Raw genomic sequence first — 57,671 nt, forward strand, 5'->3', positions numbered from 1 at the left:
CTGCCCTGGTGGAAGAGTATTTGCGGATAAAATAATGGAAGAGTTTAAAAAAATATTTTTAGGTACCGAGAATCAAGTTATTAATAAAATTTCGCAAACTTCTAATTGTTTAAAAGAAGATATTTTAAAACTTGAGGGAATTTTACCTCCTTTTTTGGAAGGACTTGAATTCTCTAATTTAAGGGATAATGAGGATATGGAAATTCCTGTCAAGTTTATTAAATTTGCTAATGGTGAATTTAAGGCTGAGATTTTAAAAACTATAAGAAATAAAGATATTTTTATTGTTCAGGATGTTTCTAACACTTTTCCAGTTGATGTAAATAGTAATGACAAAATGATAATGACTATCAACGATCATATAATGACTTTGATGACTACAATAGATGCATGCATGCAAGCTAAGGCTAATTCTGTGAGTGTTATTATTCCTTCGTATCCTTATTCAAGACAGGATAAAAAACATTCAAGAGAAGGGTTAACAGCAAGTCTTTTCGGGAGATTTTTAGAGGAATTGGGAGTTAAACATATTTTGACATTAGATATTCATTCAAAAGCTATTGAGAATGTTTTTAGGAAGACATATTTTGAAAATTTAAATGTATCTTATGAAATTTTTGAGGCTTTGGCTGAGCTAATAGATATTGGGGATTCAAATTTAGTCGTTGTTTCGCCTGATACAGGAGCTGTTAATAGAAATAAGTTTTTTGCATCTAATCTTAAGAGACCCTTAGCTTTACTTTATAAAGAAAGAGATTATTCAAAGGTAACACATAGTGTTAGCGATTCTAATATTTCTGTTACTAAGCTTTTAGGAGATGTTGAGGGTAAGAATGTATTTATGAGTGATGATATTTTAGCTACTGGAGGAACTTTTATTAAGGCTATGAAGCTACTTAAAAATATGGGAGCTAAAAAGATTATATGTGCAATAAGTTTACCGTTTTTTAATGGGGATGCAATCAGATATTTTGATAAAGCTTATGAGGAAGGGTATTTTTATAAGATAATCGGAACAAATGCTGTTTATCATGATTATGAAGTTATAAATAAACCTTGGTATTATGAGGCTAATGTTTCACATCTTTTTGCGGGTGCAATTTTTGCAATACATAATAGAATTAGTTTGCAAAAAATTCTTGATAGAAGTCATGATATTCAGAATTTAATTTCTAAGCGTTAGTTTTATGAATGTGCTAAGTATTGATATTGGTACTAGTACTTTGAAATCTGCTTTAATTAATTCTCATTATGGGGTTTTGAAGAGTTGTGATATAAGTTATTTTGATTATTTTAATGTTGATTTTGAAAACTTTGATTATAAGATATGGATCTTTGCTTTAAAGAGGGCAATTTCTAGTTTTAGAGATAAAAAAATAGATTGTATTTCTATTAGCGGTATTTCTCCATGTCTAATAGCTCTTGATTCAGATTTAATTCCATTAGAAGTGTTGCACTGGAACTCTTCTAAGGTGGTTGGTAAGTTTAGGGGCAAATCAGCCTTTTTGCCTTTTGTACTTAGCACACTTGAGAGGGGAATTTATGATAAGGTGAGATATTTTGTATCTTGCTTTGAATATTTTATTTATTTGCTTACAGATAATCTCATTACAAGCTATCCAAGTCCAGCTTATATCCCTTTTATTTGGAATGACATTGAAATAAGAGAGTATAATCTTGATAAAAATAAGTTTCCTCCTTTCCTAAGGATGGGTGAAAGTGCTGGCAGGGTTACTGATACTGCTAGTATTGAATTTGGTATTAAGAGTGGCATAGAAGTAATTAATGCAGGCATGGATTACTTAAGTGTTCTTATTGGGAGTGGAGCATTATTTTCTGGAATTTTATCAAATAGGACAGGTACAAGTGAAGGTTTTAATTTTGTTTCAGATACATATTTATTGGGATTTGCTTTAGAATATCCTTACTTTTTAGATGGCTTGTTCATTATTGGAAGAATAGTTCCTTCTGGATATTTAATGCAATTGCTTAAGGATAGATTTTTTAAACGAGACAGGTCTTTTAAAAAATTTTTTGAAGCAATTTCTAAAGTAAATGATTTGGATGATATTTATTTTTATCCAAACAAGAGAGAGCTTTTCTCTGACCATATTTTAGTAGATGCAACAGTAAGAGAGAATTTAAGTAAAGGTATTTTTGGGAAATTAGATAATCCGCTACATATGGGAATTGCAATCTTGGAGTCTTCTTATTTTTCCTTTTATAATAGAATATTACAGCTTAGATCTTTTAAGAAAGAAGTCTTAGATATTGTTGTGAGTGGTTCCAATTCAGATAATTTGTTTTTAAATGAGCTAAAAGCTAATATTATTGGTAGAGATTTAACGATTTTTGAATTTAAACATTCAGAGATTATCGGAAATGCGATTTTGGCTTTCTGTGCCTTAAGAGAGTTTGAGAGCTTGGAGACGGCATTTAAAAAAATTGCTAAACTTAACCAGGTAATACCCTTTAGCACTAGTGCTCATGAACGTTATTTAGAGAAATATCAAAAGTATGTTTCTAATTTTGATTTATTTATTAATAGTTAATATATAGGCTTCTTTAAACGAGCTTAACCTTGATATTTTTTTAAGATCTAATTTTGCTTCTGAGATGGTTTTGTAAGGACCAGATCTGACTCTGTAGAGGTCTTTATCATTTACTGTGGCTGAATAGATTTTTGCATTTATTTTGTATTTCATTAGTTCCTGAATATTATTATCAGCAGAAATTGGGTCTGATAGTGATGCATATTGTATATAGTATTCTTTGCTAGGGTCATATTTATTCTCAAGGCTATTTTTATTTTGAGCTTTTGTTGTTTTTTTAGTCTTTGCAATTGTTTTTGGTTTCTGAAGCGTTACTATATTTGTGCTGGATTGTTTGATGGCTTGTGATTCTTGTTTCCTAATAGGGGTTTTATTATTTAAATCACTGCTCAAGCTTTTATCTTTATTGATTTCTTTTGTAAGGTCAATTATAATTTCATTTGAATTGTCAGTTATGTTTAAGGTGTCTTCGTCATTTTTCTTATCTAAAACTTTTTCATCTTTTATTTCTTGTAAAATAATATTTTTACTCGCAATGTCAGATGCTAGATTTTTATTTGGAAAGAAAATAATTATTCCAAGGAATATAATTGTACAAACGGCTATAATTGAAGTTAATGCTACTAAGAATCCCTTGTTGTTATTTTCATCCGAATCTTTCATTATATTACCTCTTTCATTTTTATGGCAATCTCTTTTTTTAGATGCTCATAGCTACCATTATTAATTATATTTGTTATTTTGGAATTTAGAGTATTTTTTTTAAAAAAAATACCTTCTTGACATTTAAGAATATTTATAATTAAATTTTCATCAAAGTTGCGATGTGCCTTTAATCTTTTCTTTATTACGGCATCGCTTCCTTTTATTATAAATATATACCTACAGAATTTTGCAAGATTTAATTTAAAAAGTAACGCAGCATTTATTATAATTTTATTAAATGTACCTTGCGATATTTCTCTTTCTACTTTTGTGTATATAAAGGGATGTGTTATTGCTTCTAATTTTGCTAGATTTGGTTTCAAGTTAAATACGATATTTCTAAGTCTCGCTCTTTCTATTTCATTTTTATTGTTTAATATGGTTTTACCAAATACCTTGATTATTTCATCTTGTTTTACGCGTAGTGCTGTGTGTCCAATTTTATCTACATTTATTTCATGAAATCCATATTCACTACTAATTATTTTTGAAACCGTATCTTTACCAGTGGCTATTCTGCCAGTGATGCCAATAATTATATATGCATCTCTCCCCATGATTTTCCAGTCTCAATATTTGCTCTTAAAGGAAGTTTTAAAGGATAAGCATTTTCCATCATTTCTTTTATTATTTTCTTTGCCTCATCACATTCTTGCTCAGGCGATTCGATAAGCATCTCATCATGAACTTGTAATAGTATTTTTGACTTAAGATTTTTACTTTTAAATTCATTAAAAACTTTAATCATCGCAATTTTCATTATATCAGCCGCGCTTCCTTGAATTGTACTGTTTATTGCTATTCGCTCAGCTCCTGATCTTTCTGAGTAATTTTTACTATTGATCTCTTTTATGTATCGCCTTCTCTTTAGTAGAGTTTCGCTATAACCATTTTTTCTTACAAAATTTATTTGATTTGTCATAAAAGGTTCTATTTTAGAATAAAGCTTAAAGTATGAATCAATGAACTTTTTGGCTTCTTCTCTTTTGATTGACAATTCTTTTGCAAGTCTGAAATCTGACATTTTGTAAATTATTCCAAAATTAATTGATTTTGCTACTCTTCTTAAATAAGGTGTTACTTGATCCTTATCTATTTTAAAAAGTTGTGATGCTGTTTCTGCATGAATGTCTTTTTGAGTTTGGAATGCTTTGATTAGTTCTTCATCTTCTGAAAGATGAGCTAGTATGACAAGCTCAATTTGTGAGTAGTCAGATGAAATGAAAATATTTCCCTGCTCTGGTCTGAAGGCTTCCCTTATTTTACGCCCCCTTTCATCTTTGATTGGGATATTTTGTAAGTTAGGTGTAGTGCTCGAGATTCTTCCAGTTGCGGTTCTTGTTTGTAAGAAGTTTGTATGTATTTTATTTGTTTTTTTATTGATAAGATCTATTAAATTGTCTGTGTATGTATTTTTTAGCTTTGAAAGATGTCTGTACTGTATGAGCTTTTCTATAGCTTCATGTTGGTCTTTTATTGTCTCTAGCACCGTGATATCTGTTGAGTCTTTCTTGGCGTCTTGTGGTATTTCTAGGTTTAGGTTTTCAAATAAGATTTCATAAAGCTGTTTTGTTGAATTTAGATTAAATTCAATACCTATACTTTTAATTATTTGCTCTTCAATTAAATTTAATTCTTTGTCAAGTTCGCAGCCATATTCCCTTAGGTATTCTCTGTCAAGGTAAATGCCAGTTTCTTCCATCTCCGTAAGTACATCATTAAATGGCATTTCTATGTCTGTCATTAAGCTTTCAAGGTTGTCTTTTTTAAGCTTCTTTGTAAATATTTTAAATAGCCTTAAAGTAATATCGGCATCCTCAACAGCGTAATTAGATACTATCTCAAGTGGTACGTTTCTTAAACTACGATTTTGTCCCACTATTTCATCGTACTTGATATTTTGATGCTTTAAATACTTTTCTGCTAGAAAATCAAGAGACACTTTTGTGTTTGAGTCAATAATGTATGCTGCTATCATTGTGTCAAAGTAGGGAGGAATCACAGTAAATCCATTATTTTTCAAAATTTTGTAATCGAATTTGTAATTTTGACCAATTAATTTAGGGACTACTTTAAAAAATTCATTAAATTTTTGTATTATGTATTTTTTTTCAATAAAATTTTTTTCTTTATTATCTATTGGGATATAATAACCTTCAAATTCTTTAAACGAAACGGCAATTCCAATTATTTTTGCTTTATAAACATCAAGAGAAGTTGTTTCTGTATCTATTGCTACATATTTTTCTGCTTTTAATGTTTCTATTAGCGAGTCAAGTCGTTCTTTGGTTACTATTGTTTCATATTTAATATTTTCTTCTTGTATTGTTTTTAAAGTGTTTGATTTTAATGGATCTATTGTTTTTAAAATCTCCAGGTCTGACTTATTTATATTTGGAATATTATCTTGAAAGAGCGATATTTGCGCTGGATTTATAGGTGATTTTTTTAATATATCCTTTTTATAGGAATGGATTAATGTTGTGGCAGAGTGTTCTTCAAATAATGGAATAATATCTTCTTTCAAATTTTCCAGCTTAAATTCTTCAAGGTCTGGCAATTCTAGATCTTCTACGAGACTGACGAGTTCATAGCTTAAGAAGGCATTTTCTTTCTCCCTTATTAAAATTTCTTTGTATGTCTGCTGGATAGAATCTAGGTTTTCGTATATTCCATTTAATGTCTTAAATTCACTTAAGAGCTTTACAGCTCCTTTTTCACCAATTCCTTTGACACCTGGTATGTTATCTGACCTGTCGCCAACAATGGATAAATAATCTTTGATTTGAGATTTATTTACGCCAAATTTTTTGATTACATAATCATTATCCATTTCAATAAAGTTACCATTTTCGAGTTTAAGTATTTTAGTTTGATCTGACATCATTTGTAATAAGTCTTTGTCTGGAGAGATGATGTAACTTAAATAATTATTTGCCTCTGCTTTTTTTGAAAAGCTGGCTATAAGATCATCAGCTTCATACCCTTGTATCTCAAACATTGGAATATTTGCTTTCATTAAACCTTCTTTTATCCAATAGATTTGAGGAATTAGATCATCAGGAGGAGCGTCTCTTGTTGCTTTGTAGCTTGGGTGTTTTTGTTTCCTGAAGGTTTGAGTCTCTGAATCAAAGTTTACAATTAAGCTTTCAGGTTTTTTATCTTTTATGATAAAAAAAAGAGTTTTGAAAAATCCAATGAATGCATTAGTATTTTCACCGTTTCTATTTATTAAAGGATTATTCTTCATTACATGGTAACTTCTAAATATTATGTTTAGTGCATCGATGAGATAAATTGTTTTCATATTTTAACGTCTACTAGGGTTGGATTATTGTATTTAAAAAGACTTTTAGAGAATTTTATCTTTGGTCTTCTTGACTTCTGTTCAAAGAGTGCTATCAAGTTTGTGTATTCATTTTGATATATGTTGCATATTTCTCCCCTTAAGTAGGTAGCATCTTCTATTAATTTTTCAGACTCTTCTTGGATCTGTCCTTGTATCTTTAACCATGAGTTTATGGTTAGATAATAATTTTTTATTGAATTTAAGATTAACTCCTTTTGTGGATTTGTAAGGTTTAGTATATCTATTAATCCTTGATTGATTTTTTCATTTTCAAATTCTAGGATGGTTTTTAATTTTTCAAGTTCAAGTATTAAATCGCTTAAATATTTATTTAGTATTTGACTAGCTGACAATATTAATTCCTAATTTCTTGTTATTGATGTTATTATCCTTTTTAAGCAGCTTTTTCCAGGTTGTGTGCAAATTTTTAAGATGCTTTAGTACATCTTGAATGATATCTCTGTTTTTTTCTAATGTAACCTTTTCTAATTCTTTATTTAGAAAGGAATATATTGAGAATAAATTGTTAGAAATGTCACCACCATCTTCAAAATTTAGTGTAGACATCAATTCAATAAGTATGTCTTGTGCATGGTAAACTTTTTCATCAGCTTGTACTATGCTTTTTGAATCTTCTTTTTGGTAAAATTCTTTAGCAATTTCTAGATCTTGTATTGCTTTCTCATAAAGCATTACCAGTATTGAAAGGGGGCTTGATGTGTTGATCTGTGTTTTTTTGTATATGTCTTCTTTTACTATCAAGAATTTTCTCCTAGTTTAATGTTTTTATTTGATCTACTATTTGATCTTCTCTGAAAGGTTTTATAATATATCCCTTAGCACCAAGTTCCAAAGCTCTTGTCATTAGTTCTTGCTTTCCAACTGCTGTAACCATTAAGATATTAACTTTTCTTGAAAGCTTATTGTTAACTTCCTTTATTTTCTCAAGAGCTGTCATACCATCCATTCCCATCATTGTAATATCAAGAGTTATTAGGTCAAATTCGTCTTGCTTTTCAAATTCTTGAATAGCCTGAGTTCCGTCTTCTGCTTCAAAAAATTCTTTAAAGCCTAATTTCTTTAGTATTTTGATTAATTTTTTTCGCATAAAAATAGAATCATCAACTATTAAGGCTTTCCTATTTTCTTTCAATCCCAACTCCTTATTTGATTTTGATGTAATTCATAGTTATCTATTTTGTTCTTTTTCTTTAGATTTTAAGATGAATTCGTTTATTACTCAAGTCTTTTGCTTTAAAAAATGTATTTTCGTTATTGAATTATAAACTTTATTTTGAGTTATTTAATTTTTAACTTTCTAAAAGGTTGAATTCAATTTTTAAAGGTGTATTTTTCTTAAGTCTTAAAGAAGATCTACTTTTTTCGAACAAATTTGTTATTAAGTGGCTTTTATTTTACTAGGATTTGTCTTTTATTCTTGTCTTTTAAAGGATGATATTTTTTACTATTTGCAATATTTTGTTAAAATATATTGTGCATTTTTTAGTAAGTTTGATACCAAATTTATGAGCAGAAATATAGAAGACGAAATTTTATCTTTGAAAAGATTAATCAGAAAATGGAATAAAGAATATTATGTTGATTCTTCACCGAGTGTAGGTGATTTGACTTATGATAAAGCTCTTTTGCGACTTCAAGAGTTGGAAAACAAATACCCTGAATACAAAACTCCAGATTCCCCTACTCTTAGATTTGGGAGCGATCTTTTAAATAGCTTTAAAGAAGTTGAACATGCTTTTCCTATATTGAGTTTAGATAAGGCTTATGATACTAAGGGATTATTGTCGTGGATTCAAAGAGTGGGATTAGAGGGCTCTAGCTTAGAACTTTCTAATGGTATCTCGGTTGAGCCAAAAATTGATGGGTGTTCGATTGTTCTTTACTATAAAGATGGAATACTTGATAAAGCTTTGACTAGAGGGGATGGAAAGGTTGGCAATGATGTTACTGAAAATATTAGAACAATTAAAAATATTCCTTTATTTATTGATAAAGGGGTTGAGTTAGTGTTACGGGGTGAGATTTATATCTCGAAGGAAAATTTTTTAAAAATAAATAAAACGTTTGGAAAACCTTATATTAATGCTAGAAATTTAGCCTCAGGTATACTTAGAAGAGTGAATAGTCGGGAGGTTTCTAATTTCCCTTTAGATATTTTTGTTTATGATGTTTTATATTCGAGTTTAGAATTGAATACAAATCATGATGCTTTTGATGAACTTAAAAAATTGGGATTTAAAGTAAATCCTTTGTTTAAATTTTTTGTTGGCACAAGCTTAGAAGAAGATGTTATTAGTTATGTGAAAGAAATAATGGATAAAAGAGAATTTTTCGAATATGAAATTGATGGTGTCGTACTTAAAGTTGATAATTTTATTTTAAGGGAGACGTTAGGGTATACTTCTCATCATCCGAAGTGGTCGATAGCCTATAAGTTTGAGTCTCTTGCAAGTATTAGCAGGGTGATTGATATTTTCGTTCAAGTTGGACGAAGTGGTAAGATCACGCCTGTTGCATACGTCGAGAGGGTCCTTGTTGCTGGAGCCTTTATCACTAATGCAACTCTGCACAATCAAGATTATATAGATTCTATTGGTTTAAATGTTGGAGATGTTGTTTCAATTTCAAGGCGTGGCGATGTAATTCCTGCCGTTGAATCAGTTGTAGAAAAACTTTCAGTTGGTAGTTTTAAAATTCCACATACTTGTCCTTCATGCGGTATGTCTTTAATCAGAGAGGGTGCTCACCTTTTTTGTATGAATAGAGACTGTAATTCCCGAATCATTGAGCAAATAAAGTATTTTTGCAGTAAGAAATGCATGGATATTACAGGATTTTCAGAGAAAACAATTGAGTTCCTTTTTAAAATGAATTTTATATATTCAGAGATGGATCTTTATACTTTTGATTTTGATAAGCTTGCTAATATGAAGGGCTTTAAGCTTAAGAGAATAGATAGTTTCAAAAGCTCAATTGAAAATAGTAAAAAAAAACCATTTAGAAAGCTGCTTCTTGGTATGGGAATTAAGGAACTTGGGGAGAACACAGTAGCATTATTAATTGCTAACAATTTAAACTCATTTGATGCAATTAGTATTCTTTGCAAAGATAAAGAGGGAGCTCTTGCAGAGCTTTTAAAGATCAAGGGAATAGGGGAGAGGATAGCTTTAAATATTATTGAATCATTTAACGATGATGCTATTCTTAATAAATTCAACTTTTTTAAAGAGATAGGATTTAAGATGGAAGAAGGTAATGCTACTGATTATTCTTTAAACATCGCCTTTTTATTTGGTAAGAAATTTTGTATTACAGGGTCTTTCCAAGAGTATTCTAGGCATACCCTTATTGAGAAGTTTACTAAAGAAGGTGCCATTTTTAACAGCTCAGTTACGAGAAGTTTAGATTTTTTACTTGTTGGGGACAAGTCTGGATCGAAAGTTAAGAGAGCTAAAGAGTTAGGCATTAAAATTGTCAGCCTTGATGATATTAAAGCATCCTTAAATTTAGATGATTAGATTTATTTTATTACTTTTATGCCTTTAAATTCGGATTCTAGATTTTTATATAGACTGCCCATTTTATTGATATTGTCTACTTCTATTAAGTTTCTAAAAAAAGCTTCTTTGTGTTTAAGTGATGGACTAATGAAATGGGTTTTGATGTGATGTTTTGAGATTAGTTTGTAAATTTCTTTTGCTCTATGTAAATTTTTTGTTGGTTCTATTTCAATATAATATCTATTAGATTGTTTGAATGCAAACTCGTTACTTTTTTCTTTAAAGTTATAATTGTTTGAATATACATCAGGATACACTCTAAAGTCGGCAGTTTTTATTCCGGTTATTTTTTTGGTACTTTTATGAGTTGTTGTATCTTCTTTGGGAAGGGATTTCATAGTTGCTATTTTATTTTGTTTTAAGGGATTTTTATCAAGGTTTCCTTTTGGATCTTTATTTACTTTCTTGTCTTTTGATTCCAAGCTCTCTTTTATCACGAGGTCTCTATTTTGGGAGGCTACTAGTTCCTGTTGAAGTTTTCGTATGGTATTTTCATTCTCTGTAAGTCTTCTCTCTAGTGTGCTTACTTTCTCTTTCTTTCTATTAATTTCGTCTTCATTTTGGGAGGCTACTAGTTCTTGTTGAAGTTTTCGTATGATATTTTCATTCTCTGTAAGTCTTCTCTCTAGTGTGCTTATTTTTTCTTTTTTTCTATTAATTTCATCTTCATTTTCTTTGTACGATTCTTCATTTTTTGCAATTCTTCCTTTTAATTCATTTATTATTCTCTCTATTGAAGCTAAATTGGTACCAATATTTTCTAAATTATTATGTGCATTGTTGTTCTTTTGTAAATCTCTTAATTCTTTTTGAAGTGCGAGTAGAGCATCTTCATTGCTCATGATTCTGTTGTCTAGCTCATTTAATATATAAGCATTATTGTTGATAGCACCTTCATTATTAATGATTCTGTTGTCGAGCTCATTTATTACTTGCGCTTCTGAATGCAAATACTTTTGTTCCCTATTGTATGTGTTCTCTTCAGCTGGATAACGATACACTCGACTAGGTAGTATATGTTCGTTTTGATTGTAACCATATTCTTGCTCGTTTTGATAAGTATAGTCTTTTGGTTGTAATTTATGATCTAATAGGTCTTCTTTTTTGTTGATTAGATTTTTTATCTCTTCAATTTCTTCTTTTAAGATTTTTGTTATAGCTTCATATTCCTCAGTCTTTTTTTTAATTGATTCTATGTTTTGGGTGCTTAAAAGACTTTCTATGCTTTCAATTTTGTTCTCGTAACTTTCAATTTTGCGCTTTAAATCATCTATGTTTGATTTTTCCGAATGTAATTTTTTCGGTCTTAAACTTTGTGGATATTGTAATTCTTTGTTTTGAAAGTTATTGTTTGCCCCTCTTTTTTTATCTAGTCTTTGAAGCTGTTCCAGATCTTTAAATTCAAGTTTATTTGATTCCTCACTTGATGTATTTGCTGTGTTGAGATTAAGTTTGTTTGAGGAGCTGTCTTCTGAGGTGCTATTTTTGTTATGGTTGGATACTTTTGTATCCTTTTTAGGGTTTGTCTTTTCAATGTTAGTTTCTTCTTTTCCACTTTGAAAATCTTTGCTTAAATCTTCTTTGGGAATGTGGATCGCTGAGTAGCTTATTATATTCTCAGCTGTATTAATTTTAGTCTCTCCAAAGAGTAATGTACATGGGAATAGTACAAAAATTTTAAAGAGCATTGGAATTATCTTTTTACCTTTCTCCATAAAATACCTTATCTATTTTTATAATTTGATATTACCATAGTTTGCTAAATTTATCAAAAGCAGTATTTATAATTAATGTAACACTGCTTCTGGTCTGTGATGCTCTATGTTTTTACTTTTTGATGTGATTATTTTAGTAAAATTAAGTTTTAGTATGCTTGTATTTACAATAGTAATTTTGCTAGTATTGTGCCATAATGATACAAATAAAAGGTAAATTATGAACTTTTTACGTCTCAAGCTCGTTTATTGTTTATGAATTTAGAAAATATGGATGAAATTTGGGCCTTACCAGTTTGTTGCAACATTAAGAATTCTATAATTGAGGATTTTAGGCTTTCAGATAAGTATAAAGAACAGATTTTTAGTATTAGTTATAAGGACAATATCGTCTTAAAGTTTAGTGATGTTGTTGATTCTAGTGAGTTTAATTTGAGACTTTTTGATAATAAAATAGATTTTGAAGGGCAAATTCCCCTTGTGTTGTATGCTGAGAATTTAGAGTCTTTACTGGAGGCAGAAGAAAGCATTGTTTTTGAGTTTAAGACTATTGATCGGAATGATAATTATTCTGATTTAGGATTAAAGGGAGTAGATAAGTTTAAGTTATATAATTCTTATTATGAGTTTTCAGACTATGTGAATTATTATAAAGATGCTTTTCTGGTTAGAGTTTGCTTTAAAGATGATAGTTTGATTATTGATGCAGACCTTGATAATATTTCACTTTTAAATCAGATTATTAGTGATAATTTTTGTATTAGTAGGGATAAAATAATTGTCAATCCTTGGGGTAGTGGTTGTATTAATGCTCTATTTCCGATTGTCTTTAATGCTGTTTTACAGGGTATAATAATTGCTAATAAACTCAAACGAAGGGTTAATATCGTTTATTATAAAAGGCATTTTTTAATGTCGAAAGCTCTGAGCTTGAAGTTTTCAGCTGTTAATTGTTTGTCGACAGAAAATAGGCTCTCAAAAATTATGCTAGATCTTGAAATTAACAGACCATTGAATTTTTTATATAAATTTTATTTGGACTATCTCAAGCAGATTTTTGATAATTTATTTTTCGATTTGTATGTACATATTAATTTTGTAGAAACTAGGAGTGATGCTGTGTTTTTTTATAACAATCATTTGTTATTTGAAACATCTATTTATAATTTTATTTATTCAAACTTTTATAATATTGCCGTAAGTTTGTCAGTTGAACCTCTTAGTTATTTATTAAATCATATTAAAAATGAGTATAATATTTTTTTGAAGATTTTTGAGAGGATTAATTTAAAAAATTCTATAATGAGAAAGTCATCTTCTATAAGTTTAAATAATAAATATAGTATTTTTGATGCGAGAAGAAAAGGTGTAGGATTTGCCTTTTTAAATCTAGACTCTACCTTTTTAGGAAGCAAGCAAACTGTTTTTATGAGTTTGCATAAGGATAAATTGGATATATTTATTCCTTATAGTATGATAGATGCTAATTTAATGAATTATTTAAGGAATACTTTAGCTAGGACTTTTAGGATATCTTATAATAGTGTAAATTTTATTGTTAGCGATGTCTTCAGAGATAATATTGGGATTTATGATATATTGATCAAAGAATCCTATTTCATTGAAAGAGAAGTTTTGGCTTTAAAAGATAATCTTTTTTCGATAATTGGTGAAGATTTTAAAGGAGAATATCCTGTTGTAGTTAACCAAGGCTTTATTTCGAATATGGATAATAGATTTAGTCTTGCATGTTCTCTTGAGATTGATGTAGAAATACATTCTTTTAATGTTACATTTAGCAATGTAAGTTTTTTTGTTGAGCAGGGTAAACTTGTTAAGCTTAGATTAAATAATAAACGAGCATGTTCAGTTTTTAGCTTGGCAGTTGACTATGTTTTTGGAAATATTAATTATGATATTGCTGATTCCTTAGGGCTTGATTTTATTGAAGATGGTGAGTTTGTGTTCTCTTTTAGGGGCTTATTTATTGCATCCGTTTCTGCAATTAGAACAGCTTTAATCCAAGTTTTTGACTTTAATTTAGGTAGTACTCCTATTGATCGTGAAGATACTTTAAATAGTTGGAGTGTACGAATTGATACTAATTAACTTTAATTTAAATGGAGAAACTCTTTCAAAAAGCATAGGGCTTTCTTTAAGCACTAGAGAGCTTTTAATAAGTATTTTTTATTCAAGAGAGAGAGGTTTCATTGAAAATATTAATAATAACTTTTCTTTGGTACTTTTAGATTGGAAACCTGTATATGCATCTTTAGTCCCAGCTTTTATGTTAAATGGTCGTAACATAGTGACTATTGATGGGTTAGAGAATACAGTCTTTTATGAGAATTTGCTTAAAGTTTTATTAAAGAATGATTTCGGGTTTTGTACAAATTGTTTCGCATCTAATGCATTATTATTTTACTATTTTTTAAAAAATAAGGTAATAATTAGAATGGATATTTTAGGATATTACAATACATTGAAGTGTCATTGTATTGATGTTAATACTTTTTTAGATCTTTATTTGCAATTAGAAGAGTTAGAGAGAAAATGAGTGGCACGAAAGTGTATTACCCAGAAAGCTTTAATGCACTTATTAGTTTGTTTAGGAAAGAGGCAAGCAATTATATCATTTATAATGAACTTGATTTTCATAAAAATTTTGAGATTTTTAAGGAGAGGGAAGTTTCTAGTAACTTTTTTCTAATTAATAATTTTGAAAGATTGAGAAAAGTTTTCCTTAAGAGTAATTTTTTAGAAATGGGGCCATGTGTTACTTATGATGAAATATTGCAATTTGGAGAGAGAAACATTCCAAGGTTATTTTATGAATTTATTTCAAAATTGAATGATAAAATATATTTAAATAGTATTAATATTGCTAATGGTTTCTATTACAAGAATACTGTTTTTGATCTTTATCCCTTATTGTTAAGTCTTGATGCTCAGCTTGAATTTAAAAATATTTTAACTAAAAAAACTTACACCTTGAACGCTTATAGTATTAATAGGGATGATTATATACAGAACCGCAATACTTTATTTTTGACCAAATTGAAATTTCCAATTACGAATTTGTGGAATAAGAGTTTTTATAGTAAAGTATTTGTTGATACTTTTTCGTTTGATATTTTAGAAGAGGTTGACATTATTTTTATTTGCGTGCTTTTGAATGTTAAAAGAGATATTATAAGTGATTTTTTAATGAAAATATTTTATGATGATAAAGTTATTACTTTAAGGGATTTTCAAGTTTTGCTTCTGGGTAAATCTTTGCCTTTTTCTCTATTTGAAATTGAAGATTCCCTTAAGATGCTAGATAAGAATATTCGAGATGCTAAAAACTTTAGTTTAGGCGAGCGGAACTTGAAGGTAGTAAAAAATTTTTATTTTGATATATTAGCTAATTTTTAATCTTAAAAAATTAGAGATGTTAAATAAATGCTAATTTTTGACATAGTTTTAATATAAAAGCAATAGAATTAATTTATCAATTCGCTTTTATGTATTATAATGTTAATTTATTAATAAGTTAATCAAAAAACCATTATAAGGGGTTCTTAAGTTTATGGTAAAAAAAGAAGCTACGATTAAAGCTATTAATGGCTTACATGTTAGACCAGCATCAACTTTTGTAAAAAGGGCTAAGGAGTATATTAGTGATGTCTCTATAGAGGCTGATGGAAAGTCTGTTAGTGGAAAAAGTTTGTTTCGGTTGCAAACCTTGGAATTATCTGTTGGTAAGAAGCTTTTAGTTTGTGCTGATGGTGCTGATGAGGAGAGGGCTGCTAATGAGCTTGCCGAACTCATTGAATCTTTTAAAGAGTAGGCTTGGAAGGTTGATATGACTTTATCGGGAAAAAGAATATCTAAAGGAATAGGCATAGGAGAAGCTCTTTTTATTAGGAAAGATTTTGATAAATTGATTAATAAATCAAAAATTACTTCTTCCCAAATTGATGAGGAGATAAAAAAATTTAATGATGCTAAGCTTAAAGCTATCTCTGTACTTGAAAGTCTTACTAAGAAGGCGGTAGATCAGCTTGGTGCTGATAAGGAAGGCATTTTCGAAGGGCAGATGTTAATTATTGAAGATGATGAACTTGCAGATTCTGTTCTCAATTTTATTAAGTATGAGAATTATGGTGCTGCTTATGCTGTTTATTTATCTTTTGAGGAATTGATTAAAGGTGTAGAGGAATATACAGATGTTTATTTAAAGGAAAGAGTTTCTGATTTTAGGGATATTAGGAATAGGCTTGTTTTTAGTATTTTAGGTCAGTTGACAGATTTTTCTGAAATTAAGAGTGATGTAGTTCTGATTACTGAAGAATTAACGCCTTCTGATACAATGCAGGTTGACTTAAGTTATGTTAAAGGGTTTTTAACTACAGTTGGTGGCGAAACTTCTCATGCTGCCATATTGGCAAGGACAATGGGACTTCCAGCTCTTGTTATGGCTCCTTTGGATATTGATAATATTAAGGATGGTGATAAATTGATAATTGATGGACTTTCTTCGGTAGTTATTATTGATCCTTCATCCAGTGAACTTAATAAATATTCAAATAAGATATTGAAACATAATGAGATTGAAAAAGAGCTTTTCTCATTAAAGAATCAGGATGCAAAGACTAAGGACGGTATTCTAATATCGCTAAAAGCTAATATTGGGACTCCTGCGGATATTTATTATGTTAATAAATATGGGCTTGAGGGAATAGGGCTTTTTAGGACAGAGTTTTTATATATGGAATCTGTGAAGCCACCAACAGAGGATGAACAGTTTGAAGCTTACAAGAAGGTCGTCGAGACTATTGAGAAGAAAGGTGTTGTTACTATTCGTACTCTTGATATTGGAGGAGATAAGGAGATCCCTTATCTCCATTTTCCGAAAGAAGATAATCCTTTTTTGGGATATCGTGCTCTTAGAATGTATATGGACTATGAGGAATTGGTACAGAGTCAATTTAATGCAATCTTTAGGGCTAGTCATTATGGTAGGATCAGAATAATGGTTCCTATGCTTGCTCGATATGAGGAAATTGAGATAATTAATTATTTTGTAGAAAAAGCTAAAGAAAATTTAAAATCTAGAAATTTGCCTTTTGATAAAGGTTTGGAAGTGGGGTGTATGATAGAGGTACCTTCAGCAGCTTTAATTGCTTCTGAACTTGCTAGCAAATTGAGCTTCTTTAGTATTGGGACTAATGATTTAACTCAGTATACTTTGGCTGTGGATCGTGGTAATGATAAGATATCAAATTTATATGACAAATATAATCCTGCTGTTTTAAGACTGATTAAGATCATTCTTGATGCTGGGAGTAGTGCTGGTATTGATGTGTCTGTTTGTGGTGAACTTGGGGGAGATGAGGCTGGGGCTTTGATTCTTGTTGGTCTTGGATTTAGATCTTTGAGTATGATTCCTAGTGCTTCGCTTAGAGTTAAGTATTTGCTCAAAAAATATACAATATCTGAGCTAAGTGAATTGGCAAATAAGATATTAAATAGTAAATTAGAATCAGAGACTTTGAAATGTTTAGATAAATTTATAGGAGATTAATTTATGGGGTTTTTAGATTTTTTTAAAAAGGTTGCTACTTTAGATTTAATAGCACCTATTAGTGGAAAGGTTGTGTCCATTGATAAGGTTCCAGATGAGGCTTTTGCTGAAAAGATAGTTGGTGATGGAATTGCTATTGTTCCAACGGGAAGTGAGTTGGTTGCACCTTGTGATGGTAATATTGGTAAAATTTTCAAAACCAATCATGCCTTTAGTCTTGAGACTAAAGAAGGTGTTGAAATTTTTGTGCACTTTGGTATTAATACACTTAATTTGAATGGAAAAGGATTCACAAGGGTTGCTGAGGAGGGAATGAGCGTAAAACGAGGTGATGTTATTATTAGGCTTGACCTTGAGTATTTAAAGGTTCATGCAGAGTCAGTGGTTACTCCTGTTGTTATTGCAAATTCAGATGAGGTTTCAAGCATTGAATATGTGTTTGGGAAGCTTGATGATGGTTCTGAATATATTTTACCTTCTTCTACTTCTTTGACGTTGGACATTAGAAATAAAATATCTCAGGCTAAGCCTGTTGAGGCAGGCAAAGATTTAGTCCTTAGAGTTAAAAAATAAGATCGGAGTTTATACGGCTCCGATCTTATTGATGTTATATACATGCTATATATTTTTCTCTAGGATTTCATTTAAAATGTTGATAAATTGGCTTGGGTTTTTGCTTGGTAGGCCTGAAGTTATCATAGCCTCTTCAAGTAGTATTAGGCTTATTTTTTCTAAATTTTCGTTATCTAAGGTTTTTAAATTTTGAATGATTTTATTGTTTGGATTGAGTTCTAGAATAGGTTTTATTTCTTTGACCTCTTGACCCATTGACATCATAATTCTTTGCATTTGATAAGTAGGGTCAGTACTGTCAATTATTATTGCTGATGGTTCTTTAGTTAGAGTTGCTGAGAGTAAAACATCTTTGACATCATTTTTAAGTATTTCTTTTACCCTTAATAAAATGTCCTTGAATTCTTCTTCCACTTTTTTGAAATTTTCATCTTTAAGTTCGTTACTTGTTTCATTTTTATTTATTGCTTTTAGTTTTATTCCGTCATATTCTGTAATGAAATTTAAAATTGCCTCATCAAGTTCATCATCCATGATAAGAGTTTCATATCCTCTTTCTCTGTAAGCATTTACAATGGGATTGGCTTTCAGTATATTTTCTTTCCCTCCGGTTATATAGTATATGCTTTTTTGTTCCTCAATCATTCTATTTTTGTATTCTCTTAGAGATACAAGTCCATCTACATTAGAAGACTTGAATCTAATTAAGGATATGAGCTTGTCTCTGTTATCAAAATCAGAATAAACCCCTTCTTTTAAGCATCGTCCGAATTCTTTGGAAAATTCATGGAACTTGGAAGGGTCGGCTTCACTTAGCTTTTCAAGTTCGCTAAGTATTTTTTTTACAGAAGATGATTTGATTTTAGACAGCATTTTGTTTTGTTGTAGAATTTCTCTACTTACATTTAATGGTAAGTCTTGGCAATCTATTATACCCTTTATGAATCTTAAGTAATTTGGAAGCAAGCTACCTTCAGAGTCTGTAATGAAAATTCTATTTATGAATAATTTTACACCAGGTTTGGGGTTTGGGTAATATAAATCATAAGGTGCTTTGCTCGGGACGTAGAAAAGGTTGATATATTCAATACTGCCTTCAGCTTTTGTATGAATATGAATTAATGGATTCTCGTAATCAAAAGTTAGATTCTTGTAAAATTCATTGTACTCTTCATCAGTAATTTCATTTTTGTTTTTTATCCAAATTGCTGTTGTGTCGTTTAATTTGTCTTCTTTTTCTTCAAATCCATCCTGTTTTCCATCTTTCATTAAAGGTTCTTTATATTTAATGAAAATAGGATAATTAATATGGTTTGAATATTTTTTTATAATCTCTTGAATTTTCCATTTGTTAGCGTATTCAATTCCTTCTTCATTAAGATAAAGAGTTATTTCAGTCCCCATTTCATCTTTTTCTGTCTTGTCTATTTCATATCCGGTTTTGCCATCACTAGACCAGATATAGGCAGTGTTTTCCAAAGCTTTTTTTGTTACAACCTCAACTCTTTCCGATACAATAAAAGCACTGTAAAATCCAACTCCAAACTGTCCAATTAAACTTGCAGCCTTTTTCTCATCTTTTTTTAAGTTGGTTATAAATTCTTTGGTTCCTGATTTTGCAATTATGCCAAGATGATTAATTAGGTCATCCTCATTCATTCCAATTCCATTGTCTTTTATCTTAATAACTTTCTCATCAAAGCTTATTTCTATTTTTGGATCTAAGTTGATATTCTTAAATTTTTCATTTGTTAAGTTTAAAAATTTAAGTTTGTCAATGGCATCAGAAGCATTTGATATTAATTCTCGTAAAAATATTTCTTTATGAGAATAAAGTGAATGTATGATTAAGTAAAGTAAATCATTAACTTCTGTGTCAAATTGTTTTTTCATTGAGCTTCTCCTATTATTCATATGTTTTAATCTTTACTTTTTTTATAATATAACATAATCTAAAAATAATGAATAAAGTAGGTTTGTTTAGAATAAAATGTTAATATAGAGGACAATACAATGGATGTTGGTGTTTATGGTCTAGGTATTATGGGTAGCAATTTAGCCTTAAATATTGCTGATAGTGGATTTAATGTTTCTGTTTATAATAGAGATAGTGAGAGAACAGAGGCCTTTCTTGTAAACAGTTCTCATAAAAAGATTAATGGATTTAAAGATATTGAGACTTTTATTAGAAGTTTAAAAAGGCCGAGAAAAATTATTTTGATGGTAGCAAGCTCAGCTGTAGACAAGGTAGTTGAACAAATTCTACCTTTGGTTGAAAAATTTGACATTATTATTGATGGTGGGAATTCTCATTATAAGAGTACGATGAGGAGAGAGCTGGAATTATTTTCTAGGGATATTTATTTCGTTGGACTTGGGATTTCAGGAGGTGAAGAAGGTGCAAGATTTGGAGCTTCGTTAATGTATGGTGGGAGTCAAAAGGCTTACGAATTAATTGAGCCTATCTTGAGCAAGATAGCTGCTAAGACCCAATTAGGAGATATTTGTTCTGCTTATATGGGTGAAAATGGCGCTGGACATTATGTAAAAATGGTTCACAATGGGATTGAATATGCAGATATGCAACTTATTAGTGAAGCATATTTTTTTATGAAGAGAGCTTTTAATTTGGATAATTTAAGAATTTCTGAAGTATTTGACAAGTGGGGCGAAGGGGAGCTATCTAGTTATTTGATAGAAATAACATCTAAAATACTAAAATATAAGGAAAATAATGAATATTTACTTGATAAAATTTTAGATGTTGCAAATCAAAAGGGTACTGGAAAGTGGGCTTCAGTTGAGGCTCTTGAATCAAATGTGCCGGTAAATTTGATCTTTGAATCTGTGTTCGCAAGGTTTTTATCGGGATTGAAGCATGAAAGAATAATTGCTAGTGACATCCTTAAAATGAATGTGGATTCTTTTGAATTTGAGCTTAGTGATTGGATTCTAGATCTCTATTATGCCCTTTTGGTTTCAAAAATCTTAGCTTATGCTCAGGGTTTTATGATGCTTAAGATGGCATCCACTAATTATAAGTGGGATTTAAACTTAGGAAAAATTTCTTTGGTTTGGAGAGAGGGTTGCATAATTAGAAGTGCCTTCTTGCAGAAGATTAAATTAGCATATGACAAAAATCCTCATCTTATTAATTTGATTTTTGATGATTATTTTTTGGAGATAATAAGAGAACATCATAAGTCTTTAAGACGTATAGTTTCAAAAGCTAGCGAGATTGGAATACCTTTGCCAGCATTTTATGCAAGTCTTTCCTTTCTGGATTCTTATTCTACTAGTTACTTGCCAGCTAATTTAATTCAGGCCCAAAGGGATTTCTTTGGTGCACATAGTTTTGAAAGGCTTGATTCAAAAAGAGGTGAATTTTTTCATAGTACTTGGGAATAATTTTAAATTGAATATTTTTTAAATATAATATTTGGCGAATATTCCGCCTACTATGTTTGTCTTAAATCCTGCGTAGAGATGGTGGTATACAAGAGATCTTGAGTTTGATACAAATTCTATTGAGGGTGCAATTTTAAATCCTATTTCTACTTTTTCTGTTAAGTCATAGAACATTGTTATTGGCATTCTTAATCCAAATCCTATTTGCATATTTATGAGATCTGATTTGTGAGATGACATGTGTATACTTCCCCCAATTCCCATTCCAATAGATAACCTTTCTATTACGGGTATTGTGAAGATTAAATCTAAAGCGGCGAGTAGAAATACATTAAAATCATATTTTTTTGATTTAATTTTGAGTCCAGATAAATTTATGCCGTTAGTTCCACCATAGCCTATTTCAAGATCAATGAATGGAAATGACACAATATAATTAAAAATGGGATTTCCAATACTTCCTCCAAATCCCACGCCTCTGTTTAAGTATGAACTTCTAGCAAATGCACTAGTCCATATGATTAGTAGTAGCGCCATTATTAGTATTAACTTTTGCATTAAACCTCCAACAATATCATTTTTATATTATATTATATAATTGAATTTAATGATTAAGTAGATTTTTAGGATTATGCATTCAGCTACTTTAAGTGATATTTCAAAGGGGATATAAGAGATTGAGAAATTTTTAGATGATATTAAAATTAGTTTGTAGCTGTCATGTTTGCGAATTATTTGGTTTTATATAAACCAGACCCTAAGGCCAAGTCCTGCAAAGATCTCCCATCTTTGAGCCAAATTGCCACCACCACCCCAAATATTGATACCAGGTCCTGCTTTTAAGAATATGTCAAAGCTTCTTTTGACAATTGCAAAATTTAGTATGAAGGATAATCTTCCTCCAATATTCATCGAATTGTAAATTCTATGAGTATTTTCCCATTCTGATATCCACCATAACCCATAAAGACCAATTCCAATTGACATATCTATCATATGCGATTCTTCAGAGAAATTAAATGTGGATATAATGAAATCTAAAGAAGCAAACATTGTATCAAAATTTTTAAATAAGTTTTTTAAGCCATTGTAAATTCCAATTTCTACTTCGATTTTTTGACCAAAATTTAGTTGGAATGTGCTTGGAAATGGACCCAGAATCCCTATTCCAAAGAAACCTCGATTTGGATACACATCGTTTGCTGAAATATTAAAAGAAATGCTTAGTAATAAGATTGGAATTAATATAAATGTTTTCATGCTTTTCCTTTAAGATAGATACTTCTCTTAATTATTAGTATATACTTAATTGCTTGTAAACGTAAATAAGTAGTTGCAAGCAATTTTTAACAAAATGCTTATTTTAAAATTTCAGTAAATTTAATATTTATAATATTTCTAAAAATATTATAAGGAATGCTTAGTGCTTAATAATTATCACGATTTTAGTTCTCTTAGAGCTGTATAATAAAGTATGTCAGCAATGAATTTTATTTATACGACGTTATTTTAATTAATTAATTTTTAGATGAGAACAGTGTTGAGATTGTTTAATATTAAAGCTTTGTTGTTTTATGTAAAGAAAAGAAGTAGGTTATTGCTCCTTTTCTTTATATACAAGTTTTTATGCAAACCAGACTCTAAGACCAAGTCCTGCAAATACTTCCCATCTGAACCCAACACCTTTGCTCCAAATATTTAGTCCAAGACCAGGTGCTACTTTTAAAAATACGTCGAATTTTTTTCTAACTACTGCAAGATTTAAAATCAGTGGTAATCTGGCCCCCAAACTCATTGGCCCATGATTTGCTTGATTACTTCCCCACCTTGAGAACCATATTGTTCCATAAGCACCACCCCCAACAGCAAAATCTAGTATATTAGCTGCTCCTGAAAAAGTAAATGTATAGAAAATGTAGTCTAGTGCAAGAAATAAAGTTTTCCAATCCCTAAATAGGTTATTTGAACCAGCATAAAGACCAAAATCTATATCAACATTACCAATACTCAATTCTAATGCAATTGGAAATGGCAATAAAAGCCCTGCTCCAAATTTACCCCTTGCTGTTGATGTTGAATCTGCAAAAGTATATGTTGCAAGTAGTATAAGTATTGAGGCAAGCATAATCCTTTTTGTCATAATTTTTCTCCTTAATTATATATTATAAATATGATTATAATATATAATTATATATAAAACAAATCCAATGGATTTGTGATAGAGAAGTACTTTTGGGTAATATTATGGCTTAATCCAGCCTTAGATTCCTACAATAAATTTCTCTTTATTGAAAAAAATCTTTTGCTAGGTGTTTGACCAGTAAGAATTTATGGGGTAGTTTTGATATTCATTTAGAAATTAATATTTATGATTTTTATCAGATTGTTTTGTATTAAATTCCATTCTTATTTTCATTATAGACTTGTTTGAATTAGGTTTTTAAAGTTTTTTTGCGGATATATGTTTGTTATAAACAAGGATTAAAGATGTTATGCTGCATAGCAGTTTTTATCGGCATTTATATTTTTATCCTTAATTATATTAGCTTTTATGTATATTATGAACAATATTTTATATTCATTTAGTATTTAAATTTTTGATTTATAATTGGTATTTAATAGTATGTAAAATAATGTGAGGTGTAATAATTCACTTTATTACGCTTTATTTAATGATTAGTTATATTATTAAGAGGCATTTATGGAATTAGAAACCGATATACAAGATACATTAAGTCAGTATCTTTTGTTTAGTTTGGATGAACTTTATGCTATCGAGGTTAGGTATGTGGTTGAAGTATTGGAATATACTCAAATATCAAAAATACCAAGAACTCCTGATTATATGGCAGGGATTATTAACAATCGAGGCAAAATAGTTCCAATAATTGACATAAGACGACAATTTGGCATGGAAGCTCGCAAAGTTAATTATGATGAAATTAAGAAAACCAAGGAAGTGGATGTTTCAAACATCATTATATTAAGTCTAACATATGAAGGAGATGAATTTAATCTTGGAATTTTGGTAGATTGTGTTAATGAAGTTCTTGAATTAGATCCATCTAATATTGATGATGCTCCAAAGATTGGTGCGGGGTTCAATTCAAGATTTATCTCAGGCATTGGCAAGAGTAATAATCGATTTATTATTATCCTTGATATAGACAATTTATTTGATGTTAAAGAGCTTTCCAAATTTAGAAATACTACAATACATGACCCTAATAGTAAGAACTAGGAGTTTCAAGAATTATGATTTATAAGCCAGAAGGAGAACTTGTAATAAACAGCATTTTCAAAGTTAAGGAAGATCTTTTAAATATTTTCAAAGAGATGAAAGAAGGTGATGCTCTTACTATCGATCTTTCAAGTGTGGAAAAAATAGATATTACTTTTATACAAATTTTGTATGCGTCCAATAAATATGCTAGGAATAAGAATTTGTTTGTAAAGATAGGATATCCATCTGATGAAGTTTTAAGTTCATTGCTACATGGTGGATTTTTAAATGACATTGAAGATATTGACCACTTGGATTTAGGACTTAGTTTGATTGAATTTTAGGTTTATGTATTTTAAGGAAAATTTATGAATAGTAGCGATATGATTGATAAATTTAAAGATTCTTTTAAAGAAGAGTCGATAGAGAATATTTCAGATATTGAGCAGGCACTTTTAAATATTGAGTTTGAATCAGATCAAGAGGTTATTAATTCTATTTTTAGGAATTTTCATACAATAAAGGGTAGTGCTGGAATGTTTGGTTTTAATTTTACAGCTTCTCTTGTTCATGAAATAGAAACTGTGCTTGATTCTATAAAGGAAGGTCTTGACGAGTTTAGTCAGGCTACTGTTGACGCTACATTAATGGCAGTTGATTTTATTCGTGAACTTATTGAAGGCGATGAGGCTGTCGATGAGTCTGAATTTAAGAACCGTGAGAAAATTTTAGTAGATACAATTAAACAAGGATTGGGATTTGTTTCTGATATTGAGCTTAGTGGTGGTTCAACTTTAAGTTTTGATGAGAAATCTCGGATAGAATCATCTGAAACTTTACAGTCTCAGAATCCTGTAGTAGATTCATCGGAGGGGGAAGATGGGTTTGCAGATGAAGCTTTGCATATTGCAACTAAGGTCTATAAAATTCTTTTCTCACCTGCAAGGGGAATTTTATTCCATGGGCACAAACCAATCAATTTGCTAAAAAAATTATTAAACTTGGGAAGTGGACAAATTAAAGCTAGAGTAAGCAATATTCCTGATTTAGAGTTAATATCTCCTGATAACGTTTATGTTGGATGGGAAATAAAGCTAGAGACAGAAGAGAGTAAAACTTCTATAGAGGATATTTTTATGTTTCTAGATGAACAGTCTAAGGTAAGCGTTGAAGAAGTTAATGTAGATTATGAAATACCAGAGGATTTTGAGCTTGACTCCTTGGGGGGCAATGAAGATAAGGACGATGAGAGAGTATCTTTTAAGGAAAAGGAATCTTTATCTAAAGAAGCAGACAGTAGGATGACTTCTAAGGGCGATGGGGCAAATTTTAATTTACATGATGCTACAGCTAAGAGCAAGGTTAATATTGCAAGCATTAGGGTTGATTCGAAGAAGTTAGATCACTTAGTAAATCTTGTTGGCGAGCTTGTTACAATCCAGTCTAAGCTTTCAAAGGAATCTGAGAATAGAAATAGTAGTGTTTTAAATTCGATTTCAGCTGAATTTTCGTTGCTTATTAATGAGCTTAGAGATTATACTACAGGACTTCGAACAGTTCCTATTGAAATTTTATTTGTAAAATTTCAAAGAATAGTGAAGGATTTATCTGCTCAGTTGGGTAAATCAATTCTTTATCATACTCAAGGTGGCGACACTGTACTTGACAAGAGTATTATCGAGAAGCTAAATGAACCTTTGGTGCATTTAATCAGAAACTCAATTGACCATGGAATTGAGTCAGTTGATGAGCGAGTTAGGGTTGGAAAGGATCCTAAGGGTGTAATTAAGCTTTCTGCCCACCAATCGGGGGATTCTGTTATTGTTATTATTGAGGATGATGGTAGAGGACTTAATAGGAATAAGATAATTAAGAAGGCTGTGGAGAAAAATATAATATCGGAGGCTGTTTCAAAGACTTTATCCGATGCGGATGTTTATAATTTAATTTTTGAGCTTGGATTTTCAACAGCTAGTGTTATCACTAATATATCAGGGCGCGGTGTTGGAATGGATGTTGTTAGGAAGCAAGTGGAATCTCTTAGGGGCAATGTTATTCTTGAGAGTGAGCTTGGAAAATATACTAGGACAAAGTTAATTTTTCCTTTGACTTTGGCAATTATTGAAGGTTGGCTGGTAAGGGTTATGAATGAGCATTTTATTGTTCCTCTTTCTAGTGTTGAGTCTTGTCTTGAGGCTGATAAGTTGATTTCTAAAAGGTATGGACTTGACGGTAGCAATAATGTTATGAATTATAGAGGAAGCATGATTAGCTTTATACGCCTTCGAGAGTTTTTTGAAATTTCTAATGAACAAAATGACAATGAGCATGTTGTTGTTGTTAATACAAATAGTGGCAAAATAGGGATTGTAGTTGATGAGGTGTTAGGTCAGCATCAAACTGTTATTAAGGCTTTAGGTAAAATTTATTCTAAGGTAGAGGGAGTTTCTGGAGCTACAATACTTGGAGATGGGAGTCTGGCGTTAGTTATTGATATTGATACAATAACTAAAATGATAAGATAGAAAATTCTTTAACATGTATTTTTGTTTTTATAAGGTAGAGGTAAGTATTAAAAGATAATAATGAAAATATTGATAGTTGATATTCAAGGTCTTATAAGACAGGTTTTTGTTAGGGCTTTTAATAGAGATGTGGATGTTGAGATATTAAATCCGGGTTCTAATTCTTTAAACCTTATTAATGTGTTTTTACAGAAATTTCCCGATTTGGTTATTATTGACGAGAATACAGCTAGGTCTAATTTTGGAAGTGCTCTTAATAATGTTCTTAATAATATTTCACTTCCTGTTGTCTTTATAGCAGAGGATGAGATTTCTCCAAACTTTGGATTTCTTGAAGCTAAGAAAGATAAAATTAAGTTAGTAATAAATAAACTTAACTTTAGGCTTACAATTAATTTATTTAGAAGTGAATATTTAAGTTTAATAAAATCTGAGGTAAGGAAAGTTGCGAGCAATAAACTTATTACTTCTTTTGATGTTAAAAGGATTAAAGCTCCTGAATCTTCGGATAAGTTTGAGACTAGAAAATCTAATGTAGATATTTCTAGTGTAACAAAGAGTTATAAAGTTGCAGATATTATTAATGTTGCTCCTAAGAATGATCCTGATATTGTTATAAAATATCAGGGAGTCATTAATAGACAAAAAACTGGAAAAGTGATTTTTGTTGGATCTTCAACGGGTGGTACTGAAGCTTTAAGAGTTTTTTTAAAGTTTTTTAGGAAAGATTCTCCTCCAATTGTCATTGTCCAACATATGCCAGGAGGATTTACAACATCTTTTGCAAGAAGTTTAAATAATGAGCTTGAGGTTGATGTGAAAGAGGCTGAGGATGGCGATGTTTTAAGGACAGGTCTTGTAATCATTGCCAATGGTAATTATCATTTAGTTGTCAAATATGCTAATGGAAGCTATTTTGTGAATTTATTAGATGGTCCTTTAGTTAGTAGACATAAGCCTTCTGTTAATGTATTGTTTCGTTCTGCTGCTATGTATGCTGGAGAGAATGCTATTGGTGTTATGCTTACAGGAATGGGAGATGATGGGGCTGTTTGTATGCTTGAGATGAAGAAGAATGGTTCGTATAATATTGCTCAGGATCAACAAACATCTGTGGTATTTGGTATGCCTATGGAAGCAATAAAAATAGGTGCTGTAGATAAGATTCTTCCTTTAAATAAAATACCTGAATATATTCTGAGGAGGTCTTAATGAGAGATAATGATAAACCTTTGGATATTAACTTGCATATTGATAAATTGTTTACTGAGCTTGAAACTTTTGATACTCGTTCAAGACAGATTTATTCCAACTTAAGTAAAGCAATTCCTAAAATAATAGAGAAACTTTCAAAAGATATTAAAGATTTGTCTTTTAATATTGGTTTTATTTCTGACCTTGACATTGACAATGATTATTCTTTAAATAATTTTATCTATAAAGTAATAAGAGTATTAAATGATTTTGTCTCTTATTTTAATTCTTCAACAGATTCACTTGAGATTCAGTTTGGCACAATAAGAGATAAGGTTAAGGATATTGAGATACTTGAAGATGTTATTGAAAGGATGAAGAAGAGCTCTCTTGATATGGAAATAATGTCAATTAATACATTAACTGTTGCCATGAGGGCTGGACGGGCAGGGGGAGCGTTTTCTTATATTACAAATGAGATTAAGATTTTGACTCAATCTATGATTAAGCAAGCAGATCAGCTTACTAGTAGGGGTAGAGATGTTAAGGTTGGACTTGATCGTGCTAAGGATCAAGTGCTTGAAAATAATACAGCTGAGAATAAAATTCTTGAAGAATTTAAAGGCAATTTAATTAAAAATATAGATGAATTCTCAGGAGAGATTGGAGAAGTTATTGCTTTTTATGATGGTATATTGGGTATACTTAATGAGTTTAAATTTAAGTTTGTGAATGCTGTCTCTTATCTGCAGTTTCAAGATAGACTTACTCAGTCTTTGTATCATTTAAATATTATGTATTCAAATATTGACGTTTTTAAATTTAGAGATATAAATGAACTTCAAAAATTGAAAGTTTTATCCGTTTTTACAGAATCATCCAAGATGATAATTAGAGATGTGATTGACAAATTGGATGAAAATTTATTTGTGTTTGAAGGATTTGTTGACGCATCTATTTCTTCTATTCAGAGCATCAATGATTTAAAATCAGATAATTCTTTATATATTGATATTTCAAGAACTGTGGAATCTTTTGCGGTGATTTTATCAAATTTGCTTAAAAGAATTGATGATGTTGAGAAAAATAATTCTAACTTTTTAAGTCTTTATTATGAACAGATTAAGCTTGTTAAGTCTTTAGAGTTTATGTTTGCAAATATTTCAGATATTTCTTCTAGATTTCAAAATATTAATATCGCTTCTAAAATAGAGGTTGTAAAGAGAATTGAACTTGAGGATATGGAAGGTAATATTTCTGAGATGTCAAAGATTATTAGTAATATTGATTTTAATATCAATAAAGGACGAGAATTTTTAGACCAGATAATATTTTTCTTTGAAAAAGTTGTAAAGGATTATGATAACAGATTTTATCTTGAGAAAACTTATTTTAATAAGTTCAAGAAATTATTCATGGAAATAAGGAGTAATATTTTCGAGATAAAAAATATTGCTATTGACAATATTTTATCTTATGAAATATTTCCGGTTGATTTTTTAGAAATATTTGAAGAAATAAAATTAGAAGTTTATAATGTTAAGGCTTTAAAAAATGGTCTTTTACATATTCAAGAGATTATAACCAATATGGAGGACGATATTAATCATAATCTTAACTTAGAACTATTGAAGAACGGCCTTAATTTTGTTGCAATTGAAGATAAGGAGTTTATTCGCAGAATTGCTAACAGATTTACTTTGTTTGTGCATAAGAAACATTTGCTATCCCTTATTGAGGATGAAAAAGATGTGCAATCATTGGACGAGGGTAGTGTAATTTTATTTTAATTTTTATATACTTTTACTTGTATTTAGGAGTGTCACATGCAAAAAAGAATTTTAGTCATAGATGACAATAGAGCTATTAGACAAAGCGTTGCTTATATTTTGGAGCAGAATGGTTTTGGAGTGTCTGAGGCAAAAGATGGACTGGAAGGTGTATCTAAATTTAAGGAGGCTGTTGGACAGAGTGATAAAGATTTTGATCTTATTATTACGGATATAAATATGCCTAATTTAGATGGAATAGGAGTGATTAAGCAGATAAGAGAATTTGGAAGTTTTGTTCCGATACTTGTTTTAACTACGGAGTCCGAGCAGTCTAAAGTTGATGAAGGTCGTAAGGCTGGTGCAACTGGTTGGCTTGTTAAGCCTTTTAATCCTGATACTCTTATGCAAACAATATCTAAAATATTTTAGCTCTTTTTGTTTTTAAAAAATTACACTTAAGGTTTTAGACATATTTCTTTTCAGTATAATTGGTTGTTAATATTTTATATTTAAGAGTGTCAAATGTTAATAATTAATTTATTATGATAGGAGGTATAGCCTTATGAGTTTTCAGTTAAAAGAACAATTTTATTTTGACTTAGAAAAATTAATAAAGTTTAATAGTGTGAATGCTGCTCCTTTGCCCAATAAGCCTTTTGGGGAACAAATTGATTTGTGTTTAGATAAAGTTTTAGAGATAGCTAAAACTATTGGTTTTGAAGTTTATAAAGACAAATTTGGATATTATGGTTTTGCTGAAATAGGGAAGGGCAATGAGCTTATAGGTGTTTTGGCGCACATTGATATTGTTGATGTTGGAAATGTGTCTCATTGGGATTCAGATCCTTTTACACTTAGTTTTAGAGATGGAAAGGTATATGCTAGGGGTATTCTGGACGACAAGGGACCTTTGATGGCGGTTCTTTATGCTTTTCAATTATTAGTTTTGGAGGGGACTTTTTTTAAGAAAAGATTTAGGTTGATTTTTGGCACGGATGAGGAAACTTTATGGCGTTGTATTGAGCAGTATAAGGTTAGGGAAGAGATTCCTAAGTTTTCTTTTACGCCCGATGCTGATTTTCCAGTGGTTAATGCTGAGAAAGGACTATTGCAGTTTGATGTTGTTAGTGATGAAAAATTTGTTACGGATTTTGCGCTTGGGGTTGGATATAATGTTATTCCTGAAGAGTGTTCTTTTGAGCTTGGAGATTCTAACAAGGATGACTTTAGAATTTTGCTTGACAGTTTTGGTGATAAGATTAGATATAAATTTTCAGAGAATAATGTTGTAATTCATGGTGTATCCGCCCATGCTTCATTGCCTGAACTTGGTGTTAATGTTGCTCCTTATGCACTCAGTATAATGAAGACTTTTGGCGCGAAAGCTAATTTTCTTAACTTTTTTGAAGACAAAATTGGCTTTACTGTTAATGGTGAGAAATTGTTTGATAAAGTTTTGGAAGATTCTAAGTCGGGGAAGCTTACTCTTTGTTTGACAAAAGTTAACTTGTCTAAGACTTCTAGTCAAGTTTTGTCTTTTGATATGAGGCATCCTGTAGATTTTAGAAGAGAGGATTTAGTAGATTCAATTAAGAAGGCTTTAAATCCATATGGCTTAAATTATCGAGAAATTTCCTTTCTCGATCCTATTTATGTTGATTCTGATTCAAATTTTGTTAAGTCTTTGATTGAAGTTTATCAAAATTTTACAGGAGAAAGTGATGTTAAGCCTATTGCTATTGGTGGTGCAACTTATGCTAGGGCTTTTGCAAATTGTGTTGCCTTTGGGCCATTGTTTAAAGGCTCAGATAGTACAGCTCATCAAACTAATGAATATATGCAAGAAAGCGAGCTTTTAAAGCTTGTTTTGATTTATAAAGAAGCTATCTTGAAGCTTAATGCTTAAGTTTGTATTTAAAATAGGATCAATATTTTATTGATCCTATTAAATTTATCAAAGGTCTAGCTGTAGTATTTTGGGTTAAGTTTGCTTAAGAAAAATTTTTATATTGAAACTAAATACCGGTAGTCGGAGTCGAACCGACACGAAGTTGCCTTCATCAGATTTTGAGTCTGACGCGTCTACCAATTCCGCCATACCGGCAATAAATTTTATTTTACTACAATCGTTCCTAAAAAATCATCATTTTTATATAAAACTTTTTCCAAATTTTTAAGGTCAATTCCATTTAAGATATAGGCTCTAAGACCAAGATTTAGTGCTAAGCTGGTCGCTATTGGGTCAAATGGCGAATTTAATCCAGGTTTCCAGCTGTTTCCAACAATATCTTGTAATTCATTCCAAGTAATATTACTGAGTCCCTTAGCATCATTAAATTTTTTTGGATCTTTATCATAAACTTGATTTACATTCGTTAAGTTAATTATTTCACCTGATTTGAATTTTTCGGCAAATTTTACAGCAATGTAATCTGTTGAGAATCCTGATTTCCATCCTGAAGCAACTAATATTTTTCCTTTAAAATGAAAATCTTGAGTAGGATCGCTAATGATGTCATCAATACAAAATGGTTTCATTGATTTGCTAATAAGTTTGGCATTGAGTTTGGTTGCCATTATTCCAATCTCATCAAGTTCATAATTTTCAAATTCAGGGTTGATTTGTTTATAAGCATCTTGATATTCTCTTGCTATCTTGCCTCCACCTGTGACTAGGATAATTTTTCTTTTGTCATTTTCTTTTATCCATTTGAAAATAAGATTTCTGAAATTTTTGATGTATTCTATGTTGATTTTATCAGGATGAATTATTCCGCCTCCAAGGCTGATTATTTTAAGCATCAAAACTCCTTATTATTTGCGTTTTTTAGTTTGCTTTCTGATTTTTATTTGTATTATATAGTATTATTTAGGTTAATGTATTGGGAAATAGGTTTAAAATAATAAAAATCATTAATAAATAATAAAAATCATTAATAATAATATATAATACTTGTTTGCATATTATAATTAATAATGTTATCTAGCATAGTAGGTTATTATATCCAAACTTTTTAGGTGGGTGTTTTTTTGGGAGGGTGTTATGCATAAGTACAAGGTATCGGTGATTATTTGCTTTTTTAATTCTGATAAGACTCTTGAATCAATAATAAAGGATGCTATTAATCAAACATTAAGAGATAAAGAAATTGTACTGATTAATGATGGTTCTTACGATAATAGTTTGGAGATAGCTCAAAAGTATGCAGATAAATATGATTTTATAAAAATTATTAATCAGAGAAATATGGGAATAGCTGTCTCTAGAAATAACGGACTTGAAATGGCTCAAGGCGAGTATATAGTTTATTGGGATGGTGATGATTCTGTTGAGAGCACTATGCTCGAGGTACTATATAATAGAGCAAAAGCTGATAATTCAGATATTGTTTGTTCTCAGTTTTATATTTATTTTCTTGCAAGAAGTATAAGAAGAAAATCTTTGCTTCCTTTTCCCAATTATCCAATAACTGGGAAAGAAGCCTTTGAGAATTTATTATTAACTGTTTTTGCTAGCTTTTGCAAGAGAAATTTTGTTGTGGGTACATTGTGGGATAAGCTCATTAGAAGAGATTTTGTTTTAAGTCATAATATTAGACTACATAATGTAATATTAGAAGACATAGTTTTTTTGATTCATGTTTTTTTAAAAGCAGGTAGAGTTTCTTTTGTAAATAATTATTTTTATACTAACTTTCAGCGTATGGGTAGTGCTAGTTCGTCAATTAGTGTGATAAGTAAAATTGATTTACCTCTTAAGGTGGTAGAGAATTTGCTAAGGGATGAAGGAATTTTTGAGAAGTATTTTGAGCTTTATAAAAAGTTTTATTTACAGTTTTATTATTATATTTCTTTTAAGCAGATTTATATTGTAAGTTCACACATTAGGGATCGGCTTGTTTATAAGGCTTATAAAGAAAAGCTTATCTCTGTACTTAATGAAATTAAGCATTCTGAAGAATTTCAAGAATATTACTCAAGTCTTGAAGGTATTGGGATGAGTGGGATTCAAATTTTGCCAAGAGTTATGTTGAAAGTTTGGCATGTTAGTTCAGCTTTGTATGTGAATTTTTCTTTGTTTATTTACAGATCTTTTTTGAGGAACTAATTTTATATCTTGCAGTTAATATCGACTTATTTTAAAGTTGATATTAAGGATCATTTCAGTGAAAATAGAATTTTGCAATGTGTCATTTTTTTATGGTAAGAATGAAATTTATTCAGATTTAAATTTAAGTTTTTCCAAGCCACAGACTTACTTGATTCTTGGCAAGAACGGGGTAGGTAAGACTACTTTACTTAAGCTTATGAGTGGGCTACTAAATTCATTTAAGGGAAAAATTTTGTTTAATTCTTTGAAAGTTTTTCCAAGAAATCCTTTAAATTTAGTGAATTTATTTTTTGTTCCTGAGGAATTTAAGTTGCCCAATCTTTCTTTGAGGGATTATTATAGCTCTTTATGTAGATTTTATTCAAACTTTAGCGAAGAGGATTTTAAGGAGTATTTATTGAAATTTGAGATAGATACTGATCTTAATTTTGCATCTTGTTCATATGGTCAGAAGAAAAAAAGTCTTATTGCTTTCTCTATTGCTACAAATGTTCCTGTTTTAATATTTGATGAACCAACGAATGGTCTTGATATTGTTTCAAAGAATGTTTTCAGAAGTGTTATAAATAATTTAAAAGATAAGATGGTTTTTGTTACAGGACATAATGTTAGGGATTTAGTAGATATTGTAGACCATTTGACTATTATTGGGAATAAGGATGTTCTTTTCTCGAATTCAATTTCTTATATTAATGATAATTATAAAGTTAAGATTGTAGGTGAACTTGATGGGAGGGAGATTTATTATGAAGAGGCAAAGGATGGATTTAAAGCACTCTATCATGAGAATGGGGCTTCCGGTAAGGGTGTTGACCTTGAGTTCTTTTTTTTATATATAAGTAGTAATAAAGTAAGGAAGTTGATAAATGTTTAGCTTAAAAAGGATTGCAAACCTTTTTCATATTGAATTTACTTATCATAAAAAGCTATATCTTTATTTCGTTATTTTAGTTTTTAGTGTTTTTATTTTGATTCATATTTTTTCAAGACTTTATTGGATCAATAGTTTAATTGATGTGCGTACTCCTGCTAATGAAATTATATTTTTTTTGTTTGCCTCATCATCTTATATTATATCAATATATATGATGTTTGATCATTATAATGCGATTCATGATCCACTTAGAAGTGTGCTTTATCTATCTCTTCCGGTATCAGCTCTAGAGAGATATTTTTTTAATTTAGTTAAATTTTTGTTTGTTTTTCCGTTGTTTTTAATTTTGTGTTATTATTCAGCTTTTAATTTTATTGTGTTATTAGATAACGTATTTTCCGTAGAAAATAAGACTGATTATTTTTCTATGCATCTTATTTTTAAATTTTTAAAAATGACTTATTTTAATTACTTAATAGCCTTTCCTATATTTTTGTTATCTAGTCTTATATTTAAAAGTTACCCCTTCCTAAAGGCTGTGCTTATAGGTGTATTGCTTTTCGGGTTTTTGGCAGCCTTTTTTGATTTTGCTATATTTTTTACTGACGCCTATATATTTTCAGAGTTATATAATTTTAGTATTTTACATAAGGGATATTCTTTATTTAAACTTGTTTGTATGCTTTTCTCAAGTTTCTTATATTTTTCTTTATATTTTGTTCTAAACAACTTGGGATGTTTGAATAGTAGAAGTAATTTACGAATTTTACTCGGATTAATACCTTTTTTCCCATGTGCTATTTTTCTTATTATTATTCTTAGCTTTCTTTGTATGTATGATTTATTATAATAAATTCAGTAGTTATGATTTTCTAGACTAAGCTAATGTTGATGTCATAATTAGTGGGCTTTTATTTAGAACGATATTTGAAAGGTAATTCTTGTTTACACTTAATTATATTATTATATTAGGTTATAAGTGCATAAGTTTAAATTTTGTTAAAAGATAAATAGAAGGTGATTCTTAACTTTTTTACTTGAAATATGTTTCTTTGCTTAAATCTGTATAGGTTTTTTGCAATTCTATGTCAGTCAAAAAAAATATAGTATTAAAGAACTTTGATTAAAGTTTTGTGTAGACATTATATTATAGTATTTTTAATTTGTATTTAGGAGAGTGTAATGAGAGACAATCTGAAAATTTTGGTAGTAACAGGTGGTGTGATTTCTGGAATAGGGAAAGGAGTGACATCGGCAAGTATCGCAAGATTATTTAAGGATAATTTGAGGATAACACCAATTAAATGTGATGGATATTTAAATACAGATCCTGGAACCATTAACCCTGTTGAGCATGGAGAGGTTTTTGTTCTTGATGATGGTGGGGAAGTTGACATGGATTTTGGTCATTATGAGCGATTTTTGGACCTGAATGCTAAGTCTCATTGGAACATTACGATGGGTAAAATATATAAAAAGATTCTTGAAAATGAAAGACATGGTAAATATTTAGGTCGAACTGTACAGCTCATTCCTCATGTTACTGATGAGATAAAAGAGACAATTTTTAGGATTGCTGAAGATGAGTGCAGTGAACTTTTAGTAATCGAGATTGGTGGCACTGTAGGAGATATGGAGAATATTTTATTTATTGAGACTATGAGACAAATAAGATATGAGATTGGGAGTGATAACATTGCTTTTATTCATTTGACTTATGTTCCAAATCCTGCGGGAATAAATGAGCAAAAGTCCAAGCCTACTCAACAAAGTGTTAAAACTTTAAATAAAGCTGGAATTTTTCCAGATTTAATTATTGCAAGAAGTTCTCAACTTTTGACAAAGCAAATAAGACAAAAGATAGCGATGTTTTGTAATGTTGATTCTTCATCTATTATTGACAATATTGATGTTGCAACTATTTATGAGATACCCATATCTTTTTATAGACAGGGCTTACATCAAATATTAGGTTCAAAATTAAAAATAGATATTCAACCTAAGGTAGAAAAATTAGAAAGATTAGTAAGTGTAATAAAGAAAAACTTTATATCTCCCAAAAGGATAGTAAATATTGCTATTTGTGGTAAGTATACTGAACTTGGTGATTCTTATGCATCAATATTTGAGTCTTTAACGCATGTGGCTGCTAATTTAGATATTCTAATTAAGACAACTGTAGTGGATAGCACTAATTTTGATGAAAAGATTTTAAAGAGTATAGATGGCCTTGTGATTCCTGGTGGGTTTGGTGGTAGAGGATATGAAGGGAAAATTCTTGCAATTAAATATGCTAGGGAGAATAATATTCCTTTTCTTGGTATATGTCTTGGATTGCAGCTTGCAATAATTGAATTTGCTAGGAATGTTTGTGGAATTCTTGATGCTGACACTGAAGAAAATTTATTTGAGGGCAATTTGACGGGCAATCCTGTTATTCACTTATTACCTGAACAAAAGAGCTTGAAAGATAAGGGTGCTACAATGAGGCTTGGGGGTTATCCTGTATTTTTAAGAAAGGATACTATGGCCTTTAAACTTTATGGAAGCGATAGGGTCGTTGAGAGATTTAGACATAGATATGAAGTTAACAATGACTACCTTGATTTGTTTAAGAAGAAAGGGCTCGTGGTATCTGGATTTTCTGAAGATTACAGAATAGTCAAGATGATAGAAATACCAAAGAATAAGTTTTTTGTAGCTTGTCAATTTCATCCTGAGCTTATCACAAGGCTGGAGAGTCCGTCTAAACTTTTTTTAGGGTTAGTGCAAGCTTGTCTTTGATTATTGTACTTAATAAGCTTATTATTCAATTGTTGAGTGTTGTATTACCAATTGGGGTAACTTTTGATATTAGTTTTATTTATTCTTTAATATCTTGCATAGATTTACTATAATTTATAGAGTTATTGTTTTGAGGAATATTTTGTTAGGGAGTAAGAGATGAAGGAAGAAGATATAAGAAAGGCAATTGCAATGAAGAGGCTAGTTAAGCATTTCTTTGATGAGCTTAAATATAGGATGAAAATACCCTGCCTTAGACCAAATAATAAAGATCTGAGTACAAAATATATACTTTTAAATCTTTTCAGAAAGATAGCAAATCTTCCGTTTAATAAGAAATATGAAATTGAAGAGCAATTTCCTCTTGAGGTTTCAGGAAAAGTTGTGCCTACGGACGCGGTTCTTATTAAGAGATTGGATTATGAGAGATGTGTTATTGTTGGTATTATTGAGGCAAAAGCAGATCAGATTAATCTTGACTATGAACTTGAGAGGTTTTTTATTCAAGACAATAAAGTTAATGTACTTTTTTGGCAACCCAAAAGAGTTGTGTTAAAGCAGAATGAAAAATTAGCTACATTAGAGGCGGATGATATTTTTAGGCTTGATAATGATTTTAATTTACCAGCAGTTAAAGATAAGTTAGAAGATTTCATTAGTGTTTTTATGCAATTTTTCGCGTATGAAGATGTTTTATTTGAATATGATAAATTAAAGAGTAAATATTTTTTAGTTAAAAATAAGTAAGATAGCTATTTTGGTGTATGAAATTTTATTTGAGAGATAGGGAGAATATGATTTAGTGGTTTTGTGTTAAATTTGCTTATATAAGTTAATGCTAAAATATTTTTTTGTAATTGATATCTTCTTAATTTATTGCATTTTAAAAATCATTGAATTAAGTTGAGATAAGTCTGTTCAAAAAATATTTTTTATGGTAGAATCCCTTTATGCAAAAAATATCGTTTTTTAATAAAAAAAAGTCTAATATATCTCGAGTGTCTAAGTATGAGACTTTGAGAAATCTTAAAGATGACAAGAAAGATTTACATGTATATGAGTATAAGGCTCCAGTTAAAGAGTTACTAAAGGGATTTTATCATTCTAAGTCTTCTATTAATAATGTATTAATTAGTGCGGAGTTTTTATACAAGAGTTTATTTTCTAGTTTTGAGAATCTCGACAAGATATTTGAGATGCTTATTAAGACGACAAATGATGCACGTAATCAGGTGGGTGTTATTTTTGATGATATTGAAAGAAACAATGAGGAGAAATTGAAAAAAATTACTACTGTTATTGTAGGCGTTCAAGGAAGCCTAGAGACAATAAATAATTTTTTAGGTGCAACTAATATGATTTCTCTTAACGCTAAGCTTGAGGCTGCAAGAGCAAAGGAGTACGGAAAAGGGTTTTCTGTTGTTGCTGATGAGATTAAACGTCTCTCAGATCAGGCTAAGGGCGTTATGAATATGATTTCTGTTAAGGAAATTGAGGAAGTCTCTAAGGATTTAATTTCTAAGAATATTAGAGAATTACAGTCAGATATTGATAAATTTTTCTCAAGTTTTCTTGAGGAGCTTACTTCTCTTGAAAGTTTATTTAAACATTTTGTTAGGCAGCAAAGTGAATTTTCAATGTTAATTAGTGATCTTGAGGGTGTTGAAGCTAATGTGTCTTATTTGACAAGAAGTTGTGATTCTTTGTCTAATTCTGAAACCTTTATGTACTCTAATGATGAATTTTTAAAGGAGTTAGAGTTTATTATCTCAGAACAAATGACATGGATGAATATTTTAAGATCAATTGTTGAGAATCAGAAGAGTATGGCTATTCAAACTGATCCGGTTAAGCATGGATTTGGGTTGTTTTATAAGGGGTTTAGTCCGAATTATGGGGAGGTAAAAGAAATTTGGGAAGATCTTTATTCTTATTGTTTAAATGTTCATAAGATTGCTGTTGAGATAGTAAAAATCTTTCTTAAGGATAATTTTGGTGATATAGATTTGAGACGGTCAAGGGATTTTTTAATTCAAGCTGAGGGTTTATCAGATGAAATTGTTAGAAAACTTGAACATCTTAAAAAGATAGTAATTGAATTGGAGAATCAGGGTATTAATATTTTTGCCTAATTTTTTAATTTTATTATTATGTTTATTTAGCATTTTTATTAGTTTAGATTTGATATTTAAGTGTTTGTTATTTAATATTTGGGTAGGTTGGTGTATACCTATTAAAAATCAGGTTTTATTTTGATAGAATAATTTTAAGTTATGGATTTAAAAGTTAAATTTATTCATTTGCATGTTCATTCAGATTATTCTCTCTTAGATGGTGCTGCAAAGATTACAGATATTGTGGCAAAGGCGAAGGAATGCAATATGTCCCATATTGCATTAACAGATCATGGGAATCTTTTTGGTGCTATTAGGTTTTACAATGAAGCGAGAAAGGCAGGAGTAAAGCCCATAATTGGAATTGAGGCTTATATGTCCAGTACTTCAAAGCATATAAGAAAGAATGATGATCTTGGAAAGCCTTCTTATCATTTAATTCTTCTTGCCAAGAATGAATTAGGATATAAGAATTTATTAAAGCTTACAAGTATTTCTTATCTTGAGGGATTTTATTATCGCCCAAGAATAGATAAGGGTGATCTAGAGAAATATTCTGAAGGTCTTATTTGCACATCTGCATGCATTGGTGGGATTATTCCTCAGCTAATTATAGCAAACAGGTTTGATGATGCAAGGAATGAAATTCTTTGGTTTAAAAGTATTTTCGGTGATGATTTTTATCTTGAACTTCAACGTCATGGGATTAAACAACAAGATATTGTTAATGAAAGATTAATTGCTTATTCTAGAGAACTTAATGTTCCACTAACTGTGTCTAATGATTCTCATTATGTTAATAAAGAGGATGCAACAGCTCAAGATATTATTATTTGCATTGGAACAGGTGCTAAGAGAAGGGATCCTAATAGGCTTAAAATGGAGACTAATGAATTTTATATTAAATCTCAAGAAGAGATGTGTGAGCTTTTTAAGGATTTACCAGAGGCTTTGGCAAATACTGTAAAAATTGCTGAAAAATGTAATGACTTTAAGATCAAATTTCCAGGTCCTATTTTCCCTGAATATCAGATTCCTAGTGAGTTTAATACTCTTGGTCAATATTTAGAGCACCTGACACTTGAGGGTTTAAAATTTAGGTATGATATTGTAACTAATAGCATTAAAGAGCGTGCTTTTTATGAACTTGCAACAATAATTAAAATGGGATTTGAGGCTTATTTTTTAATTGTTTGGGATTTTATTAAATTTGCACATGATAACGATATTCCTGTTGGTCCTGGGCGTGGTTCTGGGGCGGGTTCAATTGTTGCATATGCTTTAAGGATTACTGATATTGATCCCTTAAAGTATAATCTTCTTTTCGAGAGATTCCTAAATCCCGAGCGTGTCTCTATGCCTGACTTTGACATTGATTTCTGCTTTGAGGGTAGAGATGAGGTCATAAAGTATGTCGCAAGAAAGTATGGTGAGGATAGGGTTGCTCAGATAATTACATTTGGGACATTAAAACCTAAGGCTGTATTTAAGGATGTTGGAAGAGTTTTAGATATTCCTTTTGCTGAATCTAATGAACTTACTAAACTTATTCCCGATGGTCCAAAAGTTTCTTTAAAGGAAGTCTTTGCAGATGAATCTTTAAAAGAATATTTAAATAAAGGTTCTATTTATAAGGAATTGATGGATGCAGCTCTTGTTCTTGAAGGTATGAATAGACATGTTTCAACTCATGCAGCAGGCATTGTGATTTCTAGGGCACCTTTAACAGAGTATGTTCCACTTTATAAGGATTATAAACAAGATACTGTTTCTACGCAGTATACTATGGACTTGTTGGAGGATTGTGGTCTTGTAAAGATGGATTTTCTTGGTCTTAAGACATTAACTTTAATAAAAAATGCAGAAAATCTGATTAGGACTGTTAATCCTAATTTTAGAATAGAAAATATTTCCGATAGTGATGCTAAGACTTTCAAGATGCTTTCTGAGGGGCGTAGTGCGTCTGTTTTTCAATTTGAATCTGAGGGTATGCAGCAAGTTTTAAGGGATGCAAAACCTGACAGTATTGAGGATTTAATTGCTTTAAATGCACTCTATCGTCCAGGGCCTATGCAGTTTATACCTCAATTTATTGCGGCTAAGACAGGTGCTAAGAAAATTAAATATCCTCATCCAGACTTAGTAGAAGTTTTAAAGCCAACTTATGGAGTTATTGTTTATCAAGAACAAGTAATGGAAGTTGCAAGGATTATTGGGGGGTTTTCTCTTGGAAAAGCAGATATATTAAGACGTGCGATGGGAAAAAAGAAAGAAGATGAAATGAATAAGATGAAAGTCGACTTTTTAAAAGGTGCTCTTATTAAAGGTTATGATGAGAGGCTTGCAAGTGATATATTTGAGCTTTTAAAGCCCTTTGCTGGTTATGGTTTTAATAAATCTCATGCAGCTGCATATTCTTTAATAGCTTATCAAACAGCATATCTTAAGGCTAATTATCCTGAAAGCTTTATGGCTGCCAATTTAACAAATGAGATTAATAATACTGATAAACTCTCTTATTATATTGAAGAGGCAGAGTCGATGGGGATAAATGTTTTAAAACCGGATGTAAATCAGTCTTTTAGAGAATTCCGTGTCAATGGATCTAAGATCTCTTATGGGCTTAATGGAATTAAGAATATTGGGGGTTTTATAGTCGATCTTGTAGTTGCTGAGAGGCAAGAGAATGGGGAATATAAATCCTTTGAGGACTTTATTAGGAGAGTAGATGATAAGGTTATTAATAGAAAATTTCTTGAATCCGCGATAAAGTCTGGGCTCTTTGATAGTTTTGACCAAAATAGGAGAACACTTTTTGAAAATCTTGATAGATTAATAGAAGTTGTATCTAAAGACAAGAGCGATAAAAGACTTGGTCAGAGTAGTTTATTTGGCTCTCTTGGAGTTCAGAATGCCGTTAAGGAAAGTTTTCATTATGATTTGTTTGAAGAATATTCTTATCCTGAACTTTTAAGATTTGAGAAGGAACTTTTAGGTTTTTATGTATCTGGGCATCCTCTTGATCCATATAAAACGGAAATAGAGAGTTTTACAAGCTTTAATATATTAGAAGAGCTTGCTATTAAAAAGAATAGTCGTGTTAAGTTTGCTGGGAATCTAAATTCAGTAAAAATTATCAATTCTAAGAAAAATAATTCTAGAATGGCCTTTGGAGTTATTGAAGATTTTAAAGGTATGATGGAAATTGTAATTTTTACTGAAAGTTATGAAAAATATAAACATTTGCTTATTGAGGGCAATGTGGTTGGCGTTATAGGTAAGCTTACATTTAATAGAGATAAATTTTCAATAGTCGTTGAAAAGGTGTTAAGTATTGAAGAGCTTTCTGTTAATAAGATTAATAATCTTCATATTAAATTTTTTAATGAAAAGTTCAATGATTCTAATCTTCTTAATTCTTTAAAGGATAAACTCTTTAAGTTTGAGGATAATACTGGATTTTCGAATGTTTATCTTTATTTAAAGAATAATGATGAAGATTTGAGGCTCAAAATGGATTTAACCCTAAACTTTAAACCTGATGAGTTTAAGATTAATGAGCTGAGGAGTCACGAAATAGTAGAGGATGTTTGGTTTGATTAGGAGGATTAATTGTGATAGTAGAGACTTTAATTTTATTTTTAAATGCTTATAGAATTTTAATTTTGATTAGAATTATTCTTAGTTGGCTTGTATCCTCAGGAATTAATACTAATGTATTTTTTAAATTTATCTATAGTGCAACAGAACCATTTTTATCTGTTTTTAGAAGGGTTAGGTTTTTCAGGCTTGGTATGTATGATTTTTCGCCAATTGCGGCTTTAATTACTCTTACAATAGTTGAGAGGATGCTGTCTCATGGTGATTATAAACTTTCTACGTTTATTGTATTGTTTATTATTGAAGTTTGGGGAATATTTAGAAGTATTTTTATTGCACTTATTTTTTTCTTTGCCTTAAGATTAATATTTTTACTTTTCAGCCTATTTGATGATACTGATTTCATGAGGGGAGTTGATTCGTTGCTTATTCCCTTGTCTGTTAAAATAAACAATATTGTTACAGATAAGACTATGTCTTATACTCTTAATTTGATTGTAGCCGACGCACTGCTAATGGCATTTATAATCATTTTTGAGCAAGCCATATTTGCTATTAGTATTTTAGCCTTTTACTTACCTTTTTAAGGATTTTGATGTTTTTGCATGAGTTTCAATATGACTTAAAGGGCATACGTGGTCTTGGAAAGAAGGGACTTGAGAGATTAAATAGTCTTCAGATTACAAATATTAAAGAGCTCATAGAATACTTTCCTAAAAAGTACGAGGATCGTCAGAATATAAAAACTTTTCCAGACCCACTGGAAGTTAGAGATTGTGAACTCATGACAATTTTTACTGTTTTAGAACATAAAAAGCTTGGAGGGAGTAATTTTAAAAAGAATTTAAAACTTATTGCTAGGAGTGAAAATGATGAGATATTTGAAATTCTTCTTTTTAATAGGGGATTCTTAGAAGGGGTTTTTAAGGTAGGTCAAAAATTCTATATTTATTCCAAATTTAATTACAGCGATTATACTCAAATGTGGAGTTGTTCTAATTTTGACAGCGAATCTTTTAGCTATAATCCGGAACGATTTAAAAAAATTATGCCAATTTATTCTCTTAGTGAAAGCCTAACTTCTAAAAAGATATCGTCTTATATAAAAGAAGCTCTGATTTATTTTGTAAAGTTTGGACAATCTGATGTGCCTGAATTCTTAATCAACAAATATACATTATTGCCGTTCCATGAGGCTTTAAATGAAATCCATTTTCCAAGTTCTCTTGAAATGCTTGAAAGGGCAAAGAAAACGTTAACTTATAGGGAAATATTTTTGCTTCAGTTTTTTTCGAGGGGAAAAAGTTCTGAGATTTTTTTGCGTGACAGGAAGCAATTATCAAGGAATTTGCTTGATCAAATTATTTTAAGTCTTCCATTTAAGCTTACAAGAGATCAAATAATTTCAATTAATGAGATAATTAATGATCTTGAAAGCATTAGGCCTATGAGTAGATTACTTCAAGGTGATGTTGGAAGTGGGAAAACTTTAGTTGCTTTTCTCTCGAGTATTCCTTTAATTGAAGCTGGATATCAAGTGGCATTTATGGTGCCTACTGATCTTTTGGCACGGCAACATTATAATAATTTGGCAAATATACTCAAAGATTTTAATATATCTATAGTTCTTTTAACGGGTAGTTTGAAAAAAAGAGGCAAAGATGATGTGTTGGAAAAAATTAAAAATGGTACTTCTAGTTTAGTAATTGGGACTCATTCTATTTTTTCTTGCGGAACAAAGTTTAAAAAATTAGCTTATGCCATCATTGATGAACAGCATAAATTTGGCGTTGAGCAGAGAGAAGAGCTTAAGAATAAGGGAGAAGGAGTTGATATTCTTTTAATGTCAGCAACTCCTATTCCTAGAAGCTTAGCTTTAACTCTTTTTGGCGATCTTGAAGTATCTTTAATTAAGAGAGGCCCTGCATGCAGAATACCTGTTACTACTTATTTAGCAAAACATGGCAATGAAGACAAAGTTTATGAGTTTTTAAAAAATGAACTTGCAAAAGGGCACCAAATTTATTTTGTGTACCCCCTAATATCATCCTCAGAAAAGTTTGATTTAAAAGATGCTACTAATATGTGCTTAGAGCTTAGGAATGTTTTTGTCGAATATTGTGTTGAAATGGTTCATTCTAAACTTCCATCTGATGTCAAGGAAGATATTATGAATGATTTTTACTCAAAAAAAATAGATATTTTGGTTGCAACAAGCGTTATTGAAGTTGGTATTGATTGCCCAAATGCAACTTGCATGGTAATAGAGCATGCTGAGCGTTTTGGACTTTCTACTTTGCATCAAATTAGGGGGCGTGTCGGTAGAGGCGACTTAAAATCTTTTTTATTTTTGCTCTACAGGGAACCTTTAACGGATGCAGGAAGATTTAGACTTAAGACTATAAAAGAGAATGTAGATGGATTTAAAATAGCAGAAGAAGATCTTAAATTAAGAGGGCCTGGCAATTTATTTGGTCTTGAACAAACGGGTTATTTGAAGCTTAAGATAGCTGATTTTGTTGAGAATAGAGATGTCATAAGCTTAATTCGAGAAGAACTTAATCTGTTTTTTTCAAATAAATCTTTTTATGACAAATTAGATGTTGAATTACTTGATAGACTTTTACTTTCATATTTAAGATCTGTTGGCAAGGATAATAGTTGATTATTAGCTTGTGTATTTTTGAATTAAATTTGAAATTTCTTTTTTATGTTCATTCCAAAATTCAAGAAGTTTATACTGTAAATTGTTGAAATATTTTTCTTGAATAATACATGCTTGTTTGCCAATATACATATAATGCCAAGGTTCTGATTTATATCCAGTGTCTCTTTCATGATTTTTAGGGTAAGATAATGAGAATCCATACTTTGATGAGTTTTCATAAATCCACTTGCCTTCTTTTGTATTTAGTAAATTATCGTCTATTTTCATGAAGTCCATAGCTGTTCCTAGTTGATGTTGTGAGTGATTAGGTCTTGCTGATTGTTGTTCTGCTGCCTTTAATCCGTAGGTTGTAACATTATGTTCAAATAAAAATTTTTGATATTCTTCTGTTCTGTATGCTGATACTATTTTTATACTAAAGCCATTTTCCCTAGCATCCTTGACAAGACTAATCAAGTCATTTATTAATACTTTTCTCAACATTAAGCTTTTTTTGCCAATGTCTTTTAATTCTTGAAAGTCTTTTAGATAAACTAAGTCTTTTGGTTGGTATCCCTTAGGAATTGGGATTTTTTTGTTTACAAGTATTAAAAGCTTATTTTTCTCTGCTTCAAGAAGTGGTTTTATCTCTGCTAGGAATTGAATAGGATTTTCTTTGATTTGTTTGCGGTAAGGTGCTTCTAGATTTTTTGTAGCCTCAAGTAAGATTTCTAAGTCTTGGGATTGTATTTCATTGGCTTTCAAAACACAGTTGTTAATTAAGAATATTGACAAAAAAATGTAGAATAACTTCATATAAATTTAATTATAATATAATTTGTGTTAATTATTGGATTAATTTTAAGGCTAAATTATTTTTTTATTTACAAAAGTGGTAGAATAGTTAGAATATGTTAAAAAGACTTAATAATTATAGCTCAATACTGAGAGAATTGCTCATATTGGCCATTCCTACAGCTTTTGAGGCTTTTTTGTATCAGCTAGTAGTATTTTTTGATAATTATATGATTGTTTATTTAGGAACTCCTCAAGTTACAGGAGTTTCTCTAGCGAATAGAATAAGTTTTCTTTTCTTTATTACTGTATTTGCACTTGGTACTACTCTTAGTGCTTATGCTTCTCAAGCATTTTCTAAGGGAAAGTTTTCACATGTTAGGCAAGCATTTGCTTACGCTTTGATGATTGGAACAACTATTGGAATTATTTTTTTTGTTATATCCTTTATTTTTTCAAAAGAAGTCCTTAATCTATTCATAGGTGAATCAGAGCCTCTAAATTTTGGAATAGAGTATTTAAGAATTGTTTCTGTTGCCTATATTTTTATATCTTATTCTTTTCTATCCGCAATGGGTTTTAAGAGTGCTAAGGATATAAAAATACCTTTATTTGTGACTATATTTGTTGTAATAGTTAATGTTGTTTTTAATTACATCTTTATTTTTGTGCTTGATATGGGAATAAGTGGGGCAGCTTATGCTACTTTGCTTGCTAGAATGCTTGAATTTACCTTTTATTTTTTTTATAACTTTTTTAATGTGAATTCTTATTATCATCTTGAAGTGAAAGATTTTTTTGTTTCTAAGAGTGTAAGAGTGGCTACTTTAAAGATACTTGTTCCTGTTTTATCACATGAAATCTGTTGGGTTTTAAGTATAACTATTCTGCATGCTTTGTATGCTCGACTTGGAAGTGGTGAATATGCGTCTTTTGCAGTTGCATCTAACCTTTTAGACTTGTGCTTTGTTTTAATGCATGGAATGGGAGTTGCAACGGGTGTTATTATCGGGCATTTGATGGTAAATGATAAGGAACATGTTAGAGAACTTGGAATATTTTTATCAGTTATTGGAGTTATTTTAGGACTTTTTGTAGCCTTTATTCTTTTGCTAATATCTAGGGTTGCACCTATGATATTTAGTAATCTAGATTCTCCTGAACTTGTTGGTATTTTTATCTCTGTTTTTGCTAGCATTGTTGTTTTTAAGGGTTTTACGTCTCAGGCGCTTGTTGGTATTTTTCGAACGAGCGGAATTCCTAATACTTGTTTTTATATTGAGATAGGAGTGATAGTTTTTTATACATTGCCAGTTGCACATTGTTTGATTTTTTTTACAGATTTTAAATTACCAATGATAGTTTTTATTGTAAGTCTTGAAGAAGTTATTAAAAATATATTTATTTTAATAGAATTTTTTAAAGATAATTGGATAAGGGAAATACATTATGAAGAGCTGACTTAATTTGTAAAATATACTATAATACTATAATTAGGACATATTATGAGTAATATGAATTTTAAGTTCATTTTGATTTTATTTAATAAAGGGATTCCCTCTACTTTTTTATAGTGTTTTTATTGTAATTCACTACTCCAATTTTTTTGAAAATCTAGTTTACTGTTTTGATATTTAGGAGGAGGTTATGTATTCGTTAAGCGAATCCAGGAAGAGTAGGGTTTATCGGGATCTTTTAAATATTGCAATTCCAACAGCTGTTGAATTTTTTTTGTTTAATGTTATTGCATTTACAGACAATATTATGGTGTCTTATCTTGGAGATTATCCTGTTGCTGGAGTTTCTCTTGCAAATAAATTTTTTGAACTTTTTATTACTATTGCCTTTGCTGTAATGGGAGCTTATAATATATTGGCAACCAGGCAATATGCTAAAGGTGATATTGATGACTTTAAAAACACATTTTTTATTAGCATCTTAATTCTCCTATTGTTTTCCTTTTTATTCATATTTATTTCATTATTTTATCCATATTTTTTTCTTGGATTACTATCTAATGACTCAAAAGCTATCTCTTATGGAATAACTTATCTTGACATCGCTGTTTATTCTTTTGTATTTGCGGTTGTTAAGGGGATTATTGCAAATTCACTAAAGATTGTTAAAATAACTAAAATTCAGGTTGTCACTTCTGTTGTTGCAGTTGTTTTAAATGTAGTTTTTAACTATTTATTTATTTTTATATTTGGCATGGGAGTACTTGGGGCTGCTATTGCAACTACATTAGTTCGCGGTATTGAACTTGTTTTTTATCTTCTTTATACAGTCTTTAATTCAGACTCGCATTTTCACCTTAAAGTTAAAAACTTAAAAATCAATCCTGTAATATTTTCTCAATTAATTAAGTTTTTTATTCCAATATTTTTAAATGAATTTATTTGGTTTTTGGGATATTTTGGCTTAATTGCAATTTTTGCAAGAATTAATACCGCTAAATATGCGGCTTATAGTATAACTTTTTCTACTTATTTTATGGGATTTAATATAATTAATGCGTTTTGTTTCTCTGTCAATATTATAATGGGACATGAAATGCATAATGATAAGAGAGAGATAATGGCTGTTGCAATATATTTGGGCAAGATAGGCTTCATTCTTGCTATTGTTACATCTTTTATAATGGTAGCTTTGTCTTTCATAGCACCCTATGTTTTTTATGAGTTAGAATATGCAAGTCTTATAGGAGTTATGCTAAGGTATTATGCTATCTCGGTGTTTTTTACAGCACTTGCATTTCAATATTTATTTGGGTTTTTCCGAGCAGGTGCATCTCCAAGCTTTGGGGCTATTATGGAGGGCTCTGTAACTTTTATTTATACAATACCCATTGCATACCTTTTAGCAAATTATACACAAATTCCATTTGAGCTTATTGTTTTTATTCCAACTCTTGAAGATGTCATTAAGCTTGGTATTTCTTTACCTTATTTTTATAGTACCAAGTGGATTAAGTCTATTAAAACAGGTTAATTATTTTGTTATACTTGCTTATATTGTGTGTTTAGATGAGATAAGAGGTAAGAATTTTTTAGTTATGGGATTGGGTCTTAATGGAGGAGGCCTGGTTGTTTCAAAATTTTTGTTAAGGCATGGGGCTAATTTAGTAATCACTGATTTAAAGGATGATGTAGAATTAGCTTCAAGTATTAAGTCTCTAGAAGAATTTAGCAGTAAGATTCGATATGTTTTAGGATATCATGACGTGGATGATTTTAAGAGAGCAGATATTGTTATTAAGAATCCTGGTGTAAGTTCTTGCAATAAGTATTTAAAGTTTGCAAAAAGAGTTGAGACTGATATTAGTTTATTTTTAATGTTTAATAAGAATCCTATAATTGCTATTACGGGTACTAAGGGAAAATCAACTCTTGCATCTCTTTTGTATCAAGTTTTAGGCACTCAGTATCCCAATGTTAAGCTTGGAGGTAATATTGGAATATCTCCTTTAAGTTTTCTAGATGAGCTTGATGGAATATCACCTATTGTTTTAGAATTTTCTTCTTGGCAATTGCATGATCTTCGAAATTTAAATCCTATTATTAGTATTATTACAAATATTTACTATGATCATCAAAATTCTTATTCAAATTTTGATGATTATATAGGAGATAAATCTAAAGTTTTTATAAATCAAAATTCGGGGATTTTTATCTCTCAGGATCGAGCTTATTATGACTACTTTTATAGATTTAAAACTAAATCCAGAGTTATTTTGTTCTCAGAAACGATTCCTTTAAACTTTGATAATGATGTTTTTTATTTTAAAAATAATAAAGTTTATTTAAATGATGAAGCTATATCCACGCTTAGTGAGTCAAAGATTGTTCTTTTGATCTCTAAACTGATAGTCATTTTTGTTTCAAATTACTGCAAATTGGATTTGAGTCTTGTGTCTAAGGTTGTGGCTGATTTTAATGGCATTGAGCATCGATTGGAATTTGTAAGAGAATTTGGAGGCGTTAAATATTATAATGATACAGCATCGACAATCCCTGATTCTACAGTTTTATCTGTTAAAAGTTTAAAGATTAATGAGATTTCTGTTAACCTCATTGCTGGTGGGACTGATAAGGAGCTGGATTTTTTGATTTTTGGTCAGATTTTGAGTATGGTTAAAACTTGGATTTTATTAAGAGGTAGTGCTACTTACAAGATTGTTAAGGTTTTAGAAGAAAATAATATTAAGTATTTTGTTTTTTCTTCTTTAAAAGAATGTATTTGTTATGCTAGAAAAATTTCTATTCGAAATGATGTGGTATTATTTTCTCCCGCTAGTGCTTCTTTTGAGCTTTTTAAGAATGAGTTTGATAGAGGGATTCAATTTAAGACGTTAGTCAATACCATGGCTTAAAATCTTTTTTTTATGACTTTGTAGTAAAAGTATCTTAGTATTTCAAGTGTTCTATAAATTTTATATGAAAATTTTTTATAAACGAAGTCATAGCATCCAATCCTGTGGATGAGCTCTCCTCCAAAGCCTGTTTTGAATTGAAAGAGACCAAATAGAGGGTGTTTTTCATCGGTAGTTGGGGGAATGCCTAAAAGATCATATTCTTTAATAGAATAACTTTTAAGCATTTGTATTGCACTAAATTGCACTGCATAATTTGCCATTAGATGTCTATCCTCTCTACTTGATGCGCCATAAAGATATGTGGCTTTATCTTTGTAGATTCCAACGATTATTCCAGATATGAGTTTTTCGTTGTGTAGTGCGATTATTAGTTTGATAGTAGAATTTTCATCTCTCCTAAATTCTTTTATTAAATCTTTTATATAGTTTTTTGAGTGAATAGTAAATTTGTCTCGTTTGGCTGTTGCTTCGTGAAGCGCATAAAATTCATTAAAATAGTTAAAGTCATCATCTATAATGACTGTTACATCCTTCTTGCAGCTAAGCGTTATGTTATATCTTGTTTTCTTTTTCATGCGAGCTTTAATGTTGTCTAGTGAATCGTTCAAGTTTAGTATTGTTGTATTTGGGGGCTGTATGTCGTCAAATGATTTCTTGAGACCTTTAAGTTTAAGCTTTAGGGGAGTATAAGTTTCTTTTAAGCTTCTTGAGTTATAGTACATTAAGTCAAATCTTAAAAAGATAGTATTTTTATGTAGGTATTCCTGTATTCTTTCACTAAGTTTTGCAATATGAGTGGTAACCTCATTCATGTTAATCTCTTCAATTTTTTTATTTGAAAATTCTGGATGAGCAATGTAACTTAAATAAAAATTCCAAAATATTTTTCTTTGCATCACAAGAATTTTGTCAAAATGTTCACTACTGAATGCTATGGCTTTCCATGGGCTTTCTTTGATTGAGGTTTTTTTTACAGATGCCCATAATTTACTTTGTAGATAATTCTCATTTAAACTTTCTACTTCAATTTTTTTAATAACCATTGATTGCTCTTGAATGAATTTTAATACACTATTCCATTTGGAATGTCTCTAGATAGTATTTTTTCTTTAGAGTGCTCTAGTATTAAGTTGATTCCGTTTATTTTAAGTTCGCCATTCTCTGCTACAATTTGGGTTTTCAAGAATTTATCTACGCTGATTTTTGATGGGTAGTGTAATTCCTTACCACTATCAGTTTCAAGTATTATGCGTTCACCAGAGATGGGATTGTCTTTAAAGTCTTCCATAATTATTACTTTAAAGTTCTTATCCTTATCTTCAGTTGAGATTAACATTCCTTCAGATTTTATTCCTCTAAATTTTGCAGGCTTTAAGTTGTCAACGATTATTATGTGTTTTCCAATGAACTCTTTTTCCGTGTAATAGTCTGCAAGACTGCTTACAATTTGTTTTCCTTCAAGAGTTCCATCATCAAGTTTTAAAATGAATAGTTTTTCTGCATCTGGATTCCGCTCTATTGCTTTTACTTTAACAACCCTTAAGAAAACTTTCTCGCTGAATAAATTTACTGGATTTTCTGTTTGTTGCTCTTGCATATTTTTACCTCCCGAGTATTTTAATTTTAAACTATCAATCACTTCTTTTTCTAGCTTGCTAAATAGCACCTCTGTAGTTTTAATGGTGCTTAGACCTAAATTTGTGCCTAAGAATTTGTTGGAAATTTCATAACTTTCACCAAAAAATTTTCTTATTTTATCGCTTGTTTGAGGTATAAATGGTGATATTAAGATTGATAGATCTCTTATTAGGTATATTAGATTTACCAATAGTTCTTTTGTTTCTCCAGGAGCACTATCCTTTGTCTTCCATGGTTCTCTATCTTGGAATATTTTATTACCTAGACTTGAGATGTCAAGAATATCTTTTAATGCTGATTTTAGTTCTGTTTTACTAAAAAAATCTAGGATTTTAGCATATTTAATATTGATTTCTCCCCAGAAATCTTGTTTTATTTCTATCTGATCTATCTGATCTGTAAAAAATTTTTTATAAAAGGTTAATACACGGTTAATAAGATTTGAAAAATTGCCAATAAGTTCAGAGTTTGACCTCTCCATAAAATCATCCCACATGAATTGAAAGTCAGATTTTTCAGGCTTATTATAATATATATAAAATCGCCATACATCAGCAGGTATTCCAGTAGTAATGACATCATTTCCAAATATTCCAGTTCCCTTAGATTTTGAAAATTTTAGGTTTTCATAGTTTAAATATTCGCTTGAAGATATCTTGCTTAACATTGTCCAATTTTCTCTGCTTCCAAGCTCTACGGCAGGGAATACAACAGTGTGGAATAAGATATTATCTTTTCCAATAAATTGTACCAGATTTGTTTCACTATTATTTTTCCACCAGGATTCCCAATCTTTTGCAATTTCTTTTGTAATTGAGATATATCCAATTGGGGCATCAAACCATACATAAAACACCTTATTTTCATATCCCTTTTTGGGTACAGGTATCCCCCATTTTAAATCTCTTGTTATTGCTCTTTCTTTAAGGCCATCTCTTAAGAATGCAGACGTCATTTTAATAGCATTGGTATTCCAATTTGAATTTTCGGTAGATGTTTTTATCCAATCCTCAAGTTCATTTTTTATTTGTGGAAGATCAATATAGAGATGTTTGGTTGTTTTCAGAATAGGTACATTTTTGCAAATTATGCACTTAGGATTTATTAACTCAGTGGGACATAAGATCTTGGAACAGTTTTCACACTGATCACCTTTTGCATTGCTTCCACAATTTGGACATTCACCTATTATATATCTATCAGCTAGAAACATAAGGTCATGAGTGCAAAAAAACTGTTCACTCTCTCTCTCATTGATATAACCATTTTCTTCTAGCTTTAAGAATAAGTCTTGTACGGTTTCTTTGTGATGTTTGTTAGTTGTGCGTCCAAAGTGGTCAAATTTAATGTTAAACCATTCATAGATTGATTTATGTATAGCGTAATATTTGCTACAAAGTTCTTCAGGAGTAATTTTCTCAATTAAAGCCCTAGTTTCTGTAGCTGTTCCGTATTCATCTGTTCCACAAATATAAAGTGTTTCTATTCCCATCATCCTTGAATATCTTGCAAAAGCATCTGCTGATAGGACTTGTACTAAGTTACCAAGGTGGGGTATGTTATTAACATATGGTAATGCGGCTGTAACTAAATTCTTTTTTTTCACTTAAGTTGATGTTTCCTTTTTGCTATATTGTATTCATATTTTAATACTAGTATAAGCTATTTTATGCATTTTGTTTGTTAAATAGTATATGATATTCATTATTAATGAATATCATATAGGGAATATTATGGGATTGTTTAATTTTAAAGAATATGTGTTCGGTAGAGCAAGAAAAGTTGTGATGGAAAATAGAGATAAGGCTAGCATAGTTTTTCCTGAAAGTAGTGATATTAGAATTTTAGAGGCAACAATTGAACTTTTAAAGGAAAAGTTAGCAGGGCTTGTGGTTCTGATTGGTAGTAAGGATGAGATTTTTAAAAGTTTAAAAGAGTTTGTAAGCCCTAGAGATGATATCTTAGCAATGGTAGAAGTTATAGATCCCAATTCTTTTAGCGGATTTAATCGATATTTGGATGAATATTTTAATTTACGACGAAAGAAGGGATTAGCCTTCAATAAGGCTAGAGAAGAAATTTTAAATGAAATTGCTTTTTCTATGATGATGGTAAGGCTTGGCGAAGTTAAAACTTGTGTTTGTGGATCTTTGACGTCGTCTGCCAAGGTTTTAAGAAGTGCACTTACGATATTGCCCAAGCTGAAGGACACTAAGCTTGTATCATCTTTTATGCTTATGAATACTGGTAATGATTGTAGTCTGACTAGAGCTTCTTGTTTTGGTCATGGGGGAGTTTTACTTTTTTCTGACTGCGCAGTGGTTGTCAGTCCTGATTCTTTAGAGCTTGCAGAAATTGCAATACAGAGTGCAAATTCTTTTAAGAATATTTTTGATGCAGAGCCAAGAGTGGCTCTGTTAAGCTTTTCTACAAAGGGTTCTTCGCATTCCATGGAAGTTGAAAAAGTGCAATGTGCTTTAAAGATTGTCAAGAGTAAATGTAAAGACTTACTCATTGATGGAGAACTTCAACTTGATGCAGCTTTAATTAAGAGTGTTGCAGAGAAAAAGTGTGGGGATTCTGTAGTTGCCGGTGATGCTAATGTATTGATTTTTCCTAGTTTAGAGTCTGGAAATATTGGATATAAGCTGGTTGAGAGATTATCTTTTACTAAAGCTTATGGACCTTTCTTACAGGGATTTGAAAATCCTGTTAGTGATCTTTCAAGAGGTTGCTCTGTAGACGATATTGTATTAACAAGTGCCTTGATGATAGGTAGTTAATTTATTTGAAATTTCGATGAATTCTTGGACAGAAATCTCTTCTGGTCTTTTATCTAGGAAGTTTTTTAAGAATTCTTCTTGAATAATTTTTTCGTTTTTTAAAAAGTTAATTATTGTGTTTTTGAGTTTTTTTCTACGACTTGTAAATACTGTTCTAACTAATTTATTGAATTCTTTAAAGTCTGAGATTGCTCCTTCTTGAGGAATTAGCTTGAGAGTTGTAGATTTTACTTTAGGAATTGGATAAAAATTATTATTGTTGATATCCATTATTTTAGTTACATTAAAGTGTGATTGGACTAGAATGGTGAATGAAGAGTAGTTTTTATTACCCTCCTTTGCAAGCATTCTATCTGCTAGTTCTTTTTGTACTGTAAATACCATATTCTTTAAGATTTTATCTTCAATAAGCATGGATATCACTTTTGATGCGATGTTATAAGGTAAATTTGAAAATATTTTATTAATATTTCTTTCTTCTTTTTTGTATGTCTTTAAAAAATCACCTTTTATTAGCTTAAAGTTTTTAAACTCACCAAATTGTTCATCCAGAATTTCTGAGTACTTAGGGTCAATTTCAAACGCAGTCAGAAAATTTGTTTTTTTGAGTAGAATAATTGTCATTGCTCCAAGACCTGGGCCTATTTCCCAAATTTTTTCATTTTCTTTTATTTCAAGTGCATCTACTATTTTTTCTCTTATGTGTTCATTAATTAAGTAATTTTGCCCCCATATTTTTCTTGGAGCTATGTTTTTTTTCTTTAGATGAAGTTTGATGCTATTTACGCTGTTATAGTTTATGTTCATAAGTAGTAAAATCATAGCATATTGGTAGAATATGTTTTAATCTTTGCTACAATGTCTCTTCTCTCTTTCTAATTTGTAGATTATGTAGAATAATATTAGGATACTTAAGAATAAAAATACACTTATGTTATGACTTTGAATTACAGGAAATTTACTGAAGATTGTTGCTATGTCTTTTATTGCCTTAAATATATAAGTGTTTATTAGATCAAATAACAAAAATAGATGTGTGTTGAATGTGTAGAACCCTAATGTTAGTATTTTTACTAATAAAAATACTAACATTAGGGGAGTAATTATTAAATTTGCCAGGATTGAGATTGCCGAAAGGTTAAAATTGTGAGCATAAAGAACAGGGGCGATTGTAACTTGAATCAAAAAGGTTGTAAGAATTGAAGATATGAGTGCATTTAAATTGTATCTGTTTTTAAGATAAAGGGAGATTGATATGCCAAATACTGCAAGATAAGATAGTTTAAATCCTATTGAATTTAGTGTGTGTGGTAGAATAATAGCACTTATTATAAAGCTAATTGATAGTGTATTAAGCAAATTAATTTTTCCATATACTGATTTATATATCATAAGTATTTCCATCATTATAAATGCTCTTAGTGCCGATGGTGAGAATCCCGTTAGGATTAGATAATTAAATAAAATTATGCTTAAAATTACATATTTGAGTATTTCATTTTTTATGAGATAGAGCAAATAATGAAAAATGATATAAAGCAAGTAAAAATGTAGGCCAGACACCACTAATATATGTGATATGCCTGCTTTTTGAAATAGATTGCGCTCATATTTTGTTATCTCAGATTTGTCATTAGTTAAAATCGCTTTTGAAAAATGAGAATAGGTAGGACTTATTTCATTGAAGAATCGATTTAGTAGTTTATTATATTTCTCTCTTGCTTTGACAAGCAATGGTCTTTTGATAAATTGAATGTTATTATTTTGAATTTTGACTATATCGC

46 protein-coding genes, 1 tRNA gene and 2 pseudogenes (2 of these 49 cut by a window edge) are annotated in these 57,671 nt (G+C 30.2%); 31 read left to right on the forward strand and 18 right to left on the reverse strand.

Features of this window, described 5'->3' with window-relative positions:
* Both CR532_RS02855 and CR532_RS02860 read left to right on the forward strand, forming a co-directional pair.
* A protein-coding gene (locus CR532_RS02855; RefSeq protein ID WP_108729311.1) for a ribose-phosphate pyrophosphokinase crosses the window boundary here: on the forward strand, positions 1 to 1,183 show its 3' portion. The gene continues 38 nt to the left of window position 1, outside the view; the window shows 1,183 of its 1,221 coding nt (coding positions 39-1,221); its start codon lies beyond the left edge, outside the window; its stop codon occupies positions 1,181 to 1,183.
* Positions 1,184 to 1,187: 4 nt separating this feature from the next.
* Positions 1,188 to 2,552: an FGGY-family carbohydrate kinase gene (locus CR532_RS02860; RefSeq protein ID WP_108729312.1), complete on the forward strand. Its 1,365-nt coding sequence runs from the start codon at positions 1,188 to 1,190 to the stop codon at positions 2,550 to 2,552.
* Here the strand turns inward: CR532_RS02860 and CR532_RS02865 are convergent.
* Genes CR532_RS02865 through CR532_RS02890 form a run of 6 tightly spaced genes read right to left on the reverse strand, consistent with a single transcriptional unit; the run spans position 2,535 to position 7,759 of the window.
* A complete protein-coding gene (locus tag CR532_RS02865) occupies positions 2,535 to 3,215 on the reverse strand; it encodes an SPOR domain-containing protein (protein WP_108729313.1) in 681 nt (226 codons plus the stop codon). The genes CR532_RS02860 and CR532_RS02865 overlap by 18 nt on opposite strands.
* Positions 3,215 to 3,814 (reverse strand): dephospho-CoA kinase, encoded by a 600-nt coding sequence (gene coaE, locus CR532_RS02870; RefSeq protein WP_108729314.1) that lies wholly within the window; start codon positions 3,812 to 3,814, stop codon positions 3,215 to 3,217. Before coaE ends, CR532_RS02865 begins: the two co-directional genes overlap by 1 nt.
* Positions 3,793 to 6,564, reverse strand: coding sequence for a DNA polymerase I (gene polA / locus CR532_RS02875; protein ID WP_108729315.1), 2,772 nt, complete (start codon positions 6,562 to 6,564; stop codon positions 3,793 to 3,795). Before polA ends, coaE begins: the two co-directional genes overlap by 22 nt.
* Positions 6,561 to 6,959 (reverse strand): hypothetical protein, encoded by a 399-nt coding sequence (locus tag CR532_RS02880; protein WP_108729316.1) that lies wholly within the window; start codon positions 6,957 to 6,959, stop codon positions 6,561 to 6,563. The genes polA and CR532_RS02880 overlap by 4 nt, the downstream gene beginning before the upstream one ends.
* Positions 6,949 to 7,368 (reverse strand): flagellar export chaperone FliS, encoded by a 420-nt coding sequence (gene fliS / locus CR532_RS02885; RefSeq protein ID WP_108729317.1) that lies wholly within the window; start codon positions 7,366 to 7,368, stop codon positions 6,949 to 6,951. The genes CR532_RS02880 and fliS overlap by 11 nt, the downstream gene beginning before the upstream one ends.
* 10 nt (positions 7,369 to 7,378) lie before the next feature.
* Complete coding sequence (locus CR532_RS02890; RefSeq protein WP_108729318.1) at positions 7,379 to 7,759, reverse strand: response regulator; 381 nt, start codon at positions 7,757 to 7,759, stop codon at positions 7,379 to 7,381.
* A gap of 373 nt (positions 7,760 to 8,132) precedes the next feature.
* Between CR532_RS02890 and ligA the strand changes: the two genes are divergently transcribed.
* Positions 8,133 to 10,145, forward strand: a complete 2,013-nt coding sequence (gene ligA / locus CR532_RS02895; protein WP_108729626.1) for an NAD-dependent DNA ligase LigA — start codon at positions 8,133 to 8,135, stop codon at positions 10,143 to 10,145.
* 2 nt (positions 10,146 to 10,147) lie between these two features.
* Here ligA and CR532_RS02900 read toward each other — a convergent pair whose 3' ends face one another.
* Entirely contained in the window at positions 10,148 to 11,902 is a 1,755-nt protein-coding gene (locus CR532_RS02900) for a coiled-coil domain-containing protein (RefSeq protein ID WP_108729319.1), read from the reverse strand.
* A 255-nt stretch (positions 11,903 to 12,157) separates the two neighbouring features.
* Here CR532_RS02900 and CR532_RS02905 point away from each other — a divergent pair, with 255 nt between their 5' ends.
* From CR532_RS02905 to crr, 6 genes are all read left to right on the forward strand, one after another.
* Positions 12,158 to 14,011, forward strand: a complete 1,854-nt coding sequence (locus CR532_RS02905; protein ID WP_108729627.1) for a hypothetical protein — start codon at positions 12,158 to 12,160, stop codon at positions 14,009 to 14,011.
* On the forward strand, positions 13,998 to 14,459 hold the full coding sequence (locus tag CR532_RS02910) for a hypothetical protein (protein ID WP_108729320.1): 462 nt from the start codon (positions 13,998 to 14,000) through the stop codon (positions 14,457 to 14,459). The genes CR532_RS02905 and CR532_RS02910 overlap by 14 nt, the downstream gene beginning before the upstream one ends.
* Complete coding sequence (locus CR532_RS02915) at positions 14,456 to 15,319, forward strand: FAD binding domain-containing protein (protein WP_108729321.1); 864 nt, start codon at positions 14,456 to 14,458, stop codon at positions 15,317 to 15,319. The genes CR532_RS02910 and CR532_RS02915 overlap by 4 nt, the downstream gene beginning before the upstream one ends.
* Before the next feature lie 154 nt (positions 15,320 to 15,473).
* Complete coding sequence (locus tag CR532_RS02920) at positions 15,474 to 15,734, forward strand: HPr family phosphocarrier protein (RefSeq protein ID WP_108729322.1); 261 nt, start codon at positions 15,474 to 15,476, stop codon at positions 15,732 to 15,734.
* Between the two features lie 15 nt (positions 15,735 to 15,749).
* Complete coding sequence (gene ptsP / locus CR532_RS02925) at positions 15,750 to 17,471, forward strand: phosphoenolpyruvate--protein phosphotransferase (protein WP_108729323.1); 1,722 nt, start codon at positions 15,750 to 15,752, stop codon at positions 17,469 to 17,471.
* A gap of 3 nt (positions 17,472 to 17,474) precedes the next feature.
* Complete coding sequence (gene crr / locus CR532_RS02930) at positions 17,475 to 18,044, forward strand: PTS glucose transporter subunit IIA (RefSeq protein WP_108729324.1); 570 nt, start codon at positions 17,475 to 17,477, stop codon at positions 18,042 to 18,044.
* Positions 18,045 to 18,089: 45 nt separating this feature from the next.
* Here crr and htpG read toward each other — a convergent pair whose 3' ends face one another.
* The gene (htpG, locus tag CR532_RS02935; protein WP_108729325.1) at positions 18,090 to 19,937 is read right to left on the reverse strand and encodes a molecular chaperone HtpG; all 1,848 of its coding nucleotides are present in this window, start codon (positions 19,935 to 19,937) and stop codon (positions 18,090 to 18,092) included.
* Positions 19,938 to 20,057: 120 nt separating this feature from the next.
* Between htpG and gnd the strand changes: the two genes are divergently transcribed.
* Positions 20,058 to 21,452, forward strand: coding sequence for a decarboxylating NADP(+)-dependent phosphogluconate dehydrogenase (gnd, locus tag CR532_RS02940; protein ID WP_108729326.1), 1,395 nt, complete (start codon positions 20,058 to 20,060; stop codon positions 21,450 to 21,452).
* A gap of 18 nt (positions 21,453 to 21,470) precedes the next feature.
* Here gnd and CR532_RS02945 read toward each other — a convergent pair whose 3' ends face one another.
* The 3 genes from CR532_RS02945 to CR532_RS02955 form a co-directional block, all read right to left on the reverse strand.
* Positions 21,471 to 22,010, reverse strand: a complete 540-nt coding sequence (locus tag CR532_RS02945) for a BAPKO_0422 family outer member beta-barrel protein (RefSeq protein WP_108729327.1) — start codon at positions 22,008 to 22,010, stop codon at positions 21,471 to 21,473.
* 183 nt (positions 22,011 to 22,193) lie between these two features.
* Positions 22,194 to 22,712 (reverse strand): BAPKO_0422 family outer member beta-barrel protein, encoded by a 519-nt coding sequence (locus tag CR532_RS02950; RefSeq protein ID WP_108729328.1) that lies wholly within the window; start codon positions 22,710 to 22,712, stop codon positions 22,194 to 22,196.
* A 364-nt stretch (positions 22,713 to 23,076) separates the two neighbouring features.
* Entirely contained in the window at positions 23,077 to 23,592 is a 516-nt protein-coding gene (locus CR532_RS02955; RefSeq protein WP_108729329.1) for a DUF3996 domain-containing protein, read from the reverse strand.
* Positions 23,593 to 24,153: 561 nt separating this feature from the next.
* On the opposite strand from CR532_RS02955, the gene CR532_RS02960 reads away from it, so the two are divergent.
* The 8 genes and pseudogenes from CR532_RS02960 to CR532_RS02990 all read left to right on the forward strand — a co-directional run bounded on the left by CR532_RS02960 (position 24,154) and on the right by CR532_RS02990 (position 32,072).
* Positions 24,154 to 24,693, forward strand: coding sequence for a chemotaxis protein CheW (locus tag CR532_RS02960; RefSeq protein WP_108729330.1), 540 nt, complete (start codon positions 24,154 to 24,156; stop codon positions 24,691 to 24,693).
* A gap of 14 nt (positions 24,694 to 24,707) precedes the next feature.
* Positions 24,708 to 25,019 (forward strand): STAS domain-containing protein, encoded by a 312-nt coding sequence (locus CR532_RS02965; RefSeq protein ID WP_108729331.1) that lies wholly within the window; start codon positions 24,708 to 24,710, stop codon positions 25,017 to 25,019.
* A 24-nt stretch (positions 25,020 to 25,043) separates the two neighbouring features.
* Positions 25,044 to 25,842, forward strand: a pseudogene (locus CR532_RS05520) (Hpt domain-containing protein); the annotation flags it as partial.
* Positions 25,843 to 26,003: 161 nt separating this feature from the next.
* A pseudogene (locus tag CR532_RS05525) lies at positions 26,004 to 27,200 on the forward strand (chemotaxis protein CheA); the annotation flags it as partial.
* Positions 27,201 to 27,260: 60 nt separating this feature from the next.
* On the forward strand, positions 27,261 to 28,412 hold the full coding sequence (locus CR532_RS02975) for a chemotaxis protein CheB (protein ID WP_108729333.1): 1,152 nt from the start codon (positions 27,261 to 27,263) through the stop codon (positions 28,410 to 28,412).
* The gene (locus CR532_RS02980; protein WP_108729334.1) at positions 28,412 to 30,184 is read left to right on the forward strand and encodes a BB0569 family chemotaxis protein; all 1,773 of its coding nucleotides are present in this window, start codon (positions 28,412 to 28,414) and stop codon (positions 30,182 to 30,184) included. The genes CR532_RS02975 and CR532_RS02980 overlap by 1 nt, the downstream gene beginning before the upstream one ends.
* A 36-nt stretch (positions 30,185 to 30,220) precedes the next feature.
* Positions 30,221 to 30,595 carry a response regulator gene (locus tag CR532_RS02985; RefSeq protein WP_108729335.1) on the forward strand — a complete coding sequence of 125 codons (375 nt, stop codon included), beginning with the start codon at positions 30,221 to 30,223 and terminating at the stop codon, positions 30,593 to 30,595.
* Positions 30,596 to 30,728: 133 nt separating this feature from the next.
* The gene (locus CR532_RS02990) at positions 30,729 to 32,072 is read left to right on the forward strand and encodes a Sapep family Mn(2+)-dependent dipeptidase (RefSeq protein ID WP_108729336.1); all 1,344 of its coding nucleotides are present in this window, start codon (positions 30,729 to 30,731) and stop codon (positions 32,070 to 32,072) included.
* A gap of 114 nt (positions 32,073 to 32,186) precedes the next feature.
* On the opposite strand, the gene CR532_RS02995 is transcribed toward CR532_RS02990, so the two are convergent.
* A tRNA-Leu gene (locus CR532_RS02995) sits at positions 32,187 to 32,270 on the reverse strand.
* Positions 32,271 to 32,278: 8 nt separating this feature from the next.
* The gene (pyrH, locus tag CR532_RS03000; protein ID WP_108729337.1) at positions 32,279 to 32,968 is read right to left on the reverse strand and encodes a UMP kinase; all 690 of its coding nucleotides are present in this window, start codon (positions 32,966 to 32,968) and stop codon (positions 32,279 to 32,281) included.
* A gap of 241 nt (positions 32,969 to 33,209) precedes the next feature.
* Between pyrH and CR532_RS03005 the strand changes: the two genes are divergently transcribed.
* From CR532_RS03005 to recG, 9 genes are all read left to right on the forward strand, one after another.
* On the forward strand, positions 33,210 to 34,274 hold the full coding sequence (locus CR532_RS03005) for a glycosyltransferase family 2 protein (protein WP_108729338.1): 1,065 nt from the start codon (positions 33,210 to 33,212) through the stop codon (positions 34,272 to 34,274).
* Positions 34,275 to 34,332: 58 nt separating this feature from the next.
* Entirely contained in the window at positions 34,333 to 35,151 is an 819-nt protein-coding gene (locus tag CR532_RS03010; protein ID WP_108729339.1) for an ATP-binding cassette domain-containing protein, read from the forward strand.
* A complete protein-coding gene (locus CR532_RS03015; RefSeq protein ID WP_108729340.1) occupies positions 35,144 to 36,001 on the forward strand; it encodes an ABC transporter permease in 858 nt (285 codons plus the stop codon). The genes CR532_RS03010 and CR532_RS03015 overlap by 8 nt, the downstream gene beginning before the upstream one ends.
* Positions 36,002 to 36,333: 332 nt before the next feature.
* Entirely contained in the window at positions 36,334 to 37,935 is a 1,602-nt protein-coding gene (gene pyrG / locus CR532_RS03020; RefSeq protein ID WP_108729341.1) for a glutamine hydrolyzing CTP synthase, read from the forward strand.
* Between the two features lie 159 nt (positions 37,936 to 38,094).
* Entirely contained in the window at positions 38,095 to 38,682 is a 588-nt protein-coding gene (locus CR532_RS03025) for a hypothetical protein (protein WP_108729342.1), read from the forward strand.
* A gap of 203 nt (positions 38,683 to 38,885) precedes the next feature.
* Complete coding sequence (locus CR532_RS03030) at positions 38,886 to 40,067, forward strand: methyl-accepting chemotaxis protein (protein ID WP_108729343.1); 1,182 nt, start codon at positions 38,886 to 38,888, stop codon at positions 40,065 to 40,067.
* Positions 40,068 to 40,208: 141 nt separating this feature from the next.
* Entirely contained in the window at positions 40,209 to 43,652 is a 3,444-nt protein-coding gene (gene dnaE, locus CR532_RS03035) for a DNA polymerase III subunit alpha (protein ID WP_108729344.1), read from the forward strand.
* Between the two features lie 11 nt (positions 43,653 to 43,663).
* The gene (locus CR532_RS03040; RefSeq protein WP_108729345.1) at positions 43,664 to 44,236 is read left to right on the forward strand and encodes a YggT family protein; all 573 of its coding nucleotides are present in this window, start codon (positions 43,664 to 43,666) and stop codon (positions 44,234 to 44,236) included.
* Between the two features lie 8 nt (positions 44,237 to 44,244).
* On the forward strand, positions 44,245 to 46,314 hold the full coding sequence (recG, locus tag CR532_RS03045; RefSeq protein ID WP_108729346.1) for an ATP-dependent DNA helicase RecG: 2,070 nt from the start codon (positions 44,245 to 44,247) through the stop codon (positions 46,312 to 46,314).
* Positions 46,315 to 46,317: 3 nt separating this feature from the next.
* Here recG and CR532_RS03050 read toward each other — a convergent pair whose 3' ends face one another.
* Positions 46,318 to 47,112: a M15 family metallopeptidase gene (locus tag CR532_RS03050; protein ID WP_108729347.1), complete on the reverse strand. Its 795-nt coding sequence runs from the start codon at positions 47,110 to 47,112 to the stop codon at positions 46,318 to 46,320.
* Between the two features lie 95 nt (positions 47,113 to 47,207).
* On the opposite strand from CR532_RS03050, the gene CR532_RS03055 reads away from it, so the two are divergent.
* The 3 genes from CR532_RS03055 (at position 47,208) to murD (ending at position 51,463) form a co-directional block, all read left to right on the forward strand.
* On the forward strand, positions 47,208 to 48,557 hold the full coding sequence (locus CR532_RS03055; RefSeq protein ID WP_108729348.1) for an MATE family efflux transporter: 1,350 nt from the start codon (positions 47,208 to 47,210) through the stop codon (positions 48,555 to 48,557).
* 181 nt (positions 48,558 to 48,738) lie between these two features.
* Positions 48,739 to 50,082, forward strand: coding sequence for an MATE family efflux transporter (locus CR532_RS03060; protein ID WP_108729349.1), 1,344 nt, complete (start codon positions 48,739 to 48,741; stop codon positions 50,080 to 50,082).
* A gap of 25 nt (positions 50,083 to 50,107) precedes the next feature.
* Positions 50,108 to 51,463: a UDP-N-acetylmuramoyl-L-alanine--D-glutamate ligase gene (gene murD / locus CR532_RS03065; protein ID WP_108729628.1), complete on the forward strand. Its 1,356-nt coding sequence runs from the start codon at positions 50,108 to 50,110 to the stop codon at positions 51,461 to 51,463.
* On the opposite strand, the gene CR532_RS03070 is transcribed toward murD, so the two are convergent.
* Both CR532_RS03070 and metG read right to left on the reverse strand, forming a co-directional pair.
* Positions 51,460 to 52,509, reverse strand: coding sequence for a lipid II:glycine glycyltransferase FemX (locus CR532_RS03070; protein WP_108729350.1), 1,050 nt, complete (start codon positions 52,507 to 52,509; stop codon positions 51,460 to 51,462). The genes murD and CR532_RS03070 overlap by 4 nt on opposite strands.
* Before the next feature lie 20 nt (positions 52,510 to 52,529).
* Positions 52,530 to 54,710 carry a methionine--tRNA ligase gene (metG, locus tag CR532_RS03075; RefSeq protein ID WP_108729351.1) on the reverse strand — a complete coding sequence of 727 codons (2,181 nt, stop codon included), beginning with the start codon at positions 54,708 to 54,710 and terminating at the stop codon, positions 52,530 to 52,532.
* A 127-nt stretch (positions 54,711 to 54,837) separates the two neighbouring features.
* Between metG and pta the strand changes: the two genes are divergently transcribed.
* Entirely contained in the window at positions 54,838 to 55,887 is a 1,050-nt protein-coding gene (pta, locus tag CR532_RS03080; protein WP_108729352.1) for a phosphate acetyltransferase, read from the forward strand.
* On the opposite strand, the gene rsmA is transcribed toward pta, so the two are convergent.
* Positions 55,858 to 56,694, reverse strand: a complete 837-nt coding sequence (rsmA, locus tag CR532_RS03085; RefSeq protein ID WP_108729353.1) for a 16S rRNA (adenine(1518)-N(6)/adenine(1519)-N(6))-dimethyltransferase RsmA — start codon at positions 56,692 to 56,694, stop codon at positions 55,858 to 55,860. The genes pta and rsmA overlap by 30 nt on opposite strands.
* A gap of 36 nt (positions 56,695 to 56,730) precedes the next feature.
* A protein-coding gene (locus tag CR532_RS03090; RefSeq protein ID WP_108729354.1) for a ComEC/Rec2 family competence protein crosses the window boundary here: on the reverse strand, positions 56,731 to 57,671 show its 3' portion. It continues 325 nt past the right edge of the window; 941 of the gene's 1,266 nt are visible here — the last part of the coding sequence; its start codon lies off the right edge, out of view — the gene reads right to left on this strand; the stop codon is at positions 56,731 to 56,733.

This window comes from Candidatus Borreliella tachyglossi (genome assembly GCF_003076595.1).
Classification (GTDB): domain Bacteria; phylum Spirochaetota; class Spirochaetia; order Borreliales; family Borreliaceae; genus Borrelia; species Borrelia tachyglossi.

Excerpts from the sequence above, each read along its gene's own strand:
- CR532_RS02960 (WP_108729330.1), top strand. The coding sequence starts at position 24,154 with ATGGAATTAGAAACCGATATACAAGATACATTAAGTCAGTATCTTTTG.
- CR532_RS03055 (WP_108729348.1), top strand. The coding sequence starts at position 47,208 with ATGTTAAAAAGACTTAATAATTATAGCTCAATACTGAGAGAATTGCTC.
- CR532_RS02900 (WP_108729319.1), bottom strand. The coding sequence starts at position 11,902 with ATGGAGAAAGGTAAAAAGATAATTCCAATGCTCTTTAAAATTTTTGTA.
- htpG (WP_108729325.1), bottom strand. The coding sequence starts at position 19,937 with ATGAAAAAACAATTTGACACAGAAGTTAATGATTTACTTTACTTAATC.
- CR532_RS02965 (WP_108729331.1), top strand. The coding sequence starts at position 24,708 with ATGATTTATAAGCCAGAAGGAGAACTTGTAATAAACAGCATTTTCAAA.
- CR532_RS02945 (WP_108729327.1), bottom strand. The coding sequence starts at position 22,010 with ATGCAAAAGTTAATACTAATAATGGCGCTACTACTAATCATATGGACT.
- crr (WP_108729324.1), top strand. The coding sequence starts at position 17,475 with ATGGGGTTTTTAGATTTTTTTAAAAAGGTTGCTACTTTAGATTTAATA.
- dnaE (WP_108729344.1), top strand. The coding sequence starts at position 40,209 with ATGGATTTAAAAGTTAAATTTATTCATTTGCATGTTCATTCAGATTAT.
- CR532_RS03070 (WP_108729350.1), bottom strand. The coding sequence starts at position 52,509 with ATGGTTATTAAAAAAATTGAAGTAGAAAGTTTAAATGAGAATTATCTA.
- polA (WP_108729315.1), bottom strand. The coding sequence starts at position 6,564 with ATGAAAACAATTTATCTCATCGATGCACTAAACATAATATTTAGAAGT.
- pta (WP_108729352.1), top strand. The coding sequence starts at position 54,838 with ATGGGATTGTTTAATTTTAAAGAATATGTGTTCGGTAGAGCAAGAAAA.
- CR532_RS03005 (WP_108729338.1), top strand. The coding sequence starts at position 33,210 with ATGCATAAGTACAAGGTATCGGTGATTATTTGCTTTTTTAATTCTGAT.
- CR532_RS02950 (WP_108729328.1), bottom strand. The coding sequence starts at position 22,712 with ATGAAAACATTTATATTAATTCCAATCTTATTACTAAGCATTTCTTTT.
- pyrH (WP_108729337.1), bottom strand. The coding sequence starts at position 32,968 with ATGCTTAAAATAATCAGCCTTGGAGGCGGAATAATTCATCCTGATAAA.
- CR532_RS02975 (WP_108729333.1), top strand. The coding sequence starts at position 27,261 with ATGAAAATATTGATAGTTGATATTCAAGGTCTTATAAGACAGGTTTTT.
- CR532_RS02860 (WP_108729312.1), top strand. The coding sequence starts at position 1,188 with ATGAATGTGCTAAGTATTGATATTGGTACTAGTACTTTGAAATCTGCT.
- CR532_RS02865 (WP_108729313.1), bottom strand. The coding sequence starts at position 3,215 with ATGAAAGATTCGGATGAAAATAACAACAAGGGATTCTTAGTAGCATTA.
- gnd (WP_108729326.1), top strand. The coding sequence starts at position 20,058 with ATGGATGTTGGTGTTTATGGTCTAGGTATTATGGGTAGCAATTTAGCC.
- CR532_RS03050 (WP_108729347.1), bottom strand. The coding sequence starts at position 47,112 with ATGAAGTTATTCTACATTTTTTTGTCAATATTCTTAATTAACAACTGT.
- CR532_RS02905 (WP_108729627.1), top strand. The coding sequence starts at position 12,158 with ATGAATTTAGAAAATATGGATGAAATTTGGGCCTTACCAGTTTGTTGC.
- CR532_RS02915 (WP_108729321.1), top strand. The coding sequence starts at position 14,456 with ATGAGTGGCACGAAAGTGTATTACCCAGAAAGCTTTAATGCACTTATT.
- rsmA (WP_108729353.1), bottom strand. The coding sequence starts at position 56,694 with ATGAACATAAACTATAACAGCGTAAATAGCATCAAACTTCATCTAAAG.
- ptsP (WP_108729323.1), top strand. The coding sequence starts at position 15,750 with ATGACTTTATCGGGAAAAAGAATATCTAAAGGAATAGGCATAGGAGAA.
- pyrG (WP_108729341.1), top strand. The coding sequence starts at position 36,334 with ATGAGAGACAATCTGAAAATTTTGGTAGTAACAGGTGGTGTGATTTCT.
- CR532_RS03060 (WP_108729349.1), top strand. The coding sequence starts at position 48,739 with ATGTATTCGTTAAGCGAATCCAGGAAGAGTAGGGTTTATCGGGATCTT.
- ligA (WP_108729626.1), top strand. The coding sequence starts at position 8,133 with ATGAGCAGAAATATAGAAGACGAAATTTTATCTTTGAAAAGATTAATC.
- CR532_RS03015 (WP_108729340.1), top strand. The coding sequence starts at position 35,144 with ATGTTTAGCTTAAAAAGGATTGCAAACCTTTTTCATATTGAATTTACT.
- CR532_RS02920 (WP_108729322.1), top strand. The coding sequence starts at position 15,474 with ATGGTAAAAAAAGAAGCTACGATTAAAGCTATTAATGGCTTACATGTT.
- recG (WP_108729346.1), top strand. The coding sequence starts at position 44,245 with ATGTTTTTGCATGAGTTTCAATATGACTTAAAGGGCATACGTGGTCTT.
- CR532_RS02990 (WP_108729336.1), top strand. The coding sequence starts at position 30,729 with ATGAGTTTTCAGTTAAAAGAACAATTTTATTTTGACTTAGAAAAATTA.
- CR532_RS02980 (WP_108729334.1), top strand. The coding sequence starts at position 28,412 with ATGAGAGATAATGATAAACCTTTGGATATTAACTTGCATATTGATAAA.
- CR532_RS02955 (WP_108729329.1), bottom strand. The coding sequence starts at position 23,592 with ATGACAAAAAGGATTATGCTTGCCTCAATACTTATACTACTTGCAACA.
- CR532_RS02985 (WP_108729335.1), top strand. The coding sequence starts at position 30,221 with ATGCAAAAAAGAATTTTAGTCATAGATGACAATAGAGCTATTAGACAA.
- coaE (WP_108729314.1), bottom strand. The coding sequence starts at position 3,814 with ATGGGGAGAGATGCATATATAATTATTGGCATCACTGGCAGAATAGCC.
- CR532_RS03025 (WP_108729342.1), top strand. The coding sequence starts at position 38,095 with ATGAAGGAAGAAGATATAAGAAAGGCAATTGCAATGAAGAGGCTAGTT.
- CR532_RS03030 (WP_108729343.1), top strand. The coding sequence starts at position 38,886 with ATGCAAAAAATATCGTTTTTTAATAAAAAAAAGTCTAATATATCTCGA.